We start from the raw sequence: 55647 nt of genomic DNA on the forward strand, positions 1-55647 counted from the left end.
GGCCTCGCGCTCGGGGGTGGCGAGTCTGCCTCCCCCCCCCCCTCCCACCCCCCCCCCCCCCCCCCCCCCCCCCCCCCCCCCCCCCCCCACCGCCGTGAGCTGGGCCTCGGTTAGCCTGGCACACGATGAACCGCATTGAGCAGCAGCCCGCCCCGGCCCACCGCCTGACCACCCCCTGGGGAGACGTCGACCTCAGCCGTTTCCCGGCGGACCCCCGCGATCCACTGCGCGCCTGGGACGCGGCCGACACGTATCTGCTGAAGCACCTCGCCGAGAGCGGCATCGACCTCTCCGGCGCGGTCGTGGTCGTCGGCGATCGCTGGGGCACCCTCGGCACGGCGCTGACGGGGGCCGACGGCTGCTCGCCCACGCTGATCTCGGACTCGTACCTCGGCCAGCGGGCCACCGAGGAGAACCTCGCACGCAAGGCGCTCGCCGGAACCGGGGACGAGGCCGGAACCGAGGACGAGACCGCGGCCGACACCGACCCCGGAGCCGAGCCCGCCGCCACCGCCGGGGACGTGGCCGGGACCGCGGCCCCGGCCACGCTGCTCACCACGCAGGACACCCCGCCGGACCGCGTCGACGTACTGCTGGTCCGCGTGCCGAAGAGCCTCGCCCTGCTGCAGGACCAGCTGCACCGGCTGCGGCCCGCCCTGCACGAGGGCACCGTGGTCGTCGGCACCGGCATGGTCAAGGAGATCCACACCTCGACGCTGAACCTGTTCGAGCGGATCGTCGGCCCGACCCGCACCTCGCTCGCCGAGAAGAAGGCGCGGCTCATCTTCAGCACGCCGGACCTGATGCTGTCCCCCGGCCGCAATCCGTGGCCGCTGCGCTATCAACTGCCCGACGATGTCGGCCTGTTGGCAGGCCGGACCGTCGTCAACCACGCGGGGGTGTTCTGTGCCGAGCGCCTGGACATCGGCACGCGGTTCCTGTTGCAGCACTTGCCGCGGGAGACCGGCGCCGCCCGGATCGTGGACCTCGGCTGCGGCAACGGCGTCGTCGGCACGAGCGCCGCGCTGACCAGTCCGGACGCGGAGATCCTGTTCACCGACGAGTCGCACCAGGCAGTGGCGTCGGCCGCGGCGACGTACGCGGAGAACTGCGGCGAGCGGCCCGGCAAGGCCGTCTTCCGGGTCGGTGACGGACTGGCGGGCGCCCCCGACGCCAGCGTGGACCTGGTCCTCAACAACCCGCCCTTCCACACCCACCAGGCGACCTCGGACGCGACGGCGTGGCGGATGTTCGCGCAGGCCCACGCGGCGCTGCGGCCGGGCGGCGAACTGTGGGTCGTCGGCAACCGCCACCTCGGCCACCACCTGAAGCTGCGCCGCCTCTTCGGCGCCAGTGAACTGGTCGCCGGCAACCCGAAGTTCGTGATCCTGAAGGCAGTGCGACAGGAAGGCCCGGGGGGACGAGGCGCACGGCGCCCGCGCCGGGCGAACGATCACTAGACCTTCCACCGCGCCGGGCCATGGTCACCGGCGGCCAGTACCCGGGGCGGTGAGCGCGGGGGCGGCGGATCGGTGACCCGGCCGTAACGAGGCCTCCCCGTGCTTGTCGGAACGGATTCCTCCGGGTGACGATGCCCTTATGAAGGGTGATCTTTTCGCACACGAGTACATGGTCCAGCCCGCTGTCGCGCCGGGGATGACCGTCCAGAACGCCAAGTCGATCCGGTACGTGGTCAACGGCGAGATGCTGGCGCGGCAGGGGGCGATGATCGCCTACCGGGGGAATCTGCAGTTCGAGCGGAAGGGCCAGGGCGTCGGCGGCATGCTCAAGCGCGCCGTCACCGGTGAGGGCCTGGCCCTGATGAAGGTGCACGGTCAGGGCGAGGCCTGGTTCGCGCAGGAGGCGCAGAACGTCTTCGTGGTCGACATCGAGCCCGGCGACCTGTTCACGGTCAACGGCCGCAACGTGCTGTGCTTCGACGCCACACTGTCGTACGAGATCAAGACGGTGAAGGGGGCGGGCATCTCCGGCGGCGGCCTGTTCAACAGCGTCTTCAGCGGCCACGGCAAGCTGGGGCTGGTCTGCGAGGGCAATCCGCTCGTCCTGCCGGTCTCCGCGCAGCAGCCGGTGTACGTGGACACGGACGCGGTGGTCGGCTGGAGCGCCAACCTCCGTACGTCGCTGCACCGTTCGCAGTCCATCGGTTCGATGATCCGCGGCGGCTCCGGTGAGGCGGTGCAGCTGATGCTGGAGGGCGAGGGCTTCGTGGTCGTCCGCCCCAGCGAGGTGACACCACAGAAGCCGCAGCAGCACTAGAGAGGGCCCGGAGTGCCGGTCCGCCGAGGTGTCCGTACGTGGACGCCTCGTCAGACCGGCGCGCCGCCACCTCCGGCGTGCTCCAGCGCAGGAACAGGTTCGCGGCGACGGTACGGGCACGGCGGACCGTGCCGGAGCCCGTACCGTGCTCGCGGCCCGCGTCCTACCGCCGTCAGCCTCGGTACGTCTCCAGCAACCGCAGCCACACCTCGCTGACCGTGGGGTACGACGGCACCGCGTGCCACAGCCGGTCGATCGGGACCTCGGCGGCGATCGCGATGGTCGCCGAGTGGATGAGTTCGCCGACGCCGGGGCCGACGAACGTGACGCCGAGGAGGATCTCCCGGTCGAGGTCGACGATCATGCGGGCGCGGCCGGTGTAGCCGTCGGCGTAGAGGCCCGCGCCGGCCACGTTCGCCATGTCGTAGTCGACGGCGTGTACGCGGTGGCCCGCCTCCTCGGCCTCGGCGAGGGTCAGGCCCGCGCTCGCCGCCTCCGGGTCGGTGAAGACGACCTGGGGGACGGCGGCGGTGTCGGCGGTGGCCACGTGGGCGCCCCAGCGGTCGGTCTCCAGGAGCGGGACACCGGCGGCGCGCGCGGCGATCACGTCGCCCGCGATGCGGGCCTGGTACTTGCCCTGGTGGGTGAGGAGGGCGCGGTGGTTGGCGTCGCCGACGGCGTAGAGCCAGTCGTTGCCCTCGACGCGCAGGGTGTCGTCGACGGTCAGCCAGGATCCGGGCTTCAGGCCCACCGTCTCCAGGCCGATGTCGTCGGTGCGCGGGGCCCGGCCGGTCGCGAAGAGGATCTCGTCGGCCTCCAGCGTCGAGCCGTCGCCGAGGGTGGCCGTGACGGTGGTCCCCTGTCGCTCGACGGCCGTCACGGACGTACCCGTCCGCACGTCCGCGCCCGCCTCACGCAGCGCGTCCGCGACCAGTTCCCCGGCGAACGGCTCCATCCGCTCCAGCAGTGCGCCGCCGCGTACGAGCATGGTGACCTGCGAGCCGAGCGCCTGCCAGGCCGTGGCCATCTCGGTCGCCACGACTCCCCCGCCGACCACGATCAGGCGGCCTGGCACGTGGTCGGAGCTGGTGGCCTCCCGGCTGGTCCAGGGCTTGGCGTCGGCGAGGCCCGGCAGATCCGGGAGGGCGGCGCGGGTGCCGGTGCAGACGGCGACGGCGTGCCGTGCGGTCAGCGTCGTGACCGTGCCGTCGTCGGCGGTGACGGTGACGCGGCGCGGTCCTGCGAGGCGGCCGTGGCCGCGGTAGAGGTCGGCCCCGATGGACTCGATCCAGCCGACCTGGCCGTCGTCCTTCCAGTGGGAGGTGTAGTCGTCCCGGTGGGCGAGTACGGCGGCGGTGTCGAGCGGGCCCTGCACCGCCTGGCGCAGGCCCGGCACGCGGCGGGCGTCCGCGCGGGCGATCACGGGGCGCAGCAGGGCCTTGCTGGGCATGCACGCCCAGTACGAGCACTCGCCGCCGACGAGTTCGCTCTCCACGATGGCGGCGCTCAGCCCGCCGGCCCGTGCGCGATCGGCGACGTTCTCGCCGACCGGACCGGCTCCCACCACTACAACGTCGTACTCCATGGCTTCCGTCATACGCCCCAGTGTGAACGTAGGTGTGCCGGTGGGCCACATGGGTACGTGCGCGGAATACGTCCGCTCTGCGGACTGTTGTGCCCAGCGGCTTTGCCCCCTACGGCTTCGCCCTGAACCCAGGAAGCAGGAAGAGGGAAATCACCATGAGCAGCACCACCGTGGAGCTGACCAAGGAGAACTTCGATCAGATGGTCACGGAGAACGAATTCGTGCTGATCGACTTCTGGGCGTCCTGGTGCGGGCCCTGCAAGCAGTTCGCTCCCGTCTACGAGAAGTCCGCCGAGGCCAACCCCGACCTGGTCTTCGGCAAGGTCGACACCGAGGCGCAGCCGGAGCTGGCGGCCGCGTTCGGTATCCAGTCCATCCCGACGCTGATGATCGTCCGTGACCAGGTGGCCGTCTTCGCGCAGCCGGGCGCGCTGCCGCAGGAGGCCCTGGACGACGTGATCGGCCAGGCCCGCAAGCTCGACATGGACGAGGTCCGCAAGTCCGTCGCCGAACAGCAGGCGCAGGCCGCGCAGCAGCCCGAGGAGGGCTGAGGCGCGACAGCACGCGAGAGCCGGAGGAGGCGGCCGCCGTCGGGTGGCCGCCTCTTCGGGTTCCAAGGGAGGCCGGGGACCGGGGCCTAGGGCGTGTTTCGAAAGTCCCGTCGTCCGCCCGAAGGGCGGGCCCCACGGCGTCTGGTGCGTGCGATCGCAAGGCGCCGGGGCGCCCTCATAGCGGAGCTATGCGGGCGTTCCGGCAACGCGGCGAGCGTGCGTGCCAGACGCCGCGGGGCAGGCGGGACTTTCGAAACACGCCCTAGGTCGATTCGCGGGGTACCGCGCTCGCGCCCATCACGTTGCGCACCTCGGGTTCGGCCGCGGGGTCGCGCACCAGCCGGTCGACGATTGCGGCCAGTTCCTCGCCGGAGGGCAGGTCGATGCGGACCGTGCTGAGGCGGGGGCGCAGCAGCCGGCCCAGCATCAAATCGTCGGCGCCGATGACGGCGACCTCGGCGGGGACGTCGACGCCGGCGTCCTGGAGTGCGCGCATGAGGAGCATCGCGTACTCGTCGTTGTACGCGAACACCGCGCCGAGCCCCCGCTCCCGGATCTGTCCGGCGACGCGGGCCGCGTCCTGTTCCTCGTAGGCGAGGGGCAGCCGCACCACGTCCGCGCCGGTGTCCTGGACTCCCGCGAGCCGGGGCAGCGCGAAGGTGCCGAGTCCTTCCTCGCGGGGCATGACCACGCCGAGCCGCCGGTGTCCGCGGGCGACGAGGTGTTCGCCGGCGACGCGGCCGACCTCGCGGTGGTCCATGATCAGGGCGTGGGCGCCGGCGACCGGGTCGGGGCCCAGGGTGAGGACGGCCTTGGCGCCGGACCGGCGCAGGATGCCGATGCCGTCGGGGCCGAGGCCGATGGAGGCCAGGACGGCGACCGGGCGCAGCTCTGCCCAGGCGCGGGCCGCCGCCTCGCCGCCGAGGCCGACGCTGCCGTACTGCACGACGGTGTAGTCCAGGCGGCTCAGCGCCCATTGCAGTTCGTTGAGGAAGCCGCTGTAGAGGGGGCCGACGGGGACTTCCGGGGTCGGCATCAGGACGATGCGGGTGTGGCCGGCGCGCAGGCTGCGGGCGGCGGCGTGCGGGACGTAGCCGAGTTCTTTCGCCGCTTCGTGGACGCGGCGCCGGGTGGGTTCGCTGATCCGGACGGCGCTGGTGTTGTTCAGGACGTAGCTGACCGTGGCGCGTGAGACGCCGGCCAGACGGGCGACGTCGGCGCTCGTCGGCACGGCGCCGCGGGCGGACCCGGTGGTCTCGGCGGGTGCGGCCCCGGAGGATGCGGACGGCTGGGCGGGCTGCTGCTTCGGTATCTGCACCATGACGCACGGCATCCTTCCAGACGGGCCTCGGCGGGCGGGCCCCGGGCCGCGCGCCCGCCGCCCGGGCCTCGGGGCGCCTCTCATGGAGCGGGAACGTCCTGTCCGGCGGCGAGCGTGCCCCACAGCTCGGGCTGTTCGAAACCGAGCGCCCACAGGACGGTGTACGGGACCTTGTATCTGCGCAGGGCGGGCAGGTGGACGGCGATACCGCGGGCGTCCTGGTACCAGACGGTGCGCTGTGTCCCGCCGTCCTTGTACGTGAAGTGCGGGGTGCGGGAGTCCGGGTCGAGCGCGTAGGGCGCCCCGACCTTGCGGCGCAGCGCCTCGGCCTCCGTCGCGGTCAGGTGTCTCGCCCGGGCCTTGCTGCCGACGGCCCAGTCCCAGCCGTACGCCGGCAGGCCCATCTCCAGTTTGGCGCGGGGGACTTCGGCGGTCGCGCGGTCCAGGATCTCCTCGTACCACTGCGGTGACGAGAGCGGTCCGGGCGCGCCCTCGGCCCAGTGCAGGTTGTAGGCCATGACGCGCATCCGGTCGGCGGTGGCGCCCAGCTTCTTGTAGTCCCAGATACGGCCCGTGGTACGCGTTTTGGGGGTGACGGTCACGAAGCACTGCTTGCGCAGGGCGTGAAGTCGCGCGCACAGGTCCGTGACGAAGGCGGCGTAACCGTCGCGCACGGCCGGATAGGCGGGTTCGGGGGTCGGCGCGATGCTCTCGTAGTCGAGGTCGATGCCGTCGTAGGCGCGGCTGCGGACGAGGGTGAGCAGTGCTTTGACGTGCGCGGCGCGCTGTGCGGGGCTGGTCAGGACGGCGCCCAGGGCGCCGGGCCTCATCTGCTCCATGACGGTGGGCACGACCTGGATGCCTTTGGCGTGCAGGCCGTCGATGACGCGGCGGTCACCGGCTCCGGGGTGGCCGTCGACGCGGGTCGCGGACTTCGTCTCGTACCAGAAGGGGCTGATGGTCCGCAGTTGCGCGGCGTGCGCGAGGGCGTCGCGGTAGGCGGCCTCCTGGTTCCAGTACGGCAGCCAGGCCGAGACCGTGCGCGGGGGCGGCGGCGCGGTGCGGAGGGGGGCCGCGGCGCTCAGCGTGCACAGGACGGTGAGGGCGGCGAGGACGGACAGGGCGCTTCGGTGTATTCGGCGTGCCATGTGCCGAGCTTGTGGGGCGGGCGGCGCACCCGCCGCGCGGAATGGGCCGTCCGCGTCCTCACGTGACCCGCGTGACTGCTTTCACGGAGACCACGCGTACGAGCACCCGGGCCGCGACGGTGCGACGGTGCGGGCCGATCCGCTCGGGGTGGGCCGGGTGCGCACGGAGTACGCGCCCGCGCGCGACGGCGAGCCGGACCCGGGCGAGATCGTGGACGGGGTGCCGTTCGGGACCGGGTGCTGCGGTGCACGAGCGCGGGATGCGCCGCGGGGAGTGCGTCCTGGACCGGGGCCGGTTCAGCCTGGTGGTGCTGCGCCTGTGGGAGCACTACAGCTGGGAGTGACGTCTGGGGGTGCGCCTGCCTCGTGCACCTCGTGCGCCGGGTGTGCACCCCCTGTGTGCCGGCGTGAGACCGGAAGTCCAGGGGCACTCTTGTGCGAAGCGTCGGGAGCGTCTTGGGTGGGTCGGGCGTTGCCCGTAACGGCCCGCACCGGGCCGAATCGACGACATGGTTCCCACCGGGGACCATGGATGCACGAGGACCCAGGAGGATCCCGATATGAGCGAGGGAGACTGTACGGGCCGCGGTGACCTGGTCACCGAGGCCGAGGTGGAGGCCCTGGTACGGGGCATCTGCTTCAAGACGGGCCCGCCGCGGACGGTGGGCGTGGAGCTGGAGTGGATCGTCCACGAGCCGCGACGCCCGCGGCACCTGTTGGCACCCGAACGACTCGACGCGGCGTACGCCGCACTGCGCGCCCTGCCCCTGAGCTCGGCGCTCACCGTGGAACCCGGCGGACAGCTGGAGCTCAGTTCGCTCCCTTCCGCCACGCTGATGGACTGCGTCTCGGCCATGCGGGCCGATCTGACCGCCGTCCGCGCCGCGCTCCGCGGCCACGGACTCGTCCTGTCCGGCCACGGCACCGACCCGTGGCGGCCTCCCCGACGCGTCCTGCATCAGCCCCGTTACGACGCTCTGGAGGCGGCCCTCGACCGTGCCGGTCCCGCCGGGCGGTCCATGATGTGCTCCTCGGCGTCCGTGCAGGTCTGCCTGGACGCCGGTCACGAGGAGCCGGGGCCGCTGGGGCACGGGCGGCGGTGGCGGCTCGCCCATCTGCTCGGGCCGGTGCTGGTCGCCGCGTTCGCCAACTCCCCGATGCTGTCCGGCCGTCCGACCGGCTGGCGCTCCACGCGGCAGCTGCTGTGGGAGCGCATCGACGAGGGCCGCTCGGGCGCGCCGCCGCTCGACGGCGATCCGCGCACGGCGTGGGCGCGGCACGTGCTGGACGCGCCCGTGATGTGCGTCCGTACGGACAGCGGCCCGTGGCACGTCCCGGAGGGGCTGTCGTTCCGGGAGTGGGCCCGCGGCGGCGGCGCACCGCGCCCGCCGACCCGCTCGGACCTCGACTACCACCTGACCACGCTGTTCCCGCCGGTGCGGCCGCGCGGCCATCTCGAACTGCGCATGATCGACGCGCAGCCGGGCGACGACGGGTGGATCGTGCCGCTCGCCGTGACGACCGCGCTCTTCGACGATCCGCAGGCCGCCGAGACCGCGTACCGGGCCGTCAAGCCCCTCGCGGAGCGCGCCGGTTCGCGGCCCGCCCCGCACAACTCACTGTGGCGGGACGCCGCCCGGCTCGGCCTCGCCGATCCCGAGCTGCGCGAGGCGGCGACGGCCTGCTTCACGACGGCTCTGGACGCGCTGCCCAGGATCGGTGCGGACCCGGACGTACGGCAGGCGGTCGCGGACTTCACGCACCGCCATGTCGTACGCGGCCGGTGCCCCGCCGACGACGTGCTCGACACGCTTCCCGAACCCGCCCAGGGGAGGACCGTCCACTCATGACCATCGAGGAGAACGTGACCACCGACCCGGAGGCGCTGCGCCGTCGCGCGGCGGACGCCCTTCTGGCCGCGCGCCGCCGCACCACCCTTTTGACCAGTTGCGTGGAGGAGCCCGAACTGACCGCGCAGCACTCGCCGTTGATGTCGCCGCTGGTGTGGGACCTGGCGCACATCGGCAACCAGGAGGAGCAGTGGCTGCTGCGGGCGGTGGGGGGCCGTGCGGCGCTGCGGCCGGAGATCGACCCGCTGTACGACGCGTTCGAGCATCCGCGCGCCGAGCGCCCGCGGCTTCCGCTGCTCGCGCCGCGGGAGGCCCGGGGGTACGCGGCCGACGTGCGCGGCAGGGCGCTGGACATCCTGGACAAGGCGTCCTTCGAGGCGGACGGCGCCGCGCGCCTGACCCGCTCGGGCTTCGCCTTCGGCATGGTCGCCCAGCACGAACAGCAGCACGACGAGACCATGCTGATCACCCATCAGCTCCGGTCGGGCACGACCGCGCTGACGGCGCCCGATCCCGAGCGGCCGAAGACCCCCTTCACCGGGCCTGCCGAAGTCCTGGTACCCGGCGGGCCGTTCACGATGGGCACGACGGCGGAGCCCTGGGCGCTGGACAACGAGCGTCCCGCGCACGCCCGGTTCGTGCCCGCCTTCCACCTCGACACGACGCCGGTGACGAACGCCGCGTACATGGAGTTCATCGCCGACGGCGGTTATCGGCAGGCCCGTTGGTGGGACCCCGCGGGCTGGGTCATGGTCCGCGACAGCGGGTTCGAGGCGCCGTTGTTCTGGCGGCGGGAGGCAGGTCAGTGGCTGCGCAGGCGGTTCGGGGCGACGGAGGTGGTGCCGCCCGACGAGCCGGTGCTGCATGTGAGCTGGTACGAGGCCGACGCCTACGCGCGCTGGGCGGGGCGTCGCCTGCCGACCGAGGCGGAGTGGGAGAAGGCCGCCCGCTTCGATCCGGCCTCGGGCCGCTCGACGCGCTACCCGTGGGGCGACGCCGATCCGACGCCGGAGCGCGCGAACCTGGGCCAGCGCCATCTGCGCCCGGCCGTCGCCGGCAGCTACCCACTGGGTGAATCGCCTTTGGGAGTACGGCAGTTGATGGGTGATGTGTGGGAGTGGACGGCGAGCGACTTCCTGCCCTACCCCGGTTTCGCCGCCTACCCGTACCGCGAGTACTCGGAAGTGTTCTTCGGGCCCGACCACAAGGTGCTGCGCGGCGGCTCGTTCGCGGTGGACGCGGTGGCGTGCCGGGGCACGTTCCGCAACTGGGACCTGCCGATCCGCCGGCAGATCTTCGCGGGCTTCCGCACAGCCCGCGACGCCGGCCCGCGGGAGACCACCTGATGTGCCGTCACCTGGCCTACCTGGGGCCGCCCGTGCCGCTCGGCGACGTGCTGGACGCGCCGCCGCACAGCCTGTTCCGCCAGTCGTGGGCGCCGCGCAGACAGCGGCACGGCACGGTCAACGCCGACGGATTCGGGATGGGCTGGTACGCGGAAGGGGACCGGACACCCGCCCGGTACCGGCGCACGGGGCCGATCTGGGGCGACCTGTCCTACACCGACCTGGCCCGGGTGGTCCGCTCGGGCGCGGTGCTGGCGGCCGTCCGCGACGCCACCGTCGCCGGAGCCGACGGGGAGGCAGCCGCGGCGCCGTACGCGTCCGGCCCCTGGCTGTTCAGCCACAACGGCGCGGTGCCCGGCTGGCCGCACTCGCTGGCCCCGCTGGTGCCCACGCTGCCGGCGGCCGACCTGCTGTCCATGGAGGCCCGTTGCGACTCGGCGTTCGTGTGGGCGCTGGTGCTGCACCGGCTGCGCTCGGGTGCCTATGAGAACGCCGAGGCGCAGGCGCTGGCCGACACCGTCCTGGAGGTCGCCGAGGCCGCGCCCGGTGCCCGCCTCAACCTCCTTCTCGGCAACGGCGAGACGATCGCGGCGACGGCCTGGGGCGACACCCTCTGGTATCTCTGCGAGCCGGGCCGCCGCACCGTCGTCGCCTCCGAACCGTATGACGACGATCCGCACTGGACCGAGGTGCCCGACCGCACGCTGCTCGCCGCGAGCCGCACCGATGTCCTGCTGACCCCGCTCAAGGAGCCGATCGCGTGAGCCCGTACGCACTGACCCGCACGCTGCCCGAGGACGCCACCGGGGCCGCGCTGCGGTCCGACGTCCTGAACGGCCTATCAGGTTCGCCGAGGACACTGCCGCCGAAGTGGTTCTACGACGCGCGCGGCAGCGAGCTGTTCGACGAGATCACCACGCTGCCCGAGTACTACCCGACGCGCGCCGAACGGGAGATCCTCGTGGCGCGCGCCGCGGAGATCGCGGCGGCGACGGGGGCCAGGACCCTGATCGAGCTGGGTTCGGGCTCCTCCGACAAGACCCGCCACCTGCTGGCGGCGTTCCCGGAGCTGACGCACTACGTTCCCGTGGACGTGAGCGAGAGCGCGCTGCGGGGCGCCGCGGAGACACTGCTCGCCGAGCATCCCTCGCTCGACATCCACGCCCTGGTCGCCGACTTCACCCGGACGCTCGCACTGCCCGCGACGCCGGGGCCGCGGCTGGTGGCGTTCCTCGGCGGCACGATCGGCAATCTGCTGCCCGAGGAGCGCACCGCGTTCCTGACGGCGGTACGCGCACTGCTCGCGCCCGGCGACTTCTTCCTGCTCGGCACCGACCTGGTCAAGGACGAGGCGACGCTGGTCGCCGCGTACGACGACGCGGCGGGCGTCACCGCGGCGTTCGACAAGAACGTCCTCGCCGTGGTCAACCGTGAGCTCGGCGCCGACTTCGATCTCGGGGCGTTCGAGCACGTGGCCGTCTGGGACGCCGAACGGGAGTGGATCGAGATGCGGCTGCGTTCCACCGTGGCGCAGACCGTGAAGGTGCCGGCGCTGGATCTCGCGGTCGCCTTCGCGGCGGGCGAGGAGGTGCGGACGGAGGTGTCGGCCAAGTTCCGCCGGGAGGGAGTGCGGGAGGAACTCGGCGCGGCGGGGCTCGATCTGGTGCGGTGGTGGACCGACTCGGAGGGCCGGTTCGCCCTGTCCTTGAGTTCCGTGCCGGCCGCCTGAGCGGGCCCCCGGCCGGGCGGCGGGGGGCAGGTCACACGCCGCTCTCGTCCAGGCGGCGGGTGATCTCGCGGGACGCCTTCTTCGCCTCGGTGGCCGGGTCCGCGCCGGACAGGACCCGGGACATGTACGCCTTGATGGGGTTGTCGGCGGCCTCCACGTTCGCCCAGAGCGGTGACGCGGGGGTCGCCTTGCCGTGGGCGGCGCCGACGGCCATCGCGGCGACGCCGGGCTCGCCGGCCACGGCGCCGGCCAGGGTCGTCTTGTTGGGGACGTAGTTCATGGTCCTGGCCAGCTCGGTGTTCCACTCCTTGCCGGCCAGGGCCTTCACCACGGCGACCGCGCCGGCCCGGTCGTCGGTGTCGGCCGGGACGACGAGGTCCGAGCCACCGGTGAAGACGGCGCCCGCGCGCGCGGCCGTCTTGCCGGGGATCGGGAAGTAGCCGAGTCTCCCCTTCAGTGACGGGTTCGTGCGGAGGATCTGCTGGGTCGCGCCGGGCACCGAGATGATCTGGGCGATGTCACCCTTCGCGAACCGGTCGGCCTGTGAGGGGTGTTCCTCGTCGGCGTCCTTCGGGCCGCCGCCCAGGGCCTGGAGCTGCTGGTAGAAGTCCATGGCGCGCAGCGCGGCGGGCGTGTCGAGGGCGCCGGTCCAGGTGCCGCCGGATGCGTGGGCCAGTTCGCCGCCCTCGTCCCAGATGAATCCGGACAGCGTGTACCAGTCCTGCCCGGCGAGGTAGATGCCCTGGGTGCCGCCGGTGTCGAGGCGGCGCGTCATGTCGAGCCATTCGCCGCGCGTCCTGGGCGCGTTCTCGATGCCGGCCCGGGTGAAGAGGTCCTTGTTGTAGATGACCACGCGGTTGGCGGCGTACCAGGGGATGCCGTACTGCCGGGACTTGTCGACGCCCGGCTCGGCGAGTCCGGGCAGCCAGTCCGCCATGCCCAGGTCGCGCGCGGACTCCAGGGAGAGGTCGAGCAGGCCGCCTTCGTCGACGTACTGCGGGACCTGGGTGTTGCCCACCTCGATCACGTCGGGGGCGTGGTCGCCGCGGGTGTCCTTCAGGGCGGCGGTGACCTTCTCCCCGATCCCGGTCCATTCCTGGATGCGTATGTCCAGGCGTACGTCGGTGTGTTCGGCCTCGAAATCCTTGGTGAAGCGCTCGATGAACGAGTCGGACGCGCTGTTGCGCATCAGCCACACGGTGACCGTGCGCCGCTCCGGTTCACCGCCGGGCAGCGCTCCGCACGCGCTGGTCAGCGTGCCGGTCACGACGAGGAGGGAACCGAGGGACAGCACGGCACGGCGGGATCTCACGAGGGTCACTTTCTGCCTGCGGACAGGGAGGAGGAGCCCGACGTGGGGGAAGAGCGAGTGGCTCGTACGGGTATGGGGCTGGATTTTGGTATGTACCAATGCGCAGGTCAAGAGTTACCCGGGAGTAATCAACGGTGACCGGGGCGGGCCGGGCGCGCGGACCCCGTCCGCCCCCTCGCGGTCGGCGCCCCCGTGGGGCACGGTGGAACCATGTCGAATCACACCTATCGCGTCACCGAGATCGTCGGCACCTCCCACGAGGGCGTCGACCATGCGATCCGCAACGGGATCGCGCGCGCCTCACAGACCCTGCGCAACCTCGACTGGTTCGAGGTCACGCAGGTCCGCGGCCAGATCGTCGACGGGGACGTCGAGCACTACCAGGTGGGCCTCAAGGTGGGGTTCCGCCTGGACGCCGACGACTGAGGGCCTCTCCTTGCACCCCGGCGACGCCCTCGCCGCCGCACCGTCTCAGGTCCGCCCCTCGCGCTCCTGGGCGTCCTTGAGCGCCGCGGACGTGCTCGCCCAGCGGGCGCGTACGACGGTGAACCCGGCGCGCTCCGCTTCGTCGCACACCAGCTCGTCGTCGTCGACGAGCATCCGGACGGTGCGGTCGCGGGCCAGCCGGCGCAGCACCTCCAGTTTGGTGCGCCGGGCGGGCCTGCGGTCGTCGTCGCGCCGCATCCGCAGCGCTCCGGCGGGCAGCCCCTGGGCGGTGAGCCACGCCTCGGTGTCGGCGCGGCAGCGTTCGGGCCGCCCGGTCAGGTACACCACCTCGCACTCGCGCGCGCTCTCCAGCGCCAGGGCCACCCCCTCCGGGAGCGGCGGATCCGCGGGCGCGGCGGCGAAGAACGCGTCCCACTCCCGCGGCCTGCGCTCCAGGAACCGCTGCCGGTGGGCCGTGTCGGCGAGCGTGCCGTCCAGATCGAATACGGCCAGCGGCCGTGCGTCCCGGGTCATGACGGAACCCTATGGGCCGCGTCCGGGAATCCCCGCGGAGCCACCGTGTTGAGACCAACGTGACCACCGTGATCGAGACGACCCGATTCTCCGTCCTGGACCGCTCCCGCACCCGGGAGGGCGCCACCGCCCCCGGCGCGCTGCGCGACACCGTGACGCTCGCCCAGGATCTGGAGCGCCTCGGCTACCACCGCTTCTGGGTCTCCGAGCACCACGGCGTGCCGGGTGTCGCGGGCTCCGCCCCGACCGTCCTGGCGGCGGCCGTCGCGGCGGCGACCCGGACGATCCGGGTCGGCACCGGGGGCGTCATGCTCCCCAACCACCGGCCGCTCGTCGTGGCCGAGCAGTTCGGGGTGCTCGAGTCGCTGTTCCCGGGGCGGATCGACATGGGGGTCGGCCGGTCCGTCGGGTTCACGGACGGCGTCCGCAAGGCGCTCGGCCGCGACAAGGACGCCGCCGAGACGGCGGACTTCGCCGGGCAGCTGGACGAGCTGCTCGCCTTCTTCACGGGCACGTCGCCGACGCACGTCCACGCCCGGCCGAGCGAGGGGCTGACCGTGCCGGCGTTCGTGCTGGCGATGGGCGAGGGCGCCTCGATCGCCGCCCGCGCGGGCCTGCCCATGGTGATCGGCGACTTCCGGAGCCGGGAGAAGATGCTGCGCGGCATCGACCGCTACCGCGCCGAGTTCCGGCCGTCGGCCTGGGCCGAGGAACCGTACGTCGTCGTCTCCGGGACGGTCGCCGTGGCCGGCAGCGAGCCCGAGGCCCGGCGGCTGCTCGTGCCGGAGGCCTGGTCGATGGCGTACTCGCGCACGCACGGCACCTTCCCGCCGCTGCCGCCCGCGGAGCGGATCGCGGGCCTGGAGATGACCGCGAAGGAGCGCGAGCTGTACGAGTCCGGGCTCCGCGGCCACGTCGTGGGCACGGAACAGCAGGTCGCCGACGAGCTGGAGACCCTCATCAAGGAGAGCGGCGCCCAGGAAGTACTGATCACGACGAGTACGTACGACCGGGAGGACCTGCTGGAGTCCTACCGGCGGCTGGCCCGGATCGCGCGCCTGAGCCCGCGCCAGAACAAGGCGGACGGCTGACGGCCCGGTGGCCTGATCCAGGCGGCCCACGGGCGGATACCCTGTGGTCATGCCGCCCGCCACCCGACGCACAGCCCGCCAGACCGATCTCCTGGAGCGGCTGGTGACGCTCCTCGTCGCGGAGGGGTTCGCCTCCTTCACCCTCGACGACCTGGCGGAGCGGCTGCGCTGCTCGAAGACGACGCTGTACCAACTGGCCCGGAGCAAGCAGGGCCTGGTGCGCGAAGCGGTGAAGCACTACTTCAAGAACGCGACGGCCGCGGTCGAGAAGCAGGTGGCCGACACCTCCGCCCCGGCGGAGCGGGTGGTCGTCTACCTCACGGCCGTCGCCGAGCAACTGCGGCCGCTGTCACGGCGGTTCCTCGACGACATGGCCGACTTCGACGCCACCCGCGAGGTCTACGAGGCCAACACCCGCCATGCGGCGGACCGGATCCGGCAGCTGATCACGGAGGGCGTCCACGCGGGCGCCTTCCGTGAGGTGCACGCGGCCTTCGTGGGCGAGGTCGCCGCCGCGACCATGCAGGCCATCCAGCGGGGCGAGGTCACCACGCGCACCGGGCTGAGCGACTCGGAGGCCTACGCCGAACTCGCCTCGCTCATCGTGCACGCCGTCGCCTCCTGAGGCGGGGCCCCCGCGGTGGGCGGGCCGGCCGGGGCCGTCAGCGTGCCCGAACCGGCCTTGCCGAGGGCACGGCTGATGACCAGGCGCTGGATCTGGTTGGTGCCTTCGAAGATCTGCATGACCTTGGCCTCGCGCAGGTAGCGCTCCACGGGGTGGTGGCTGGAGTAGCCCTCGTCGCCCAGCATGTCCACCGCTGCGCCGGTGACCTTCATGGCGTGGTCGGTGGCGACCAGTTTGGCGATGGACGCCTCCTGCCCGAAGGTCAGCCCCTGGTCCTTGCGGCGGGCGGCGGCGAGCATCGTGGCCCGGGACACCGCGACCGACGCGGCCATGTCGGCCAGCGCGAAGGCGGGTCCCTGCTGGGCGATGAGGGGCTCCCCGAAAGACGTGTGGTCGCGGGCGTGGCGGACGGCCTCGTCGAGGGCCGCCTGGGCGAGGCCGGTGGCGACCGCGGCGATGCCCATGCGGCCGCAGTCGAGGGCGGCGAGGGCGATCGGCAGCCCCTGCCCCTCGCTGCCCACGCGCCGCTCCGCGGGGATGCGCACCCCCTCGAACCGCATGGTCGCGGTGGCCGAGCCGGTGAGGCCCATCTTGCGCTCGGGCGGGTCGGCGACCAGGCCGGGGGTGTCACCGGGGACCAGGAAGCAGGAGATACCGCGGGTGCGGTGGTCGGAGGTGCGGGCCATCACCGTGTAGAAGTCGGCGTGGCCGCCGTGCGTCGTCCACGCCTTCACGCCGTCGATCACGTAGTGGTCGCCGTCCAGGACGGCCCGGGTGCGCATGCCCGCCGGATCGGAACCCGCCTCGGGCTCCGACAGGCAGTAGGCGCCCAGGAGTTGGCCGCCGAGCATGCCGGGCAGCCACTGGCGCCGCTGGTGCTCCGTGCCGAAGACGGCGAGCGGGAAGCAGGACATGGCGTGCACCGAGACGCCGACGCCCACGGTCGCCCAGGCCGACGCCAGCTCTTCGAGCGCCTGGAGGTAGACCTCGTAGCTCTGGCCGCCGCCCCCGTACTCCCGCCCGTACGGCAGACCCAGCAGGCCGGCCCGGCCCAGGGTCCGGAAGGCGTCGCGGGGGAAGGCGCCGGCGGCCTCCGCCTCGGCGGCGCGCGGCATGAGCACGTCCTCGGCGAGTCCCCGGACGCGGCCGATGAGCTCGACGGCACCGGGACCGGGCAGCACACGATCAGCGGGCATGGCCCCTCCCTCATCTCGATGATACGGAGAATAGCACCGCAGTATCGATCACGGTACTGGGAATCAACGGGCGAGGAGTACGCGGGCCGCCGCGCGCGGGGCCGGGCGCGGCGGCCTAGAATCGTGTGATTTGCCCCCTGGCCTCGCCTGTGGCCGGACCGCGACCGCCACACCACCTGGAGCCGCCCCCATGTCCCACCCGCCCCGCCCGTCCTCCGTGGACCCCCGCCACGACGGCTTCGTACGGGTGCGCGGTGCCCGTGAGCACAACCTCAAGGGCGTCGACGTGGACGTCCCGCGGGACGTCCTCGCGGTGTTCACGGGGGTCTCCGGGTCCGGCAAGTCCTCGCTCGCCTTCGGCACGATCTACGCCGAGGCGCAGCGCCGCTACTTCGAGTCGGTCGCGCCGTACGCCCGACGCCTGATCCACCAGGTCGGCGCGCCGAAGGTGGGCGCGATCAGCGGGCTGCCGCCCGCGGTGTCGTTGCAGCAGAGCCGCTCGGCGCCGACGTCCCGCTCCTCGGTCGGCACGGTCACCACACTGTCGAACTCGCTGCGGATGCTGTTCTCGCGGGCCGGCAGCTACCCGCCGGGGGCCGAGCGCCTCGACTCGGACGCCTTCTCGCCGAACACCGCGGCCGGGGCGTGCCCCGCCTGTCACGGCTTGGGCCGCGTGCACCGGACCACCGAGGCGCTGCTCGTCCCCGATCCGTCCCTGTCGATCCGCGAGGGCGCGATCGCGGCGTGGCCGGGCGCCTGGCAGGGCAAGAACCTGCGGGACGTCCTCGACGCGCTCGGCCACGACGTGGACCGTCCCTGGCGGGAACTGGCCGCGGCCGACCGTGAGTGGATCCTGTTCACGGACGAGCAGCCGGTGGTCACCGTGCACCCCGTACGGGACGCCGGGCGCATCCAACGCCCGTACCAGGGCACGTACATGAGCGCGAACCGGTACGTGCTGAAGACGTTCGCCGACTCCAAGAGCCAGACGCTGCGCGCGAAGGCGGAGAAGTTCCTGCGGAGCGAGCCCTGCCCGGCCTGCGGGGGCGCCCGGCTGCGGGCCGAGGCGCTGGCCGTGACGTTCGCGGGACGGACCATCGCCGAGCTGGCACGCCTCCCGCTGACGGAGCTGGCCGGGGTGCTCGCGTCCGCCGAGGACGCCTCCGGGACGGCGCGGGTCCTCACCGACGACCTGCGGGCCCGCATCGCGACGATCACCGAGCTCGGCCTCGGCTACCTGAGCCCGGACCGCCCGACGCCGACGCTCTCCTCGGGGGAGCTGCAACGCCTGCGGCTCGCCACGCAGTTGAGGTCCGGCCTCTTCGGCGTCGTGTACGTGCTCGACGAGCCGTCGGCGGGGCTGCACCCGGCCGACACCGAATCGCTGCTGACCGTCCTCGACCGGCTCAAGTCGGCGGGCAACTCGGTGTTCGTCGTCGAGCACCAGCTGGACGTGGTGCGCCGCGCGGACTGGCTGGTCGACGTCGGACCGCTCGCCGGTGAGCACGGCGGGCAGGTGCTGCACAGTGGCCCGGTGGAGGGCCTGCGGGAGGCGGCGGATTCGGCGACGGCGCGGTACCTGTTCGACGACGCGCCGCCCGCCGAGCGCCAGGTCCGTTCACCCAAGGGCTGGTTGAAGGTCGGCCCGGTGACCCGGCACAACCTGCGGGAGGTGTCCGCGGAGCTCCCGCTCGGCGTGTTCTCCGCCGTCACCGGGGTCTCCGGATCCGGGAAGTCGACGCTGGTCGGTGAGGTCACGGAGGAGCTGGAGGGCGTCGGAAGGCTGGTGGTCGTCGACCAGAAGCCGATCGGGCGGACGCCGCGCTCCAACCTGGCCACCTACACCGGGCTGTTCGACGTCGTGCGGAAGGTCTTCGCGGGCACGGACGAGGCGAAGGCCCGGGGCTACGGCGTCGGCCGCTTCTCCTTCAACGTGGCGGGAGGGCGCTGCGAGACCTGCCAGGGCGAGGGCTTCGTCAGCGTCGAACTCCTCTTCCTGCCGAGCACGTACGCGCCCTGCCCGGACTGCGCGGGCGCCCGCTACAACCCGCCGACGCTCCAAGTGACCTACCGGGGGCGGAACATCGCCGAGGTGCTCGACCTGACCGTGGAGTCCGCGGCCGAGTTCTTCGCCGACGACGCCGCCGCCGGGGCCGTGCTGCGCAGCCTGCGCACCCTGCTGGACGTGGGGCTCGGCTACCTCCGCCTCGGCCAGCCCGCCACCGAGCTCTCCGGCGGCGAGGCCCAGCGCATCAAGCTGGCGTCCGAGTTGCAGCGGGTGCGCCGCGGCCACACCCTGTACCTCCTCGACGAGCCGACCACCGGGCTGCATCCGGCGGATGTGGAGGTACTGCTGCGGCAGTTGCACGGCCTGGTCGACGCGGGCCACTCGGTGGTGGTCGTCGAGCACGACATGGCGGTGGTCGCCGGGGCCGACTGGGTCCTCGACATGGGCCCCGGCGGCGGGAACGAGGGCGGGCGCGTCGTCGCGGCGGGCCCGCCCCGGGAGGTCGCGACCGCCCCCGGCAGCCGCACGGCCCCCTACCTAGCGCGGGCCCTCGGCCGGTGACCGGAGCCTGCCCTTGGCCAGCTTGCCGGTCGGCGTGCGGGGCAGCGCGGCCACGAACTCGACCTCCCGCGGCACCTTGTAGTGGGCCATCCGGTCCCGTACGTACGCGATCAGTTCGCGCCCCAACTCCGGTCCGGGCAGGCTTCCTTCGGCGGCCTGCACCACCGCGCGGACCGACTCCCCCATCTCCTCGTCCGGCACTCCGACGACCGCGACATCGGCGACGTCGGGGTGCAGCACCAGACAGTCCTCCACCTCCTGCGGGTAGATGTTGACGCCCCCAGAGATGATCATGAATGCCTTGCGGTCGGTGAGGAAGAGATAGCCGTCCTCGTCGACATGGCCGATGTCGCCCGTGGTGGTCCAGTGGGGGTGCTCGGGGTGCTGCGCCTCGCGCGTGCGGCCCTCGTCGCGGTGGTACCGGAAGGGCAGCTCGTCCCGCTCGAAGTAGACCGTGCCCGTCTCCCCCGGCGGCAGCACCTTGCCCGCCTCGTCGCAGATCCGCAGCTCGCCGAGGAGCCCGGCGCGCCCCACGGAACCCGGTTTGCGCAGCCATTCGTCCGGCCCGATGAAGGTGATCCCGTTCCCCTCGGTCGCCGCGTAGTACTCGTGCAGAACGGGGCCCCACCAGTCCATCATCCGCCGCTTCACCTCCACGGGACAGGGCGCGGCCGCGTGGACGGCGACCTTCATCGAGGACGTGTCGTAGCGCTCGCGCACCGCGTCGGGCAGCTTCAGCATGCGCACGAACATCGTCGGGACCCACTGGCTGTGCGTGACCCGGTGACGTTCGATCGCCGCCAACGCCCCTTCCGCGTCGAAGGAGTTCATCAGGACGACCGTCCCGCCCGTCCCGGTGACCGTGCCGCAGAAGCGGAGCGGCGCGGCGTGGTACAGCGGCGCCGGGCACAGGTACACGGACTCCTCGTCGAAGCCGTACATGGGCTGGAAGAGCAGCTGGAGAATGGACGGCTCCGTGCGGACGTCACCGTCGGGCAGCTCCGGCTGGACGCCCTTGGGGCGCCCGGTGGTCCCGGAGGAGTAGAGCATGTCGGCGCCGCGCGGCTGCACATCGGGCGGCTCGGCGGACGCGGCCCGCAGCGCCCGGTCGTACGTACCGTCGTCGAAGCCAAGACGATGGGTCACCCCGGGCACCGACTGCGCCACGCGGTCCGCGAGTCCGGCCAGGTCCCCCGAGGCGATCAAGGCACGCGCTCCGCAGTCCCGGACGATGTACGCGGCCTCCTCCGCCGTCAGATGATGGTTGACGAGGGTGAGGTAGAGGCCGGAGCGCATGGCGGCCCAGTAGACCTCCATGACCCGCGGATCGTTCCCGGACAGCAGCGCGAGATGGTCGCCTCTGCGCAGCCCCGCCGCCCGCAGGTGATCGGCGAGCCGCAGCGAGTCCTCCTCCAACCGCCCGTACGTGAGAGTGGTGTTGCCGTCGGCCGTGACGACGGCCGGCCTGGCTGGGTCGTACGCTCCCGGATACATGGGGCGACGGTAACCCGGCGGCATGACGGGGCGTCAGGGGTGTGCGGCGCACACGATGACGGGACCGGGAATCGAGCACCACTCCCGGTCCCGCCCACCCCGCGCCGTTCGCGGGACGTCATCGTGGTCAGGCGTTGCGGCCGACCTTGCGGTTGGCGCGCAGCCACTCCTTGTTCATGCTGGTGATGGAGAACAGCGGGATGCCCTTGGGGCAGGCCGTCGCGCACTCGCCGGCGAGCGTGCAGCCGCCGAAGCCCTCCTCGTCCATCTGCGCCACCATGTCCAGGACGCGGGTCTCGCGCTCGGGCGCGCCTTGCGGCAGCACGTTCAGGTGGTTGATCTTGGCGGAGGTGAAGAGCATGGCCGCGCCGTTGGGGCAGGCGGCCACGCACGCGCCGCAGCCGATGCACTCGGCGTGCTCGAAGGCGAAGTCCGCGTCCGGCTTGGGGACGGGGGTGGAGTGTGCCTCGGGGGCCGCGCCGGTCGGCGCCGTGATGTAGCCGCCGGACTGGATGATCCGGTCGAAGGCGGAACGGTCGACGACGAGGTCCTTGATGACGGGGAACGCGGAGGCGCGCCACGGCTCGATGTCGATCGTGTCGCCGTCCTCGAAGGAGCGCATGTGGAGCTGGCAGGTGGTGGTGCGCTCCGGGCCGTGCGCGTCGCCGTTGATGACGAGCGAGCACGCGCCGCAGATGCCCTCGCGGCAGTCGTGGTCGAAGGCGACGGGCTCGTCGCCCTTGACGATGAGTTCCTCGTTGAGGGTGTCGAGCATCTCCAGGAACGACATGTCCCGGGAGATCCCGTCCACCTCGTACGTGGACATGGCGCCTTCGGCGTCGGCGTTCTTCTGGCGCCAGACGCGCAGGGTGAGCTTCATGCGTAGCTCCGCTGAGTGGGGTGGACGTACTCGAAGACGAGGTCTTCCTTGTGCAGGGCGGGCGCTTCGCCGGTTCCGGTGAACTCCCAGGCGGCGGCGTAGGAGAACTCCTCGTCGACGCGGGCGGCCTCACCGTCCGGGGTCTGGGACTCCTCGCGGAAGTGGCCGCCGCAGGACTCGGCGCGGTGCAGCGCGTCGAGGCACATCAGCTCGGCGAGCTCGATGTAGTCGACGACGCGGTTCGCCTTCTCCAGCGACTGGTTGAACTCCTCGCCGGTGCCGGGCACCTTGATGCGCCGCCAGAACTCCTCGCGGATCTGCGGGATGCGGTCGAGGGCCTTGCGCAACCCCTGTTCGGTGCGGGCCATGCCGCAGAACTCCCACATCAGCTCGCCGAGTTCGCGGTGGAACGAGTCGGGGGTGCGGTCCCCGTCGACGGCGAGCAGCTTCGCGAGCCGCTCCTCGGTCTCGCGCACGGCGGCGACGGTCGCGGGGTGTGCGGCGTCCACCTCGTCGGTGTGCGGATGCTTCGCCAGGTAGTCGTTGATGGTGGCCGGGAGGACGAAGTAACCGTCCGCGAGGCCCTGCATCAGGGCGGAGGCGCCGAGCCGGTTGGCGCCGTGGTCGGAGAAGTTGGCCTCGCCGATCGCGAAGAGGCCGGGGACGGTGGTCTGGAGGTCGTAGTCGACCCACAGGCCGCCCATCGTGTAGTGCACGGCCGGGTAGATCCGCATGGGCACCTGGTACGGATCCTCGTCGGTGATCCGCTGGTACATGTCGAAGAGGTTGCCGTACTTGGCCTCGACGGCCTTGCGTCCCATGCGCCGGACGGCGTCGGCGAAGTCCAGGTAGACGCCCTGGCCGCCGGGTCCGACGCCCCTGCCCTCGTCGCAGACGTTCTTGGCCGCGCGCGAGGCGATGTCACGGGGCACGAGGTTGCCGAACGAAGGGTAGATGCGCTCCAGGTAGTAGTCGCGCTCGTCCTCGGGGATCTCGTTGGCCGGGCGGGTGTCGCCCTTGGCCTTCGGCACCCAGATGCGCCCGTCGTTGCGCAGCGACTCGCTCATCAGGGTCAGCTTCGACTGGTGGTCACCGGTGCGCGGGATGCAGGTGGGGTGGATCTGGGTGAAGCAGGGGTTGGCGAACCAGGCGCCGCGCCGGTGGGCGCGCCAGACGGCGGTGGCGTTGGAGTTCATGGCGTTGGTCGACAGGTAGAAGACGTTGCCGTAGCCGCCGGACGCGAGCACGACGGCGTCCGCGAAGTACGTGTCGATCTTGCCGGTGACGAGGTCACGGGCGACGATGCCGCGCGCCTTGCCGTCGACGACGACGAGGTCGAGCATCTCGGTACGCGGGTGCAACTCGATTTTCCCCGCGGCCACTTGGCGGCTGAGTGCCTGGTAGGCGCCGAGCAGCAGTTGCTGTCCCGTCTGGCCGCGGGCGTAGAAGGTGCGCGACACCTGGACGCCGCCGAACGAGCGGGTGTCGAGGAGACCGCCGTACTCGCGGGCGAAGGGCACGCCCTGGGCGACACACTGGTCGATGATCTCCACCGAGATCTGCGCGAGCCGGTGCACGTTCGACTCGCGGGCGCGGAAGTCGCCGCCCTTGACGGTGTCGTAGAAGAGGCGGTGCACGGAGTCGCCGTCGTTGCGGTAGTTCTTCGCGGCGTTGATGCCGCCCTGGGCGGCGATCGAGTGGGCGCGGCGCGGCGAGTCCTGGTAGCAGAACTGGACGACGTGGTAGCCCTGCTCGGCGAGCGTGGCGCCCGCGCTGCCGCCGGCGAGGCCGGTGCCGACGACGATGACGGTGTGCTTGCGGCGGTTGGCGGGGTTGACGAGCTTCGCCTCGAAGCGGCGCTTGTCCCAGCGCTCGTGGACGGGCCCGGCCGGCGCCTTGGTGTCGGCGACCGGCTCCCCGGTCGTGTACTCCGCGTACGTGGTCATGGGGGTTCAGCTCACCAATCCGGTCATCACGCCCACGGGCACGGCGATGAAGCCGAGCGTGAGCAGTACGGCGAGAACGTTGCCGACGGTCTTCAGGACGCGGTCACGGGTCCTGCTGCCGACGCCGAGGGTCTGTGCGGCGCTCCAGAACCCGTGCTGGACGTGGAGGCCGAGAGCGAGCATCGCGACGATGTAGATGACGTTCCCGTACCAGGTCGAGAAGGTGTCGATGATGTTCTGGTACGGGTGCAGGTGCTCGTAGCCGCCCGGGTGCACGGTGCCCGTCGTCAGGTCGAGGATGTGCCAGACGATGAACAGGGCGAGGATGACGCCGCCCCAGCGCATGGTGCGCGTGGCGTAGCTCGCGCCCGGCTTCTTGTGCACGTACTTGCTGGGGCGCGCCTTGAGGTCGCGGCGGCTGAGCTGGTACGCGGAGGTCGCGTGCGCCACGACGGCGGCCACGAGCACGATGCGCACGAGCCACAGGGCCCACTCGTGGTGCAGGACCGGCTCGCCCATGGTGCGCAGCCAGTGGGCGTAGTGGTCGATCTCCTCGGGACCGAAGAAGATCTTGAGGTTCCCGATCATGTGCGCGACCAGGTAGAGCAGCATCACGATGCCGCTGACAGCCATCACCGTCTTCTTGCCGACGGAGCTGTCCCAGATCGTGCGTGTCATGGACGGTCGTCGGTCCGTCCGCGTTGCCAGAGCCATGTATCGAGACGGTAGGGCCGAAGGACCCGATCGGTCCAAGACATGAAACAGCTCATTTCCATAGGCATTGCCTATGGAGGGAACTATTCTGCCCGTATGCAGTTCCAACAGCTCCAGTACTTCGTCGCGGTCGCGGAGACCCGGCACTTCACCCGCGCCGCCGAGCTGGTGCACGTGGCCCAGCCGTCGCTGTCCCAGCAGATCAGGGCGTTGGAGCGGGAGCTGGGGGCGGACCTCTTCCAGCGGGCCCGCGGGAACATCACGCTCACCGACGCGGGCGAGGCGCTGCTCCCGCCGGCCCGGCGGATCCTCGCCGACGCGGACGCCGCCCGGCACGAGGTGCAGGAGCTGGCCCAGCTCCGGCGCGGCCGGGTGCGGCTCGGGGCGACACCCTCGCTCTGCACGGGTCTGCTGCCGGACGTGCTGCGCGCCTTCCACGACCGCTACCCCGGCATCCAGCTGCTCATCGAGGAGGGCGGCTCGCACGACCTCGTACGTGAACTCGCGCGCGGCGCCCTGGACCTGGCGCTCGTCGTGCTGCCCCTGCCGGCCCCGGCGCCCGCCCTGACCACGCGGGAGCTGCTGCGGGAGGAGCTGGTCGTGGTGTCCTCACCGAGCGCGCCCCGGCCCGGCGGCGGGCGGCGGTCGGTGCGGATCGCCGATCTGGAGGGCGAGCGGCTCGTGATGTTCCGGCACGGCTACGACCTGCGGGAGCTGACCGTCGCGGCGTGCCGGGCGGAGGGGTTCGACCCGGACTTCGCGGTGGAGGGCGGCGAGATGGACGCGGTCCTCGGCTTCGTCCGGGCGGGGCTCGGGGTGGCGGTGGTCCCCCGCATGGTCGCTCTGCGGGCCGGGCTCGGTCTGCACGTCACCCCGCTCGCCCGGCCGGGGCTGCACCGGACGATCGCGCTGGCCCACCGGAGCGATGTGGCTCCGCCCCGGGCCGCGCGGGAGTTGCAGCGGATGCTCGTGGAGCGGGACGGGTGAGGGCTCGGGGCCCTCGGTCCGGCACCGGGTGCGCGTCTCGATGTGGCTGGTCGCGCAGTTCCCCGCGCCCCTGAGGCATGCGGCTTCGCCGCAGCCCCAGGAGGGCGCGTTCCACGCGCCTTCCTGAGATGGCGCACGAAGTGCGCATCTCGGGGGCGCGGGGAACTGCGCGACCAGCCCCCACCGGCCCGCACCCGGCGAAGAAGGCGCGGCGGTCAGCCGGTCGCGTCCGCCAGGGCCAGCTCATGCAGCCGGTCCGGCGGGCCGGGGCGGGCGTAGTACCAGCCCTGCGCCGTGTCACAGCCCAGCTGCCGCAACTGCTCGGCCTGTGCCCCCGTCTCCACGCCCTCGACCGTGACGGCCAGATCCAGGCTGTGGGCCAGCGACACGATGCCCTCGACGATCTTCAGGTCGACCGGATCGGCGGGGAACTGCTGCATGCCCTGGGTGAAGGAGCGGTCCAGCTTCAGTACGTTCACCGGCAGGCGCCGCAGGTTCGCGAGGTTCGAGTAGCCCGTGCCGAAGTCGTCGAGCGCTATGTCGACGCCCATCTCCGAGAGGCGCCGGAGCGGTTTCAGCAGATCGTCGTCGGCGCCGATCAGCGCCGACTCCGTCACCTCCAGGCAGAGCGAGCCCGGCGCGAGACCCGAGCGCTCCAGGATGTCGACCGTGTCGGAGACGAGTCCGGGGTGGCTGAGCTGCATCGGCGACAGGTTCACGTTGATGCGCAGCGGGCCCGCCTCCTCGTGGCGGTCCTGCCAGACGCGGGCCTGGCGGACCGATTCCTCCAGGACCCAGCGGCCGAGCGGAATGATGAGGCCGGTGTGCTCGGCGAGCGGGATGAAGCGGTCCGGCCCGAGGATCCCGTGCTGCGGATGTCGCCAGCGCACCAGCGCCTCGGCGCCGCGCACGCTGCCGTCGCCGAGGTGGACGAGCGGCTGGTACTCGATGAAGAACTCGCCCCGGTCCAGGGCCGCGGGGAGCGCCGTCGTCAGCCCGTGCCGGGTGATGGCGCGGGCGTCGGCCTCCGGGTCGGCCAGCTCGTAGCGGTTGCCGCCGGCGGACTTGGCCCGGTACATGGTGATGTCGGCGCTGCGCAGCACCTCGGCGGGGCCGCGGTCGCCGACCGGGCCCTCGACGATGCCGATGGAGCCGCGCACGGTGAGCTCGCGCCCGTCGATCCGGATGGGGGTGGCCAGCGCGTGCATGATGCGGCCCGCGAGTTCGTCGACCTCGGCCTCGGTGTCCTTGCCGGTGGTCAGCGCCACGAACTCGTCGCCGCCGAGGCGGGCGACCATCTCGCCGGGCGCGGTCGCGCAGGCCTGGAGGCGGTCGGCGACCTCGACGAGGAGGCGGTCGCCCACGGCGTGCCCGAGGCTGTCGTTGATCGTCTTGAAACCGTCGAGGTCGAGGTAGCAGAGGCCGAACCGCATGCCCTCGCCCGCGCCGAGCACCTTCTCCAGGCGCTCGAAGAACAGGGTGCGGTTGGGCAGGCCGGTGAGCGCGTCGTGGGTGGCCTCGTACCGCAGCCGGAGGTTGAGCAGGCGGCGCTCGGTGGTGTCCTCCAGCAGGGCCAGCTGGTACTGCGGTGCCCCTTCGGCGTCGCGCAGCAGCGAGACCGTCAGATTGGTCCACAGGGCGGTGCCGTCGGGCCGCTGGAACGCCTTCTCCACCCGGTAGTGCTCGCGATCGCCGCGCACCAGCTCGTGGTAGAGGTGCCACACCTGCGGGGCGTCGTCGGGGTGGGTCCACTCCGCGACGTTGCGCCCGCGCAGCATCCCCTCGGCGCCGCCGAACATCCGCACCAGCGCGTCGTTGACCTCCAGGACCGTGCCGTCGAGGGAGGCGATGCTGATGCCGATGGCGGCACCGTGGAACACGGCGCGGAACCGGGCCTCGCTCGCGTGCAGCGCCTCGGCGACCGCGCTGCGGGCGTTGAGCGCGGCCCGCGAGATGGCCTCCTGCTCGGCGAGCGTACGTTCGCGCAGCGCGGCGGCGAAGCCGGCGGCGACGGTGTGCTGGATACGGGCGCAGCGGGCGCGCAGATCGTCCTCGCGCTCCGCGGTGTGCGCCTCCTCGCCGCAGTACAGGACGAGGTAGGCGTCGACGACGGCGAGGGTGCGGCTGAGGGCCTCGGGGTCGGTGCAGTGGACCTCGATCAGGGCGGCGCCCACGGCCCGGCCCTGTGCGGGGTCCAGGGCCCGCGCGGCCAGCGCTTCGCGCAACCGGCGGGCGAGCGGCACGAGTTCCGCCTCGAACTCGGGCCGGGTCAGGGACGTCGCCGTCACCGGGAAGATCGCCCGGCTCCAGATCGTGGCGAATCTGCGGAGTCTGTCCTCCGGGCCACCCGGCTCTTCGCTCACGGCTTGCGCCCCACTCCCACATAGCCCGCGAAAGTGAACGGGTCCTCGTCCTCGGGCGCGGTCTGCGGCCGCCACACCGGCATGGGCACGATGCCCGGCTCGGCGACCTCGTACCCCTGGAAGAAACGTTCGATCTGCTCGCGGTCCCGCATGATCAGCGGATTGCGGACATCGTCCCGGTAGACGTCGACCGCGGCGCCGGCCTGTTCCGCCGGTATGGGCATGCCCTCGTAGGTCGCGTGCGTCACGATCAGCATGCTGCCCGGCGCGAGCGCCTCGCTGAGCTCGGCCACCGCGCCGTAGGGGTCGTCGGCGTCCTCGACGAAGTGCAGTACGGCGACGAGGAGCAGCGCCACCGGCCGCTCCAGGTCGATGAGTTCACCGACCTCGGGGCTGCCCAGGATCTCCCGCGGCTTGCGCAGGTCGCCCGCCACGACCGCGGTGTCGGGGTTGCCGTCGAGGACGGCCCGGCTGTGTGCGACGGCGACCGGGTCGTGGTCGACGTAGACCACGCGGGCGCCGGGGCTCGCCTGCTGCGCCACCTCGTGGACGTTGCCGAACGTCGGTATGCCCGAGCCGATGTCGAGGAACTGGGTCAGCCCCTCGTCGACGGCGTGGCGCACGGCCCGCCGCATGAACGCCCGGTTCGCCTGCATGATCTTGGGCAGGCCCGGCATGAACTCCATGGCTTTGCGGGCGGCCTCCCGGTCGACCTCGAAGTTGTGCGAACCGCCCAGGTAGTAGTCGTAGATCCGGGACACACTGGGCACCGAGATATCGATGCCCAGGGGGGCCCAGGCGGGACGCTCCATCAATCTCTCCAAGGCGTAGGCGAGCCGGTGTTCGAGCAGAGGCTACTGATCAGCCGCCAAAGGAGCGAGTCAAAACGGAAATTGACCATCCGTTCTCGGTCACTGCCTGCGGCACGTGCCATTTGGCAATGATCCGGAACCACCCCGAAAACGCCCTTTTCCCAACCGAAAAGAACCGGCCCGTTCCCGGCGCACGACCCTTACGCGGCCATACGGGGAACGGACCGGTTATTCGCCCGATCGTTCAACAACTCCACGGTGCGCCGCACCCGGGCGCACCGGCGTCACCACAGTGGTCACTTCGCCGCGCGGACCGGCTTTCCGTCCGGCGCGGCCGCGTACCAAGTGCCGCCGACACCCTGCCCGTTGGTGTCGCCGGGCGCCTTGTCGCCGGAGAACGTGTAGACGGGCCAGCAGTTCAGCGTCTGCTGCTTCGTGCCGTCGGGCCTGTCGAAGGTCATGTAGCCCTTCAGCGGAATGTTCGCCGTGTCGTTCTTGGCCACCGGCGCGACCGCGGGCCACTTCTGCGCGCAGGCTCCGACGCAGTTGGACTTGATCGGCCAGGCCGAATCCTTCAGGAAGCGATAGACCGTCATGCCGTTCTTGTCGACGACGATCTCGCCGAGCCTCGGATCCTTGCGCGTGGAGAGTCCAGCCAGGTCGGCGGGGGCGGCGGGGTCACCGGCCGGCGCCGGGCTCGCCTTCTTGCCGTCGGGGGCCGCCGCGTACCAGGTGCCGCCCACACCCTGGCCCTTGGCGTCGCCGGGGCTGGCGTCCATGGCGTAGCGGTACATCGGCCAGCCGTCGATCGTCAGCTGCTTCGTGCCGTCGGCCGCGGCCACCTCGCCGATCAGGGACGCGTCGACGCCGGGCGCGGACTTGGCGCCGCCCGCCGGGACGGCCGGCCACGCCTTCAGGCAGGCCGCGTCACAGTTCGTCCTGGGCGGCTGCGCCGTGTCCTTGTCGAAGCGGTAGAGGGTGAACCCGGCGCTGTCCGTCACGACCTTGCCGAGCTTCTTGCTGTCCCACACCGCGAGCTGCCCCGCGGCCTTGGCCTTCGGAGCGGCCTCCGCCTTGTCCTGCCCGGACGAGCCGTATCCGTCGGATCCGTAGCCGCCCTGCGCCGGGGCGGCGTTGCCCACGTTCTGGCCGTTCGCGGACGTGTCGCCGTTTTCCTGACCGCACGCCGTCGTCAGCGCAAGCAGGGCCGCAGCTGTCGCTACGAGTGAGGCGCTCCGCCAGGAGGTCTTCATCGTCAACTCCCGCATAGTGCTTGGGTGTCGTGCGGACCCGGCCGGGTCCGCACATGGCCCTAGGTACGGGTGGGGACAGCGGGTCCGTTCAACGCCGCCCAAGATTTATTGACCCGGACGAGGGACACGGCCGGGTGTAAACCCCGAATGCTCCCGATCCCCACCTTCGGGGCAATCGGACCCGTGCACGGCGTGCCGCGGCCGCGCATTGCCCATGCTCTCCGTCGTGCACCGAACCAAGCGGGCCAGGTCCGCCCTGGTCACCCGAGTCCTCGCGGCGGTGGCCGCCGCCTGGCTGTGCGGCACGCCCGTGGCGGCCGCGGTGGTCTCCCTCGCCCCGGCGGACAGCTGCGCGTACGCCTCGGTCGACGGGGGCGCGAGCGGTGGCGCCGTCGCGGTCTCCGGTACCGGCGTCAGCTGCAGCGCGGGGCCCAGCACGCCGCCGCCGAAGAAGCCGACCCCCAAGCCGCCCCCGCCCAAGCCCGCCCCACCGCCTCCACCACCTCCACCTCCACCTCCGCCGCCACCGCCCTCTCCACCACCTCCACCGCCCCCGCCGCCCCCGCCGCCGCCGGTGAGTCACGCCCCGGCTCCGCAGCTGCACGCCCCGCCGCCGAAACCGGCACCCGAGCCGAAGCCCAGGCCCAAGCCCAGCCCGAAGCCGAAGCCCGAGCCGAAGCCGAAGCCGAAGCCGAGTCCCACGCCCGAACCGAAGCCCGTGCATTACCCCGTCCACCGCCCCGCGACGCACAACGCCCCTCCGCGCGGCGGACCGTCCCTGGTCACGCTCACCCTGCTCATCACCGCACCCGCGGTGCTCGCGGTCGCCGCCCTGCGCCCCCGCTGAATCTGTGTGGAGATCCCGATGTCGGAATGGCTTGTTCTCGCCCTCGCGATGGTCGCCGTCTGTGCGGTCGTGCTCATCGTCCAGGTCCTCCAGCAACGGAGAATCGGCGACGACGACGATCCGTCCGAGACCCCCGACGTCATCGAGTACATGACGATGATGATCGGGGTGGTCTACGCGATCGTCCTCGGCCTGGCCATCGCGGGCGCCTGGGAGGCGCGCAGCGCGGCCCAGGACCACGTACGCAACGAGGCGCAGGCGCTGCACGAGGTCCACGAGCGCGTCCGCGTCTACCCCGCCGGCGTCCGGGACACGATCCGGGCGGATGTCGACACCTATGTCAGCCATGTCGTGACCACGGAGTGGCACGCGATGCGGACCAAGGGTGAGCTGACGGACAAGGGCACACAACTGTTCGACAAGATCCGCCGCGACGTGACCGATTTCGAGCCGGAGAACGACTTCCAGGCCCAGGCCTACCAGCCGCTCCTGGACCAGGTGACGGCGGCCGACGACGCGCGCAACGCCCGCGCGGACTCGACCGGGGCCACGATGCCGGGCGTCGTCTGGTTCGGCCTGATCGTCGGTGCCCTGGTGACCATCGGCATGATCTTCGCGCTCCAGATCCGGCGCACGCCTCGCGAGCTGATCCTGGCCGGCCTCTTCTCCTCCCTGATCGCCTTCCTCCTCTTCCTGATCTGGGACTTCGACGCCCCCTACAGCCGCGGCGTAGCGGCGACGGCCGAACCGTTCCTGATGCTGTTCCCGGGAGCCCACTGAGGAGCGCGGCGGCCGCGTGCCCCGTTCGCCCGACAGGAATCGCGCCCATACGGGTCATTCCCTAGCGTTTCTGGCATCGAGGTGCTTGTCCCCAGCGAGCGGAACCGGTCCGCGGCTGCCCCTCGTGGACCCGGAGGAACCCTCATGCACGCGATACGCGCCGCTTCCGCCGCCGCGCTCTGCGCCACCGCGCTCGCCCTCGCCGCACCGTCCGCGGCGGCGGGGGAAGAAGAATCGTTCCAGGTCAGCGCCTCACCCACCACGGTTGCCGCAGGCGGTCAGGTGATGCTGACGCAGAGCGGCTGCACGCGTAGGACCACGGTGTCCGCCGGGATCTTCGACACCGTCCCGCTCGGCGGGAAGCACAGTTCGAAGTCCGTCACCGTGGACTGGGACGCCAAGCAGGGCGCCGTGTACACCGTGAAGTTCTCCTGCTCCGGCGGACCGACCCGGACCCTCGACCTCACGATCGCCGGCGGCAGGCCGGACGACCCGAGCTCCCCGCCGGTCCAGCACGGCGTCGAGGCCGGTATCGGCGGCAGCTCCGGCGGGCTCGACCTGCGCGAGATCGGCCTCGGCGCGGCCCTGATCACGGGCGCGCTCGGCGCCGCGTACTACTTCACCCGGCGCCGCGCGGGTGACGACCACGCCTGACGCCGGGCTCTCTCCTCGCCTACGCCTTGCCCTCCGCGCGGCGGCGCATCCAGAACACGCCGCCGCCGATGAGCGAGGAGGCGACGAGCACCCCGCCGATCGCCATGTCGGCGCGGGTGGCGCCGGTCCCGTTCGCGCCGTGGTGAGCGGACCCGTCGACCGTCACGGCGCGCTCTCCGCCGCGCGGCAGGTCGCCCGCCACCGCTGTGCGGGGGGCGGGTTCCGTCCGGGCGGACGCAGCGGACGCGGCGGGGGCGGCCAGGCCGAGGGCGGCGATCGCGACGGCGGACACCGCAAAGGCACGGGGGGTACGCATGAAAATCCTCCGCGGAAAGCGTCCCCGGGGAACGGCCCCGGGAATGTCGGCGAGAACACTTCCCAGACGAACCCTCAGATGCCGTGCGCAGAGCCGCATTTCGGGAATCGGTCGTCCTGGCGGGCCACTCGGGCGCGTGAATTCCGCACAAGTCGATATCACCGCAGGTCACGGAGGGACGGAAAGGCTCGCGAAGAACAGACCGGATAACGGGCCGGTCCCCTGGACGGCCCCGCGCGCCACCACCCGTTCGCCACGACCGTTCGCCGCCGCGCCAGAGGGGATGAGCCGATGTACGACGCAAGGCGGGAGGAGGACGGGCCGACGCGCCGGCGCGTCTCGTGGGGGGTCCTGGCGCTGGTGCTGCTGACCGGGGTCGGGCTGGTCAGGGGCGGCTCCGGGGGCTTCGACCTCGGCCCTCCCCAGCCCGCCCCGGCCGCCGCAGCGGACGTCCGCCCGCGGGCCGCGCCGAAGGCACCCGAGTCGCTGCCGTTCTCACCGGTGGAGCGCGTGCGGATCCCGGCGATCCGGGTGGACGCGCCGGTGACGGGGGTCGGTCTCGACGCGGAGGGCTGGGTGGCCGCGCCGCCGCCCGCGGACCCGAACCTGGCGGGCTGGTTCACGGGGGCGGTCTCGCCGGGCGAGCGGGGCACGGCCGTCGTCGTCGGGCACGTCGACAACCTGCGGGGTCCGGCCGTCTTCTACGGCCTGGGATCGCTGCGGGCGGGCCAGCATGTCGAGGTCCGGCGCGAGGACGGCAGGACAGCCGTCTTCCGGGTCTACGGCATCGACGTCTTCGACACGTCGCGGTTCCCCGGCACGAAGGTCTACGGCTCCACCGGCGCACCGGAGTTGAGGGTGATCACCTGCGGCGGCGACTTCTCCGAGCGGGACGGCTACCACGGGAACGTCGTGGCCTTCGCCCGCCTGGTCTCCGTGCGCTGACGCCCGGACGACGCCGCCCTCGTACGTGCTTCGCGCTGACGCCCGGATGCCGCCGCCCCCGTACGGGCCTCGCGCGACGAAATGAGCACCCTGCGGACATTCCGGAGCCCGGGATTCCGTTCGACCCCGCCCCTCGCCTCGCCGCGCCCGGGGTCTCGGCTAACCTCAGCGCGTGACCGATCAGCACCCACACCAGTTCGAGCGCGGCACGGACGGGCCCAAGGTGATCGTGGCCGGAGTCGACGGCTCCGACTCCTCCTTCCGTGCCGCGGCGTACGCCGGAGGCCTCGCCCGGCGCCAACGGGCGCTGCTCGCCGTTGTCTACGTACAGCCCGTGCTGGCGGCCGGCGCCGCGCTCGGTGTACCCGTCGCGGAGACGACCGACGAGATCGCCGAGAGCCTGATCACGGAGATCCGGCTGGCCACGGAGCGGGTGAAGGACATATACGACGTGCGCTGGGAGTTCCACACGTTCCGCGGCGATCCGTTCAACGGGCTGGTCACGGCCGCCGACGAGCTCAAGGCCGACGCCGTCGTGGTCGGCGCCTCGGAGCAGGCCGGGCACCGCATCGTCGGCTCGGTCGCCATCCGTCTGGTGAAGGCGGGGCGCTGGCCCGTCACGGTCGTGCCGTAACCTGCCGCGCCCCGCACGCGCTCTACGCGATGAGAGTCCGCTTCGGGCGGACCACGCAGAACTCGTTGCCCTCCGGATCGGCCAGCACGGTCCACGACTCGTCGCCGCTCTGCCCGACGTCCGCCCGCCGCGCGCCGAGTGCGAGGAGGCGTTCGATCTCCGCCTCGCGCTCCTCCGCGGGGGCCGTCAGGTCGAGATGGAGCCGGTTCTTGACGGCCTTGCGGTCGGTCACCGGCATGAAGCAGATGCCGACCGCCGCCGTCTCGTGCGGCCCGATCACGATCTCGCGCTCCCGTTCGGAGAGGATCCGCCAGTCCAGGGCCCGCGCCCAGAACCGGGCCAGGGCGGGCAGATCGTGGGCGTCGATCACGAGGTGATGCAGTGAGAGGGGCATGCCCGCCAGTGTGCCCCGGGGCGCGGGGCGGTCACTTACCCATGACGAGGCCGTCCCCGGCGGCGCCCCGGCTGAGGACGACCCGGCGGATCCGGTCGCGGACGGCGGTGAGGTCGGCGCCCCGGTCGATGGCGCGGTTCAGGTTCACGACGCGGTCGGTGCGCAGGTCGAACCACTCGGGGACGAACTCGGCCTTCACCACGCGCCAGCGCTCCCCCGGCCGCTCGGGCCGGTCGAAGGTGAAGCGGCCGATCGTGCCCATGTTGCCGCGGGCGTCCTGCGCCCCGTCGTGGTTGAACATCTCACCGGCGATCTGGTCGCCCATGCCGTAGACGATCCAGGTGCCGTTGACCTTCTCGTACGCCTGCGGGATGTGCGCGTGGGTGCCGAGGATCAGGTCGATGTCGGGGCGGCCGCCGGTGCGGGACGCCGTGAGCTCCCTGCCGAGACCGAGCTGCTGGACGTCGGGCTCGTCCTGCCACTCGGTGCCCCAGTGCAGCGAGACGACGACCACGTCCGCGCCCGCCTTCCGCGCGGCACGGGCGTCGGCGACGATCCGCTGACGGTCGATCAGGTTGACGGCCCAGGGCCGTCCTTGGGGCAGCGGGTAGCCGTTCGTGTCGTAGGTGTAGGCGAGTTGGGCGACCTTGGCGTCGCCCGCCCGCAGCCGGGCCGGTCCGCGCCCCTCGGCGGCCGTGCGGCCCGAGCCCGCGTGCCCGACCCCGGCCCGGTCGAGGGCGGTCAGGGTGCGGGCGATGCCGTCGGCGCCGTCGTCCAGGGTGTGGTTCGAGGCCGTGGAGCAGGAGTCGTAGCCGGTGGCGCGCAGGGCCGCCGCGATCTGGGGCGGGGACTTGAACGCGGGGTAGCCGCTGTAGTCGCCGTGCGCGCCGTACACCGTCTCCATGTGGCAGATCGCCAGGTCCGCCGGGGTGACGACCGATCTGGCGCCGGCGAGCATGGCGCGGAAGTCGTAGCCGTGGCCGCCCGCGTCCGTGCGGGCCCGCTCGATGATCGAACTGTGCGGCAGGACATCGCCGGACGCGACGAGCGTGAAGCCGCGGGGCGCCGACGGGGCGGCGGGGCGGCCGGTCACCTCCGTCGACGGCGCCGGCCTCTCGGCGGGGGCGGAGCAGCCCGCGCCCAGGGCGATCGAGGCGGCCGCGAGGACCCCTGCTGTCCGCCGCGTGCGGCGCGTGCTGCGTGTCATCGGCCAGGCTCCCTGGACAGAGCGCAGCCACCATCGGCGCGCTTCGGTGTGATTGTCGTTTTATGCATCCATGTATGCGGGTAATCCAGGGTCAAGGCGCCATGCCGGGTATGCCCCTGAATGGCCGTCACACCGCCGCCACACCGCCGCTCGGGCCTGCCCCGTTCACCGCACCGCTCGTCGCTCGCATCGACCGCCTGCCGCAGACCCGCGCGCGCCCCCTGGGCGGGCATGGCGGCCCTGCGTTGCCATACGCGCATGACGACGGCGCTCACGACACCCACGACACCGGAGGAGGACCTCGCCCAGGTCCAGCGGGAGCACGGCGGGCCGCTCCTCTCGTTCCTGCTGCGCCTGTGCGACGGGGACCGGCAGCGCGCGGAGGACCTGGTCCAGGAGACGTACGTACGGGCCTGGCAGCACCCGGAGGCGTTGGACTCTCCGTACGAGTCGGTGCGGCCGTGGCTCTTCACGGTCGGGCGGCGCCTCGCCATCGACGCCCGCCGGGCGCGTCTGGCGCGGCCCGCCGAGGTGGGGGACGCGGTGCTGGACGGCGCGGGGGTCTGCGGTGACCACGCCGAGCGGTCCGCCGCCGCGCTCGACGTGCGGGAAGCGGTCGCGACGCTCAGCCCCGAGCACCGCGCCGTGCTCCTGGAGGTCTACTTCAAGGGCGCCAGTGTGGCGGAGGCCGCAGGAGCGCTCGGCATCCCCACGGGTACGGTGAAGTCCCGCGCGTACTACGCGTTGCGGGCGTTGCGGCGGGTACTTCCGGGCTACGCGCCTGACCTGCGCTGAAACTGTGGGTCAGGTCAAGCATCGGTAAAGCGCCTTGCTCAGTGTGGTGTTTCCTCGGTTGAGTAATCCGCTGTCCTCCCCGGTGAGTTGGACGGGTGGGGTCCGGGGGCCGGCGAAGCGCACGGACCGGAGGAAGGCAGGAAAGGATGTTGCACGAGAGCCAGGGCGGTGCCTCGGGCGCCGACGGCGGTGAACTCGTCGTTCCCATGGCGTGGTTGTACGCCGAGTACATCGCGGACGAGCTGTTGCGTACCGGGGATCTGATGCCCCCCACGTCGTTCGAGTTCCGGGCCGGGCGCGACGCGCTCGCCCTGACCATCTTCCTGTCCGACTCGGACGACGAGCTGTCCGGGATCCGGGTGGTGTCGCAGCTGGACACGTGGTCCTCGCTGACCGCGTACGACCAGCCGTGGCAGGCGTGGGTGCGGGCCCGCTTCATGGAGAGACAGGAGCGACAGCGGCGGGAGGCGCCGATGCCGGGCGCCGGGTCCCGCTCCCCCGATCTGGAGCTGGCCGCCGCCGCGTGGCGATGGCTGGAGGAGACCGAGCTGCTCGCGCCGGACCTGGACGCCGTGCCGGTCCCGGACGAGGAGGACGGGCCACAGGTGTGGACCCCGGCCTGGCAACTGGGGCTGCCGCTGGGGCACTTGGCCATTCACCTGTTCTAGGGCAGAGACAGGCCCGAGGGCCGGGGGCGAGGGTCTCCCGGTCCCGGCCGGTGTTCAGGGTGCATACACGCCGGCCCGGTACTTCGGGATGCGAATGGTGATCTTGGTGCCCGCGCCGATCCCCGTCTCGATCACCAGGCCGTAGGCGTCGCCGAAGACCTGCCGCAGGCGTTCGTCGACGTTCGAGAGGCCGATACCGTGCGAGGGGCCGCCCTCGCCGCGCAGGACGGCGCGGAGCTCCGCGGGGTCCATGCCCACGCCGTCGTCCTCGATGACCACCTCGGCCTCGGCGCCCGCGTCCGTCGCCCCGATGGAGATGCGGCTGCGGGTCACCGTGCCCTCCAGGCCGTGCTTGACCGCGTTCTCCACGAGCGGCTGGAGGCACAGGAACGGGAGCGTCACCGGAAGGACCTCCGGCGCGATCTGCAGGGTGACGGAGAGGCGGTCGCCGAAGCGGGCCCGGGCCAGCGCCAAGTACTGGTCGATGGAGTGGAGTTCTTCGGCGAGGGTGGTGAACTCGCCATGCCGGCGGAACGAGTAGCGGGTGAAGTCGGCGAATTCCAGGAGGAGTTCGCGGGCCCGCTCGGGGTCCGTGCGGACGAACGAGGCGATCGCGGCGAGGGAGTTGAAGATGAAGTGGGGCGATATCTGGGCCCGCAGCGCCTTGATCTCGGCCTCGATGAGACGGGTGCGGGAGCGGTCGAGTTCGGCGAGTTCGAGCTGGACCGAGACCCAGCGGGCCACCTCGTCCGTGGCCCGCGCCAGGACCGCCGACTCCCGCGGCGCGTAGGCGACCACCGCGCCGAGGACGCGCCCGTCGGCGACCACGGGCGCCGCCACCGCCCAGCGCAGCGGGCAGTCGGCGTCGGGGCAGCCGCAGTCGAACGCGACGGAGCGGCCCCCCGCCAGGACGGGGACGACCTGGCCCATGACGTGCGCGGCGTGTTGCTGCCCGGCGGCGCCGTCCCAGGCGAGGAGGGCCGAGCGGTTGGTCACGGCCAGGGCGTCCGTGCCGAGGAGGGTGCGCAGGCGGCGGGCGGACTTGCGGGCCGTGTCCTCGGTGAGGCCCGCACGGAGCGCCGGGGCCGCCAGCGAGGCGGTGTGCAGGGTCTCGAAGGTGGCGCGCTCCACCGGGGTGCCCACGTCGCTGCGGCCCGCGGGGTGCGCCGTGCGTCTGCCGACGAGGAAACCGGCCGCGAGGAGGACGGGGAAGAGGGCGAGGAGGGTCGCCGTGACGGTGCCGCTCACTCGGGGTCGCCCGTCGCCGTGGGGTGGGGCGGCCGGGGGCGGGTACGGGGCGCGGCAGGGTGCCCGCGCCCCGTCGGGGCGCCCGACCACAGGGCCTCGGGGAGGTGCAGGCGGGTCATCGTCGCCGTCGTGTGCGCGGGGATGGCGTCCGGGGTGGCGAGGGAGACCAGGATCATGGCCAGGAAGCCGACCGGCACCGACCAGACCGCCGGCCAGGCGAGGAGCGTGTGCAGCCAGCCGTCGGTGGCCGCACCGGCCACCGTCGACGTCACCGCGACGAAGGCCGAGCCGCCGCCCAGGAAGAGCCCGGCCAGGGCGCCGGGCGGGGTGAGGCGGCGCCACCAGATGCCCAGCAGGAGCAGCGGGCAGAAGGAGGACGCGGAGACGGCGAAGGCCATGCCGACCGCGTCGGCCACCGGGACGCTGTCCACGAGGAGCGCACCGGCCAGGGGCACCGCCATCGCCGGCACGACGGCCAGCCGGAAGTGGCGTACGCCGCGCGCCGGGAGGACGTCCTGGCTGACCACCCCGGCCACCGCCATCGTCAGACCGGAGGCCGTCGACAGGAACGCGGCGAAGGCGCCGCCCGCCACCAGGGCGCCGAGCAGATCACCCGCCACGCCGTCCACCACCAGGCCGGGCAGCAGCAGGACCGTGGCGTCGGCGTCGTGGGTGGCGGTGAGTCCGGGGGCGTACAGGCGGCCCAGCCAGCCGTAGACCGGTGGCAGCAGGTAGAACGCGCCGATCAGGACAAGCACCACCACCGTCGTCCGGCGGGCCGCGCGGCCGTTCGGGCTGGTGTAGAAGCGGACGACGACGTGCGGCAGGCCCATCGTGCCGAGGAACGTCGCGACGATCAGCCCGTACGTGGCGTAGAGGGGGTGGTCGGCGCGGCTGGTGGCCAGTGGCCGGCCCGCGCCGACGCTCGTCGAGGGCAGGTCGGCCGGGAGGGCGTCGCCTGGCGGGCCGCCGCTGCCCCGCCAGGCCAGCAGCAGGAAGAACGCCGGGACGAGGAGAGCCGTCAGCTTCAGCCAGTACTGGAAGGCCTGGACGAAGGTGATCGAGCGCATGCCGCCCGCCGCGACCGCGAGCACGACCACCGCGGCGACCAGCGCGCCGCCGAACCAGCGCGGCGCCCCGGTCAGGATCTGCAACGTCAGCCCCGCGCCCTGGAGTTGCGGCACCAGGTAGAGCCAGCCCGCGCCGACGACGAACATGCTGACCACGCGGCGGACCTGGCGGGACTCCAGACGGCCCTCGGCGAAGTCGGGCAGTGTGTACGCGCCCGAGCGGCGCAGCGGCGCCGCGACGAAGACGAGCAGGACGAGGTAGCCCGCCGTGTAGCCGACCGGGTACCAGAGCATGTCGGGGCCGTGGACCAGGAGCAGTCCCGCGATGCCGAGGAAGGACGCGGCCGAGAGGTACTCGCCGCTGATCGCAGCCGCGTTGAGGCGGGGGCCGACCGTGCGCGAGGCGACGTAGAAGTCGGAGGTCGTGCGGGAGATGCGCAGGCCGAACCCGCCGATGAGGACGGTGGCGAGCACGACGACGGCCACCGCGGGGATCGCGTACGCCTCGTTCACGGCGCTTGGCCGTCGCGGCCGCGGACCAGCTCGGCGAAGTCGCGTTCGTTGCGCTCGGCGCGACGCACGTACCACCAGGCGATGAGGGTGAGGAACGGGTAGCAGCCGACGCCGAGGACGAGCCATTCGACGGCCGGGTTGCGCAGGGCCCCGAAGAAGAGCGGCAGTACGGCGACGGGGAGGGCGAGGACCGCGAACGCGGCCGCCGCGGCGCGGAGTTGGCTGCGCATGAGGGAGCGGACGTAGGCGGCGCCGAGCGTCGTCTGCTCGTCGATCTCGCCCTGGGTGCGCGGGCCGGGTGTGCGGTGCATCGTGCGCGGCTCGCCGGTCACGACCTCGCGCCTCGGCTCTCCCCTGTTCGGGCGCGTTCGGTAACCGGGGAAGTGTTCGGGCACGGGCGGAGTGTAGGCGGGCGCGGACGGTCGAAGGAAGGGGCGGGCCGGTCAGCCGGTGGCCCGGCGCATCAGCAGCTCCCGTACGCGGCCGGCGTGCCGTCGGCTCACCGCTATCTCGGCGGGGCCGACGCGGAGGGTCATGCCGGCGCCGTCCAGGCGGAGTTCGTCGATCCGGTGCAGGGAGACCAGGTGGCTGCGGTGGACGCGGACGAAGCCGAGCGGCTGCCAGCGCTCCTCCAGGGTGGTCAGCGGGATGCGGACGAGATGGCTGGCGCCGTCCGCCGTGTGCAGCCGGGCGTAGTCGCCCTGCGCCTCGGCGTAGGTGATGTCGGAGACGGCCACGAGGCGGGTGACACCGCCGAGTTCGACGGGGATGCGGTCGGCGACGGTGGCCGGGGGCGGGGCGCTGGCCGCGCGTTCGGCGACGCGGCGGACGGCTTCGGCGAGCCGTTCACGGCGGACCGGCTTGAGCAGGTAGTCGACGGCCTTCAGGTCGAACGCCTGGACCGCGAAGTCCTCGTGGGCGGTGACGAAGACGACCAGGGGCGGACGGGCGAACCCGGCGAGCAGCCGCGCCACGTCGAGCCCGGTCAGGCCCGCCATCCGCACGTCGAGGAAGAGCACGTCGATCGCGCCGTCGCCGCCGGGGCCGTCCGCCAGGGCGCGGCCGATGCGGCGGAGCGCCTCGTTGGCGTCGGTGGCCCCCTCCGCGCTGCGCACGCGCGGGTCCGAGCGCAGGAGGTAGAGGAGTTCGGCGAGGGCGGGTTCCTCGTCGTCGACGGCCAGTACGCGCAGCATGTGGCGGAGTGTAATCGGGGGGCCCTTGAGTGGATCGGGCGCCGGGTGCGTACCGGTGGGCGAGAGCGGGAGGAACGCATGAGGTCCCTGGAACGGCATGGCGACGCCGGCGCCTACGCGCTGGGGGTCCTGGACGCGGCGGATCGCTTCCGCTTCGAGGACCATCTACCGGAATGCGCGGTGTGTGCGGCGCGCTTGGGTGAACTCGGCCCGGCAGCCGGTGCGTTGAGTCTGTACGCGCGGGCCACCCCGCCGTGTGTCGAGGTGATGGTGCGGGCCGCGCCGACCCTGGTGGAGCGGTCCGTCGACCGGCTGGCGGCGTTGCACCGCACGGCGCGGCGACGGTTGTTGGGCACGCTTGCCGCGGGCGTGCTGGTGGCCGGCGCGGCCGTGCAGGGCGCCGTGCTGCTCGACGGGGGCGGCGGCGACGGGACGGCGGAGCTCACGCTGCGCGGCCGCGACCCGGCGACCGGGGTGGCCGCGACGCTCTCCGCGGACGGGCGGGAGTGGGGCACCCAAGTGGGCCTGGACGTCCGCGATCCGGGCGGGCCGCGGATGTGCGAGCTGGTCGCGGTGGGCCGCGACGGCGGCGAGCAGACGGTGGCGAGCTGGGCGGTACGGGGCGGCCGGATCGAGGTACAGGGCGGGGCGGCGGACCGGCCCGGGGAGATCCGGCGGTTCGAGGTACGGGCGGCGGACGGCGAACGGCTGCTGGCCCTGCCGGTCCACGAGTGACGGGCCGCCGCCGGCCCCGGCGCGTGAGGGCGAAGCCGCCGACCCGGGACGCGGGCGACGGCACCGTCGGCCCGGCCGAGCGACCACCGACTGGCGACCCGGGGCGCTGGCGACGGCACCACCACCCCGGTCAAGCGACCAGCGACCACCGACCCAGGGCGCGGGCGACGCCGCCACCGGCTCGGCCCACGACATCCGACTGCCGACCCGGCGCACGGGCGACGGCACCGTCGGCCGTCGCGCACGACCAGCGACCGCCGACCCTCACCGCTGCTCAGCGAGGGCGGGTTGCCGCCCCGGGTGACCGCTTCCCGGACGGCCGGTCCCGCACCACTACTTCAGCAGGCGCGACATCCGCCGGTCCGCGAGCGGCTTGCCGCCCGTCTGGCAGGTGGGGCAGTACTGCAGCGAGCTGTCGCTGAAGCTGACCTCGCGCACCGTGTCGCCGCAGACCGGGCAGGGCTCCCCGGTCCGCCCGTGGACGCGCAGGCCGCTCTTCTTCTCGGCCTTCAGCCGACCGGCGGCGACCCCGCGCGAGCGCTCCACGGCGTCGGTGAGCGTGCCGCGCAGCGCCTCGTAGAGCGTGTGGATGTCGTCGGGGGTCAGGGAAGCCGTCAGCTTGAACGGGGACATGCGGGCGACGTGCAGGATCTCGTCGCTGTAGGCGTTCCCCACGCCCGCGATGAGCGACTGGTCGCGCAGCGCGCCCTTGATCTGGCGCCGCTCCCCGTCGAGCAGCTTCGCGAACGCCGCCTCGTCGAAGTCGGCGGCGAGCGGGTCGGGCCCGAGGCGGGCGATGCCCGGTACGTCACCGGGGTCCCGGACGACGTACACGGCCAGTTTCTTCTTCGTGCCGGCCTCGGTGAGGTCGAAGCCCTCGCCGGTCTCCAGGGCGACGCGCAGCGCCAGGGGCCCCTTGCCGGGCTTCGGCGGGCCGTCGGGGAGCCGGTCCTTCCAGTGCAGCCAGCCCGCGCGGGCCAGATGGGTGACGAGGTGCGGGCCGCCGGTGTCGATGTCGAGGAACTTGCCGTGCCGCGCCACGGACGTCACGGCGCGGCCCTCCAGCGCGGTGAGCGGCGGGTCGTACGTCTTCAGGACGCTGATGGCGACCGGCAGGACGCGGGTGATCTCGTGCCCCACCAGATGTGCGGTGAGGAAGTCCTTCAGCGCTTCGACCTCGGGCAGTTCCGGCATGGTTCCAGGGTGCCACCGAAGGGCCGGCGGGGCCGCTCCGGACGGTCCGGGGCGAGTACAGGGCGAGTACCGGGCGCGTACGGCACAGGCCGGCGGGCCCGGCTGTGCAGCCGGGCCCGCCGAATTCACCGGGAGCGAGCGCTAGTGGCGCGGCCCGTGCCCCGGGCCCGACTTGCCGTCGCGGGGCATGCCCTTGCGGTCGGCCTCGGGGGTGTCGTACTCGATCTTCTCCTTGCGGACCGTGCCGGAGACCTCGTCGGTCTCGGTGACCTTCTCGGTCTCCAGGCGGACCCGCTCGACCGGGACGGTCTCCTTGCTGACGACCGCGCGCTCCGCGTGCAGCGTCACCTCGGTCTCCGCCTCGCCGATGTCGGCGCCCCTGACGTCGCCGTCGCGGATCGGCTCACGTACGACGCGAACCTCCTCGTGCGACACGGGGACGGAGGTGGAGACGTTCTCCGTCTCGACCACCTTGCGCAGGTGGGCCCGGCCGACCTCCTGCTCCTCCGTGCCGACGCGCAGGCGCTCCTCGGAGCGGATCATCTCGTCCTTGCCGTCGGTTCCGGCCCCGGAGCGCATCGCGGGTTCCCGGGCCCCGGCAGCGGCGGCGTGGCGGCCGTGCTGGGTCTCACCGCCCATGCCCGCGCCGGCGCCCGCGGCCGTGCCGGCGGCGGCCGCGTTGCCGCGGGTGCCCGTGCGCCCGGCGTCCCCGGTCGGGGTCGCCGACGGCCCGGAGAGGCCGTAGTGCGCGTAGAGCTCCTGCTTCTCCGACTGGTCCAGGTGCTGGTCGGCATCGACGCGGGGCGCCTCCTTGACCGCCTCCTTGGTGTACGCCACCTTCAGCGTGTCGTCGCCGCCGCGGCTGGCGCCCGCCAGCGGCACGAAGCTCTCCTTCATGCCGAAGAGGCCCGTCTTCACGGTCACCCAGTCGGCACGGCCCGTCGCGTCGTCGAGATAGACCCGCTCAACGCTGCCGATCTTCTCTCCCGTGCGGTCGTACGCCGTGAGTCCCACGAGGGCATCGGGGGTGTTGAAGGTTTCGCCCTGCGTCATGCGTGATCACTCCCTCCGGAACATGGGGGCGAACGGAGGTCGCCGCTTCGACCATGTGCCTCGTACCCATGGCGCGGCCTGGCTGTGATCCGTGCAACAAGGAGCTTCACTGCGTGTAGTCGGATCGCCTGCCGAGACCGCCACAGGTGGTGCGGCAGAGGCGGTGTGGCTCTCGGCGGGGCAATCTCACGACATGGGCCATACGGGTGAATGGTTGCCGTCTGCCACTCGTCCACTCGTCCGTTCCCCGCGCCGGCCCCCCTGCCCGGGCGCCGTCCCGGTCGTCGCGCGATCCTTGTGCACGTGAGCGACCAGCCCGGCAGATACCACCTCAGCCTCACCATCGACGGCGCCCGCGTCATGGACGGGTGGTGGGACGACGCCGACACCGCCGACCGCAAGTTCGACGGCATGCGCAAGGAGCACGAGGCGGACGACCGCGTGCGCCTGCTCCTCACCGAGTGGGACGACGGCCGGGAGTGGCCGCTGCGCGCGTGGCCGCTCGCGCCCGGCTGAGTCAGCGGCGGTGCGCGGGGACGACGAACTCGCACCACACGCACTTGCCGCCGCCGCGCGCCTCCACGCCCCAGACGTCGGCGAGCCGGTCGACGAGGAGCAGACCGCGCCCCGAGACGCCCGCCTCACCGGCCTCCCGGCGGCGCGGGAGGGCGCTGGAGGTGTCCTCCACGTCGACCCTGAGCCTGCGGTCGGCTCCGCCGGTCAGCATCCGCAGGGTGACGACGGCCGGGCCCTCGGTGTGCATCAGGGCGTTGGTGACGAGTTCGTCGGCGACGAGTTCGATCTCGTCGGCGCTCTCGCCCGCGCCCCAGGCCCGGACGGCGGCGCGGATCATGTGCCGGGCGGCACGCAGCGCCTCCGGGTCGCCGGGCGGCACGTGCTCGGTCAGCCGCCCACCGCCCCGGGAGGCGCCCGCGTCCCTGCGGCGCAGGAGCAGCAGCGCCACGTCGTCCTCCCCGTCGCGCTCGCCCACCGACTCGCACAGCCGGTCGGCGAGCTGGTCCACGTCGGCGGGGCCCGCCCCGATCAGCGCGGTCAGGGCGCGCAGGCCGTCGTCGAGGTCGGCGCCCGGCTGCTCGACCAGGCCGTCCGTGCAGAGCAACAGGGTCTGCCCCGGGTCGAGTTCGGCGGTCGTCACCGGGTATTCGAGCCGGCCGAACTCGGCGGACAGGCCGAGCGGCAGCCCTCCCTCGACGGGCAGCCGGCGACAGCTGCCGTCGGTCAGGCGCAGCATCGGGTCGAGGTGTCCTGCGCGGACGATCTGCATGACGCCGGTGGACAGGTCCGCCTCCGCGTACAGGCAGGTCGCGAAGCGCTGGGTGTCGAGTTCGTCGAGGAAGACGGAGGCACGGGCCATGACGGTCGCGGGGGTGTGCCCCTCGGCGGCGTACGCGCGCAGCACGATCCGCAGCTGGCCCATGACGGCGGCGGCGTGCGTGTCATGGCCCTGGACGTCGCCGATGACGGCGCCCACCCGGCCCCCGGGCAGCGGGATCACGTCGTACCAGTCGCCGCCGATGTCGCGCCCCACGGAGGCCGAGCGGTAGCGGACGGCGATGTCGGCGCCCGGCACGGCCGGGATGGTGCGCGGCAGCATGGCCTGCTGAAGGCCCTGGGCGAGGTCCTTCTCCTGCTCGTAGAACATGGCGCGTTGCAGGCTCTGCGCGATGCTGCTGCCGAGGGCCACGAGCACGTTGCGTTCGGACTGGGTGAAGCCCTTGCGGTCGTGGTAGAGCAGGCCGACGGCGCCGATGGGCCGGGCCTGCGCGATGAGCGGCAGGTAGGCGGCCGAGCGGATGCCCAGGTGGGTGATGTGCGGCCACAGGAGCGGGTAGGACGCGGCGAAGTCCTCGGGCGTCTCGATGAAGCGGGGTTTGAGGGTGCTCACGACCTCGCCCATCGGGTACGGGTCGTCGACGCGGGTGATGTGGGTGCCGGGCACGAAGCTGCCGGAGGGGCCCTCGGCGACCAGGTGGATGCGGCCGGCGCGGAGCAGGCCCATGACGAAACTGGTCGCGCCGAGGTGCTCCACCCCGTGCGTCTCGCGCAGTACGTCGATGACCTCGGCGACGGTGCGGGCGTGCGCGAGGGCGGCGGTGGTGTTCTGTACGACGCTGGTCTCGCGGCGCCGGATGGCCTCGCGGGCCGCGCGCTCGTGCTGCACGGTGGCGTCGTTGAGCTCGTCGGTGGCGTCGCGCACGATGCCGACGATGCGGCGCGGGCGGCCGGCCTCGTCGCGGCGGATGTAACCGCGCGTGTGGGTCCAGCGCAGATCGCCGTCGCGGGTGCGGATGCGGAAGTAGGCGCCGTAGTTCTCCTCGCCGCCCTTGAGCGCCTGGGAGACGAGGGCGTCGAGGCGGCTGCCCTCGCCGGGCGGGACGCGCAGGGAGAGCGTCTCGGGGCGGCCGTCGTACTCCTCGGGCCTGATGTCGAACAGCTCGTGGGCATTGGCATCCATGTGCATCAGGCCGGAGTCGAGGTCCCATTCGAAGCCGCCCATGCGCAGCCCGCGCCCGTACGCCTCCAGAAATCCGCGCGGGGAGTCGTCCGGGCTCTCCCCGCCCGGGGGATCGCCGGGTTCCTCGCCGCCCCCGCTGCCCGCGTCCATGCGGCCCACGCTAGGCGCACCTCCAGGGGGCCGCACGCGGACCGGCGCCCGGTGTGCGGCGGCGGGCCACGAGTGACCTGGCGGGCCGCGCTGTCGCACACTGGGTGCGTGACCTGGTTCGGCGCGGGCGACTACTGGCTGAGCCGCCTGGTGTTCCAGCGCGGTCTGGCCGCGCTGTACCTCGCCGCGTTCGTCGGGGCCGCGCTCCAGTTCCGGGCCCTGATCGGTGCGCGCGGCATGCTTCCGGTGCCGCGGTTCCTGGCGCGGGTGCCGTGGCGGCGGGCGCCGACGCTGTTCCGGCTGCACTACTCGGACCGGTTCTTCGCGGGGTGCGCGTGGGCCGGGGCCGTGCTCGCGGCGGCGCTGCTCGCGGGCGCGGACGGGTTGCTGCCGCTGTGGGGTGCGATGCTGCTGTGGCTGGCGCCGTGGGTGCTGTACCTGTCGATCGTGAACGTGGGCCAGCTCTGGTACGGCTTCGGCTGGGAGTCGCTGCTCCTGGAGGTCGGCTTCCTCGCGGTGTTCCTCGGCAACGACGAGGTCGCGCCGCCGGTCCTCGTCCTGTTCCTGCTGCGGTGGGTGCTCTGTCGCCTGGAGTTCGGCGCGGGCCTGATCAAGCTGCGCGGCGACGCGTGCTGGCGGAAGCTGACGTGTCTGTACTTCCACCACGAGACCCAGCCGATGCCCGGCCCGCTGAGCTGGTTCTTCCATCACCTGCCGCGGCCCGTGCACCGGGTGGAGGCGGCGGCCAACCATGTGACGCAGCTGGTCGTGCCCTTCCTCCTCTTCACGCCGCAGCCGGTCGCCACGGTCGCGGCGGCGCTGCTGATCGCCACCCAGCTGTGGCTGATCCTGTCGGGCAACTTCGCGTGGCTGAACTGGCTGGCCGTCGTCCTCGCCGCGTCCGCCCTCGACCTGAGCCCGCTGCACACGCGGCGCGACCTGCCCGGGGCCCCGCTCTGGTACGAGATCGTCGTCCTCGCCCTGACCGCGCTGGTGGCGGGGTTGAGCGTGCGGCCGGTGCGCAACCTGCTCTCCCGCCGCCAGTCCATGAACCGGTCGTACGACCCGCTGCACCTCGTCAACACGTACGGGGCCTTCGGCACGGTCGGCCGGGTCCGCCAGGAGATCGTGCTCGAAGGCACGGCGGACACGACACCCCGGCCCGAATCCGACTGGCGGGCCTACGAGTTCAGGGGGAAGCCAGGCGATCCGCGCCGCCTGCCGCGTCAGTTCGCGCCGTACCATCTGCGGCTCGACTGGATGATGTGGTTCGCCGCGCTGTCGCCCGCGTACGCCCGCCCCTGGTTCGACGGGCTCGTCGAGCGGCTCCTGGAAGGCGACCGGGACACGCTGCGCCTGCTGCGCCACTGCCCCTTCCCCGACGCGCCGCCGGCCCACATCCGGGCCCGCGTGTACCGTTACCGGTACACCACGTGGCGCGAGCTGCGTGCGACGGGGGCGTGGTGGGAGCGGACCTATGTCCGGGAGTTCCGCGCGCCGACCCGGCTGAGGTAGACGCGGCGGGCGGTCCCCGCGAAGACGTCCTCGTCGGCCCCGCCCACCAACTGCCGCGCGATGTCGATGACATGACCGTAGGTCGCCGCGAGTGTGCAGACCGGCCAGTCGGAGCCGAACATCACGCGCCCGGGGCCGAAGGCGTCCAGGACCGTGTCCGCGTAGGGCCGCAGCGTATCGACGGTCCAGGTCGCCGGGTCCGCCTCGGTGACCAGGCCGGAGAGTTTGCAGACCGTGTTGGGCAGCTCCGCGAACGCCCGCAGCCGGGAGCGCCACGGCTCCAGGGCGCCGGACGCGATCGGCGGCTTGCCCGCGTGGTCGAGGACGAAGGTGAGTCCGGGGTGGGCCGCGGCCGCTTCGATACAGGCGGGCAGCTGGTGCGGGAGCACGACGAGGTCGTGGACGAGCCCGGCGTCGGCGAGCGCGGTCAGGCCCCGGCCCACGTCGGGGCGGAGCAGCCACCCGGGGTCCGGCTCCCCCTGCACCTGGTGCCGAATGCCGACGAGGTGGTGGCCGCCCGGGAGTCGGCGCAGCTCGTCGAGGGTCTCGGCCACGCCGGGGCGGGTCAGGTCGGTCCAGCCGATGACGGCCGCGACGAGGTCGCCGCGCCCGGCGATGGCGAGGAGTTCGGGCGTCTCCTCCGCGACGGTGACGGTCTGCACGAGCACGGTGGCCCCGACGCCCGCCGCCCGCGCGTCCGGAGCGAGGTCGGCAAGGGTGAAGTCGCGGCGGATGGGCGCGAGTTCAGGCCCCCTGATCCAGTCCTGGTCGCGGACGGACAGGTCCCAGACATGGTGGTGGGCGTCGATGATCCCCTCGGTGTCCTTCACGGCAGCTCCCACACCGTGGGCAGGCCCGCCGCGGCGCCGTCGGCCGAGTAGTCGTGGGCGACGTCGAGCAGCTCGTCCATGCGGGCCTGCCAGGCGATGTTGACCGGGAGCCGTTCCAGCTCGGCGAGCATCCGGGTGTAGTCCGCGCACTCCAGGAGGTGGAACAGGTCGGTGCCGCTGCGCCAGATCGTCCACTGTGTCACCCCGGCCGCGCGGATGGCGGCGACCAGTTCGGCGGGGACCTCGCGGTGGGCCGCCTCGTACTCCTCGACGCGGTCGGCGCGGACCTTGGTGTGCAGGGCGACTCTCACGCGCTCTCCTTCTGCCCGGGGGTGGGGACGTCGGTGGCGAGCAGGTTCCGGGCGCGGGCCTCGGCCCAGAACTCCGCGGGTACGGGGGAGGCGAACTGCTCGGCGGTGTCGAGGACTTCGGCCGTGGAGCGGGTGCCGACGAGGATGCCGGTGACGGCCGGGTGCCCGAAGGGGAAGGCGAGCGCGGCGGCGCGCAGGGTGGTGCCGTGGCGCTGTGCGAGCTTCTGGAACTCCAGCGCGCGCTCCACGACCGCCGGTGCGGCCGCGGCGTAGTCGAAGGTGCCGCCCTGCCTGGGGTCGGCGAGGAGACCGGAGTTGAAGACGCCGCCGACGACGACGGAGACACCGCGTGCGGCTGCGGTGGGCAGCAGGGCGGCCAGGGCCCTCTGGTCGAGCAGGCTGTAGCGGCCTGCGCACAGGACGACGTCGACATCCGTGTCGCGGACGAACCGGGTCAGCATCGCCGCCTGGTTCATGCCCGCGCCGATGGCGTCCACGAGCCCTTCGCCGCGCAGCCGCTCCAGCTCCGGGTACGCCTCGCGGAATGCCTGCTTCCCGTGGTCGTCGGGGTCGTGGAGGTAGACGACGTCGATCTTGTCGACGCCGAGCCGGCCGAGACTCTCCTCGAGGGAGCGGCGCACCCCGTCCGCGCTGAAGTTCCGGACGCGGCGGTGCGAGGCGGGCACCGCGAAACCGTTCTCGCGGTCGTCTCCCCCGCCGTCGTACGGCTCCAGGAGCCGGCCGACCTTCGTCGAGAGGGTGTACGAGGTCGTGGGCCGGGTGCGCAGATACGCGCCGAGGCGCCGCTCGGACAGCCCGAGGCCGTAGTGCGGCGCGGTGTCGAAGTACCGGATCCCGGCGTCCCAGGCGGCGTCGAGCGCGGCGTACGCCTCGTCGTCGCGGACCGGCGTGTACAGGTTGCCGATGCCCGCGGCGCCGAAGCCGAGCTCGGTGACCGGGACGGGGCCCCGGCCCAGGGTGCGGGTGCGCATCGGCGTCACTGGCCCGCGGGCCGCAGGCGCAGGCCCTGCATGCCGCCGTCGACGGCGAGGGCGGCGCCGGTGGTCGCGCCGGAGAGCGGGCTCGCCAGGTAGGCCACGGCGCCCGCGACCTCCCCGGCGGAGACGAGCCGTCCGGTGGGCTGGCGGGCTTCGAGGGCGGCACGCTCGGTGGCCGGGTCGTCGGCCTTGTCGAGGAGCCGGCCGACCCATGGGGTGTCCGCGGTGCCGGGGTTGACGCAGTTGACGCGGATGCCTTCGCGGATGTGGTCGGCGGCCATGGCGAGGGTGAGGGAGTACACGGCGCCCTTGGACGCGGAGTACAGGACGCGCTGTGGGAGTCCGGCGGTGGCCGCGACGGAGCAGGTGTTGACGATCGCCGCGTGGCCGGAGTCGCGCAGGGCGGGCAGGGCGGCGCGGGTGACTCGGACCATGCCGATGACGTTGACGTCGAGGACGCGGTGCCATTCGGCGTCGTCGTTGTCGGCGACGGTGCCCTGGGCGCCGATGCCCGCGTTGTTGACCACGATGTCGAGTCCGCCGAGGTCGGCGACGGCGGCGGCCACGGCGGCCCGCACGGTCTCGTCGTCGGTGACGTCGGCGGCGTATCCCCGCAGCGGTTTCTCCAGGGGGGTGATGTCGCGGTCGAGGACGGCGACGTCGGCGCCGCGCGCGACGAGCAGGTCGGCGGTGGCGCGGCCGATGCCGGAGGCGCCGCCGGTGACGAGGGCCTTGAGCCCGGCGAAGTCCTGGAGGCTGTCGGTCATGCTGCGGCTCCGTTCGTGTGGGGTGCTTCGTGCGCGGCCAGGTCCTTCGCCCAGAACTCCCCGTCGGGGTAGGTGAACTCGGCGATCGACTCCGGCCGCATGGTGGCGGAGAAGCCGGGCGCGGTCGGGGCCGTGTAGTGACCCTCGCGCAGGACCACGGGGTCGAGGAAGTGGTCGTGCAGATGGTCGACGTACTCGATGACGCGGTCGTCGGTGGTGCCGGTGAGCGCGACGTAGTCGAACATCGACAGGTGCTGGACGAGTTCGCAGAGGCCGACGCCGCCCGCGTGCGGGCAGACGGGGACCCCGAACTTGGCGGCGAGCAGCAGGATCGCGAGGTTCTCGTTGACGCCGCCGACGCGGGCCGCGTCGATCTGCAGGATGTCGATGGCGCCGGCCTGGAGGAGCTGTTTGAAGACGATGCGGTTCTGCACGTGCTCGCCGGTGGCGACCTTGACGGGCCCGACCGCCCGGCGGATCGCGGCGTGGCCGAGGATGTCGTCGGGGCTGGTGGGTTCCTCGACCCAGTACGGGTCGAACTCGGCGAGTGCGCGGGTCCACCGGATCGCCTCGTCGACGTTCCAGCGCTGGTTGGCGTCGATGGCCATGCGGATGCCGGGCCCGATCACCTCGCGGGCGGTGCGGCAGCGGCGGATGTCGTCGGCCAGGTCCGCGCCGACCTTCAGCTTGATCTGGGTGAAGCCGTCGGCGACGGCCTGCCGGGCGAGGCGGGTGAGCTTCTCGTCGGAGTAGCCGAGCCAGCCGGGCGAGGTGGTGTAGCCCGGGTAGCCGCGCTCCGTGAGGCGGGCGGTGCGCTCCGCCGCGCCCTCGCGCCCGGACCGCAGGAGCTCCAGGGCCTCCTCGGGGCTGAGCGCGTCCGCGATGTACCGGAAGTCGATCTGCCGTACGAGCCACTCGGGTTCCGCGTCGGCGAGCAGTCGCCACAGCGGTTTCGCGGCCCGCTTGGCGGCGAGGTCCCAGGCCGCGTTGACGACGGCGCCGATCGCCATGTGCATCACGCCCTTCTCGGGCCCCAGCCACCGGAGTTGGCTGTCGCCGATCAGGTCGCGGTTGAGGCTGCCCGGGTCGGCGCACAGCTCGTCGAGGGGCCGGCCGACGACGTGGTGGCGCAGTGACCTGATCGCGGCGACCTGTACGTCGTTGCCGCGGCCGATGGTGAACGTGAAGCCGTGCCCCTCGTGTCCGTCGGCGGCGTCCGTGCGCAGCACGACGTACGCGGCCGAGTAGTCGGGGTCGGGGTTCATGGCGTCGGAGCCGTCCAGTTCGCGTGAGGTCGGGAACCGGATGTCATAGGTGTCGACCGCGGTGACGCGCGGGCTGGTTGCGGGCACGGGATGCCTTTCGGGCAGGGGGCCGCCTCGGCGGCCGGGGTGGTGGCGTCCGGCGGGGATCAGTCCTGGGCGCGGCCGGTGGTGACGCGGGCGATCATCAGGGCGAGGAGGATGATTCCGCCGTAGATGGCCTGGATCCAGAAGGACGGCACCTGGGCGAGGGTGAGCAGGTTCTGTACGACGCCGAGCAGCAGCACACCGGTCAGCGCGCCGAACATGGTGCCCTTGCCGCCGTCGAGGCTGATGCCGCCGATGACGGCCGCGGCGAACACCGTGAAGATCATGTTGTTGCCCTGGTTGGCGCTGATGGCGCCGACGTAACCGGTCTGCATGATGCCGCCGACGGAGGCGAGGACGCCCGCCACGACGAACACGCCGAGCATGACGCGCTCGACGCGGATGCCCGCGGCGCGGGCGGCGTCGGCGTTGCCGCCGATCGCGTACAGGGCGCGGCCCACGCGGTGGTACTTGAGGATCAGTCCGGCGACACCGAACGCGACGGCGGCGAGCCACACCGACATGGGGATGCGCAGGAACGTGGTCGTGGCCAGGGAGAAGAACGAGTCGGGCATGCCGAACAGGGTCTTGCCCTTGGTGGCGCCGACGAGCAGGCCGCGCAGCACGATGAGCATCGCCAGCGTGACGATGAAGGCGTTGAGCTTGAACTTGACGACGAGGACCCCGTTGAAGGCACCGATGAGGCCGCCGACCACGAGGATCGCGAGGATCGCGAGCACGGCCGGGAACTCGGTGCCCCAGCCCGACTGGGCGACGGGCAGCACCAGCAGGGCTCCCACGGCCGGGGCGATGCCGACGACCGATTCGAGGGACAGGTCGAACTTGCCGGTGATCAGGACGAGGGACTCGGCCAGCACGACCATCGCGAGGGCGGCGGACGCGCCGAGGATGGAGATCAGGTTGCGCTCGGTGAAGAAGGAGTCGTTGACGACCGCGCCGAGCACGAGGAGCAGCAACAGGGCGGGTACGAGGGCGAGTTCACGAGCGCGGCGCAGCAGGACACTCTTCGCGGCGCCGGCCCCCGCGGGGCGTGCGGGCGTCTTGGTGGCCGGGGCCGACGGGGCCCGGGTGTCAGCCATGGTGGGCTCCTTCTTTCGGCCCCTCCGGCGATCGAGGAGCGGGGTCCGGGGCGGGGACCCGTGGCGTGAGGTCAGTCACGGGCCACCCCCTCGATGGAGGCGATCAGGTCATGGTCCGACCAGCCCGCGGCATGCTCCGCGACGACCCGGCCGTGGAACAGCACCAGCACCCGGTCGCAGCGGCGCAGGTCGTCGAGCTCGTCGGAGACGACGAGGACCGCGGTGCCGTCGTCGCGGGCGCTGTCGACGCGGCGCAGCAACGACTCCTTGGACTTCACGTCGACGCCGGCCGTGGGGTTGATGAGGACGAGGAGGTGCGGGTCGGAGGCGAGCGCGCGGGCCATGACGACCTTCTGCGCGTTGCCGCCGGAGAGGTCGGAGACGGGCTGCTCGGGGCCCTCGGCGTGGATGTCGAGGCGTTCGATGAGGTCGCGGGCGAAGCGGCGCTTGCGGTCGGTGCCGACGAAGCCGTAGCGGCCCAGGCGCCCGAGCACCGTCATCGTGGCGTTGTCGCCGATGGACATGGCGGTGACGAGGCCCTGGTCGTGGCGGTCGCGCGGCACGCAGCCCACCCCGGCGGCGAGCGCCGCCGACACGTCACCGAACGGGAGCGCCCTGCCGTCCAGCCGGGCGGCGCCCGAGGCCGGTGTGTGCAGGCCGGCCAGGGACTCGGCGAGGGCGACCTTGCCGCTGCCGCTGGACCCGGCGAGGCCGACGACCTCGCCGCGGCGCACGGTCAGGTCGACGTCCCGGTAGGTGTCCGAGGTCAGGCCCTGGACGTCGAGGACCACCGGGGCGTCCACGCCGTCCTGTTCCACGACCGCCTCGGCCGCCGCCGCCTGCTCGGCGATCACCTCGCCGGCCATCGCCTCGACCAGTGCGGGGCGCGGCAGTTCGGCGACCGGCGCCGTGGTGATCCAGCGGGCGTCGCGCAGCACGGTGACCGTCTGGCAGACCTCGTACACCTCCTGGAGGTGGTGCGAGATGAAGAGGAACGTGACGCCGGATTCCTGCAAGGCCCGCATGCGGGCGAAGAGGCGCTCGATCTCCCGGTTGTCGAGCTGAGCGGTCGGCTCGTCGAGGACGATGAACCGGGCGCCGCCGCTCAACGCGCGGGCGATCTCGACCATTTGGCGGTCCTCGACCTTGAGGTCGGCGGTGCGCGCGCCCGGGTCGACGCGGATGTCCCAGGTGTCGAGGAGCCCGGCCGCCTGCGCGTGCAGCTTCTTCCAGCTGAAGAAGCCGTGGCGGGCCCCGGGCTGCCGGTTGATGAACAGGTTCTCGGCCACGGTCAACTCCGGTACGACCGTGGGTTTCTGGTAGACGCAGGCCACCTTGGAGCGCCAGGCGTCCCGGTCGCCGAGCGGCGGCGCGGGTTCGCCGTCGAAGAGCAGGGTGCCCGCGTCCGGCGCCTGGAGGCCGGTGAGGACGGTGACGAGGGTGGACTTGCCCGCGCCGTTGCGGCCGACCAGCGCGTGGGACTCGCCCGCGCGCACGGTGAGCCGTCCGTCGGCGAGGGCGACCGTGGGCCCGTACCGCTTGACGATGCCCTCGGCTTCCACCAGCGGGGCCGACGAGGCTGTGGTCGGCGTCATTTGACCGTGTTTCCCCAGAGCTCGGGGTCATCGACGTTGTCCTTGGTGACCAGCGGTGCGGGCAGCTGGTCCTCCAGGATGCCGCTGGGCAGCCTGACGATCTTTGAGTCGTGGTCCGTCGGGCCCGGCTCGAACGTCTTCCCCCGCATCGCCGCCTTGATGTAGTACATGCCGTACTTGGCGTACGTGTCGGCGGGCTGGGAGACGGTCGCGTCGATCTGGCCCTTGCGGATGGCGTCGAACTCCTGCGGGATGCCGTCGTTGGAGACGATCGCGATGTGCCCGGCTTCGCCCGCCGTCT

General features: G+C 72.6%; 53 protein-coding genes (1 of these 53 cut by a window edge). 22 read left to right on the plus strand and 31 right to left on the minus strand.

The annotated features are described in order from the left end of the window. The first annotated feature begins 164 nt into the window (after positions 1–164). Both ACZ45E_RS02075 and ACZ45E_RS02080 read left to right on the plus strand, forming a co-directional pair. Complete coding sequence (locus tag ACZ45E_RS02075) at positions 165–1460, plus strand: methyltransferase (RefSeq protein ID WP_468216012.1); 1296 nt, start codon at positions 165–167, stop codon at positions 1458–1460. 139 nt (positions 1461–1599) lie between these two features. Continuing rightward, entirely contained in the window at positions 1600–2277 is a 678-nt protein-coding gene (locus ACZ45E_RS02080; RefSeq protein ID WP_468215344.1) for an AIM24 family protein, read from the plus strand. A gap of 172 nt (positions 2278–2449) precedes the next feature. Here the strand turns inward: ACZ45E_RS02080 and ACZ45E_RS02085 are convergent, their stop codons facing one another. After that, the gene (locus tag ACZ45E_RS02085; RefSeq protein ID WP_468215347.1) at positions 2450–3874 is read right to left on the minus strand and encodes a dihydrolipoyl dehydrogenase family protein; all 1425 of its coding nucleotides are present in this window, start codon (positions 3872–3874) and stop codon (positions 2450–2452) included. A gap of 143 nt (positions 3875–4017) precedes the next feature. On the opposite strand from ACZ45E_RS02085, the gene trxA reads away from it, so the two are divergent. Next, a complete protein-coding gene (trxA, locus tag ACZ45E_RS02090) occupies positions 4018–4413 on the plus strand; it encodes a thioredoxin (protein ID WP_324775018.1) in 396 nt (131 codons plus the stop codon). Between the two features lie 262 nt (positions 4414–4675). On the opposite strand, the gene ACZ45E_RS02095 is transcribed toward trxA, so the two are convergent. Then, complete coding sequence (locus ACZ45E_RS02095) at positions 4676–5734, minus strand: LacI family DNA-binding transcriptional regulator (RefSeq protein ID WP_468215349.1); 1059 nt, start codon at positions 5732–5734, stop codon at positions 4676–4678. An 80-nt stretch (positions 5735–5814) separates the two neighbouring features. Beyond that, positions 5815–6882: a glycosyl hydrolase family 18 protein gene (locus ACZ45E_RS02100; RefSeq protein ID WP_468215350.1), complete on the minus strand. Its 1068-nt coding sequence runs from the start codon at positions 6880–6882 to the stop codon at positions 5815–5817. A gap of 560 nt (positions 6883–7442) precedes the next feature. On the opposite strand from ACZ45E_RS02100, the gene egtA reads away from it, so the two are divergent. The 4 genes from egtA to egtD are packed head-to-tail and all read left to right on the plus strand — an operon-like array spanning position 7443 to position 11807. Beyond that, on the plus strand, positions 7443–8732 hold the full coding sequence (gene egtA, locus ACZ45E_RS02105) for an ergothioneine biosynthesis glutamate--cysteine ligase EgtA (protein ID WP_468215351.1): 1290 nt from the start codon (positions 7443–7445) through the stop codon (positions 8730–8732). Next, complete coding sequence (gene egtB / locus ACZ45E_RS02110; RefSeq protein ID WP_468215353.1) at positions 8729–10078, plus strand: ergothioneine biosynthesis protein EgtB; 1350 nt, start codon at positions 8729–8731, stop codon at positions 10076–10078. Before egtA ends, egtB begins: the two co-directional genes overlap by 4 nt. After that, positions 10078–10842, plus strand: coding sequence for an ergothioneine biosynthesis protein EgtC (egtC, locus tag ACZ45E_RS02115; protein WP_468215356.1), 765 nt, complete (start codon positions 10078–10080; stop codon positions 10840–10842). The genes egtB and egtC overlap by 1 nt, the downstream gene beginning before the upstream one ends. Beyond that, positions 10839–11807 (plus strand): L-histidine N(alpha)-methyltransferase, encoded by a 969-nt coding sequence (gene egtD, locus ACZ45E_RS02120; RefSeq protein WP_468215357.1) that lies wholly within the window; start codon positions 10839–10841, stop codon positions 11805–11807. The genes egtC and egtD overlap by 4 nt, the downstream gene beginning before the upstream one ends. A 31-nt stretch (positions 11808–11838) precedes the next feature. Here egtD and ACZ45E_RS02125 read toward each other — a convergent pair whose 3' ends face one another. After that, positions 11839–13128, minus strand: coding sequence for an extracellular solute-binding protein (locus ACZ45E_RS02125; RefSeq protein WP_468215360.1), 1290 nt, complete (start codon positions 13126–13128; stop codon positions 11839–11841). A 201-nt stretch (positions 13129–13329) separates the two neighbouring features. Between ACZ45E_RS02125 and ACZ45E_RS02130 the strand changes: the two genes are divergently transcribed. Continuing rightward, positions 13330–13545 (plus strand): dodecin, encoded by a 216-nt coding sequence (locus tag ACZ45E_RS02130; protein WP_356490644.1) that lies wholly within the window; start codon positions 13330–13332, stop codon positions 13543–13545. Positions 13546–13590: 45 nt separating this feature from the next. Here the strand turns inward: ACZ45E_RS02130 and ACZ45E_RS02135 are convergent, their stop codons facing one another. Further along, positions 13591–14079 carry a phosphatase domain-containing protein gene (locus ACZ45E_RS02135; RefSeq protein WP_468215363.1) on the minus strand — a complete coding sequence of 163 codons (489 nt, stop codon included), beginning with the start codon at positions 14077–14079 and terminating at the stop codon, positions 13591–13593. Between the two features lie 11 nt (positions 14080–14090). On the opposite strand from ACZ45E_RS02135, the gene ACZ45E_RS02140 reads away from it, so the two are divergent. Both ACZ45E_RS02140 and ACZ45E_RS02145 read left to right on the plus strand, forming a co-directional pair. Beyond that, positions 14091–15170 (plus strand): LLM class flavin-dependent oxidoreductase, encoded by a 1080-nt coding sequence (locus ACZ45E_RS02140; RefSeq protein ID WP_468215365.1) that lies wholly within the window; start codon positions 14091–14093, stop codon positions 15168–15170. 49 nt (positions 15171–15219) lie between these two features. Then, a complete protein-coding gene (locus ACZ45E_RS02145) occupies positions 15220–15795 on the plus strand; it encodes a TetR/AcrR family transcriptional regulator (RefSeq protein WP_468215368.1) in 576 nt (191 codons plus the stop codon). On the opposite strand, the gene ACZ45E_RS02150 is transcribed toward ACZ45E_RS02145, so the two are convergent. After that, positions 15750–16991 carry an acyl-CoA dehydrogenase family protein gene (locus ACZ45E_RS02150; protein ID WP_468215370.1) on the minus strand — a complete coding sequence of 414 codons (1242 nt, stop codon included), beginning with the start codon at positions 16989–16991 and terminating at the stop codon, positions 15750–15752. The two genes, ACZ45E_RS02145 and ACZ45E_RS02150, sit on opposite strands and share 46 nt — an antisense overlap. 190 nt (positions 16992–17181) lie before the next feature. Between ACZ45E_RS02150 and ACZ45E_RS02155 the strand changes: the two genes are divergently transcribed. Further along, positions 17182–19560 carry an ATP-binding cassette domain-containing protein gene (locus tag ACZ45E_RS02155; RefSeq protein WP_468215371.1) on the plus strand — a complete coding sequence of 793 codons (2379 nt, stop codon included), beginning with the start codon at positions 17182–17184 and terminating at the stop codon, positions 19558–19560. Here ACZ45E_RS02155 and ACZ45E_RS02160 read toward each other — a convergent pair. From ACZ45E_RS02160 to ACZ45E_RS02175, 4 genes are all read right to left on the minus strand, one after another. After that, positions 19537–21054 carry an acyl-CoA synthetase gene (locus ACZ45E_RS02160; protein ID WP_468215372.1) on the minus strand — a complete coding sequence of 506 codons (1518 nt, stop codon included), beginning with the start codon at positions 21052–21054 and terminating at the stop codon, positions 19537–19539. The genes ACZ45E_RS02155 and ACZ45E_RS02160 overlap by 24 nt on opposite strands. Before the next feature lie 127 nt (positions 21055–21181). Next, complete coding sequence (locus tag ACZ45E_RS02165; RefSeq protein ID WP_468215373.1) at positions 21182–21934, minus strand: succinate dehydrogenase/fumarate reductase iron-sulfur subunit; 753 nt, start codon at positions 21932–21934, stop codon at positions 21182–21184. Further along, on the minus strand, positions 21931–23880 hold the full coding sequence (locus ACZ45E_RS02170) for a fumarate reductase/succinate dehydrogenase flavoprotein subunit (RefSeq protein ID WP_468215375.1): 1950 nt from the start codon (positions 23878–23880) through the stop codon (positions 21931–21933). The genes ACZ45E_RS02165 and ACZ45E_RS02170 overlap by 4 nt, the downstream gene beginning before the upstream one ends. 6 nt (positions 23881–23886) lie before the next feature. Further along, a complete protein-coding gene (locus tag ACZ45E_RS02175) occupies positions 23887–24594 on the minus strand; it encodes a succinate dehydrogenase (RefSeq protein WP_468215378.1) in 708 nt (235 codons plus the stop codon). A 96-nt stretch (positions 24595–24690) separates the two neighbouring features. Here ACZ45E_RS02175 and ACZ45E_RS02180 point away from each other — a divergent pair, with 96 nt between their 5' ends. Beyond that, positions 24691–25581 (plus strand): LysR family transcriptional regulator, encoded by an 891-nt coding sequence (locus tag ACZ45E_RS02180; RefSeq protein WP_468215380.1) that lies wholly within the window; start codon positions 24691–24693, stop codon positions 25579–25581. 215 nt (positions 25582–25796) lie between these two features. On the opposite strand, the gene ACZ45E_RS02185 is transcribed toward ACZ45E_RS02180, so the two are convergent. From ACZ45E_RS02185 to ACZ45E_RS02195, 3 genes are all read right to left on the minus strand, one after another. Then, positions 25797–27944: a putative bifunctional diguanylate cyclase/phosphodiesterase gene (locus ACZ45E_RS02185; protein WP_468215382.1), complete on the minus strand. Its 2148-nt coding sequence runs from the start codon at positions 27942–27944 to the stop codon at positions 25797–25799. Further along, the gene (locus ACZ45E_RS02190; RefSeq protein ID WP_468215385.1) at positions 27941–28756 is read right to left on the minus strand and encodes an SAM-dependent methyltransferase; all 816 of its coding nucleotides are present in this window, start codon (positions 28754–28756) and stop codon (positions 27941–27943) included. The genes ACZ45E_RS02185 and ACZ45E_RS02190 overlap by 4 nt, the downstream gene beginning before the upstream one ends. 296 nt (positions 28757–29052) lie before the next feature. Further along, positions 29053–30009 carry an SCO0930 family lipoprotein gene (locus tag ACZ45E_RS02195; RefSeq protein WP_468216015.1) on the minus strand — a complete coding sequence of 319 codons (957 nt, stop codon included), beginning with the start codon at positions 30007–30009 and terminating at the stop codon, positions 29053–29055. Positions 30010–30235: 226 nt separating this feature from the next. On the opposite strand from ACZ45E_RS02195, the gene ACZ45E_RS02200 reads away from it, so the two are divergent. The 3 genes from ACZ45E_RS02200 to ACZ45E_RS02210 all read left to right on the plus strand — a co-directional run bounded on the left by ACZ45E_RS02200 (position 30236) and on the right by ACZ45E_RS02210 (position 32290). Then, positions 30236–30856: a hypothetical protein gene (locus ACZ45E_RS02200; protein WP_468215387.1), complete on the plus strand. Its 621-nt coding sequence runs from the start codon at positions 30236–30238 to the stop codon at positions 30854–30856. Between the two features lie 18 nt (positions 30857–30874). Next, positions 30875–31636, plus strand: coding sequence for a bestrophin-like domain (locus ACZ45E_RS02205; RefSeq protein WP_468215388.1), 762 nt, complete (start codon positions 30875–30877; stop codon positions 31634–31636). Positions 31637–31780: 144 nt separating this feature from the next. Then, positions 31781–32290, plus strand: coding sequence for a hypothetical protein (locus tag ACZ45E_RS02210; RefSeq protein WP_468215391.1), 510 nt, complete (start codon positions 31781–31783; stop codon positions 32288–32290). Between the two features lie 19 nt (positions 32291–32309). Here ACZ45E_RS02210 and ACZ45E_RS02215 read toward each other — a convergent pair whose 3' ends face one another. Then, complete coding sequence (locus ACZ45E_RS02215) at positions 32310–32606, minus strand: hypothetical protein (RefSeq protein ID WP_468215393.1); 297 nt, start codon at positions 32604–32606, stop codon at positions 32310–32312. 291 nt (positions 32607–32897) lie between these two features. Between ACZ45E_RS02215 and ACZ45E_RS02220 the strand changes: the two genes are divergently transcribed. Both ACZ45E_RS02220 and ACZ45E_RS02225 read left to right on the plus strand, forming a co-directional pair. After that, positions 32898–33551, plus strand: a complete 654-nt coding sequence (locus ACZ45E_RS02220; RefSeq protein WP_468215394.1) for a class F sortase — start codon at positions 32898–32900, stop codon at positions 33549–33551. 172 nt (positions 33552–33723) lie between these two features. Beyond that, entirely contained in the window at positions 33724–34185 is a 462-nt protein-coding gene (locus ACZ45E_RS02225) for a universal stress protein (protein WP_468215396.1), read from the plus strand. Positions 34186–34207: 22 nt separating this feature from the next. On the opposite strand, the gene ACZ45E_RS02230 is transcribed toward ACZ45E_RS02225, so the two are convergent. Next, a complete protein-coding gene (locus ACZ45E_RS02230) occupies positions 34208–34579 on the minus strand; it encodes a VOC family protein (RefSeq protein WP_468215398.1) in 372 nt (123 codons plus the stop codon). Positions 34580–34610: 31 nt separating this feature from the next. After that, the gene (locus ACZ45E_RS02235) at positions 34611–35786 is read right to left on the minus strand and encodes a CapA family protein (protein ID WP_468215400.1); all 1176 of its coding nucleotides are present in this window, start codon (positions 35784–35786) and stop codon (positions 34611–34613) included. A 258-nt stretch (positions 35787–36044) separates the two neighbouring features. Between ACZ45E_RS02235 and ACZ45E_RS02240 the strand changes: the two genes are divergently transcribed. Together ACZ45E_RS02240 and ACZ45E_RS02245 are read left to right on the plus strand one after the other, a co-directional pair. Beyond that, positions 36045–36581 (plus strand): sigma-70 family RNA polymerase sigma factor, encoded by a 537-nt coding sequence (locus ACZ45E_RS02240; RefSeq protein ID WP_468215403.1) that lies wholly within the window; start codon positions 36045–36047, stop codon positions 36579–36581. A 146-nt stretch (positions 36582–36727) separates the two neighbouring features. Next, positions 36728–37249: a hypothetical protein gene (locus ACZ45E_RS02245; protein WP_468215404.1), complete on the plus strand. Its 522-nt coding sequence runs from the start codon at positions 36728–36730 to the stop codon at positions 37247–37249. A 54-nt stretch (positions 37250–37303) separates the two neighbouring features. Here the strand turns inward: ACZ45E_RS02245 and ACZ45E_RS02250 are convergent, their stop codons facing one another. From ACZ45E_RS02250 to ACZ45E_RS02265, 4 genes are all read right to left on the minus strand, one after another. Continuing rightward, positions 37304–38497 carry a sensor histidine kinase gene (locus ACZ45E_RS02250; RefSeq protein WP_468215406.1) on the minus strand — a complete coding sequence of 398 codons (1194 nt, stop codon included), beginning with the start codon at positions 38495–38497 and terminating at the stop codon, positions 37304–37306. Continuing rightward, positions 38494–40080, minus strand: coding sequence for a sodium/solute symporter (locus ACZ45E_RS02255; RefSeq protein ID WP_468215407.1), 1587 nt, complete (start codon positions 40078–40080; stop codon positions 38494–38496). Before ACZ45E_RS02255 ends, ACZ45E_RS02250 begins: the two co-directional genes overlap by 4 nt. Further along, positions 40077–40412 carry a hypothetical protein gene (locus tag ACZ45E_RS02260; RefSeq protein ID WP_468216018.1) on the minus strand — a complete coding sequence of 112 codons (336 nt, stop codon included), beginning with the start codon at positions 40410–40412 and terminating at the stop codon, positions 40077–40079. Before ACZ45E_RS02260 ends, ACZ45E_RS02255 begins: the two co-directional genes overlap by 4 nt. A gap of 111 nt (positions 40413–40523) precedes the next feature. Beyond that, positions 40524–41273 (minus strand): LytR/AlgR family response regulator transcription factor, encoded by a 750-nt coding sequence (locus tag ACZ45E_RS02265; protein WP_468215409.1) that lies wholly within the window; start codon positions 41271–41273, stop codon positions 40524–40526. A 78-nt stretch (positions 41274–41351) separates the two neighbouring features. Here ACZ45E_RS02265 and ACZ45E_RS02270 point away from each other — a divergent pair, with 78 nt between their 5' ends. Beyond that, the gene (locus ACZ45E_RS02270; RefSeq protein WP_468215411.1) at positions 41352–42008 is read left to right on the plus strand and encodes a hypothetical protein; all 657 of its coding nucleotides are present in this window, start codon (positions 41352–41354) and stop codon (positions 42006–42008) included. 333 nt (positions 42009–42341) lie between these two features. On the opposite strand, the gene ACZ45E_RS02275 is transcribed toward ACZ45E_RS02270, so the two are convergent. Then, positions 42342–43202, minus strand: coding sequence for an Fpg/Nei family DNA glycosylase (locus ACZ45E_RS02275; RefSeq protein ID WP_468215413.1), 861 nt, complete (start codon positions 43200–43202; stop codon positions 42342–42344). Between the two features lie 141 nt (positions 43203–43343). Then, entirely contained in the window at positions 43344–44255 is a 912-nt protein-coding gene (locus tag ACZ45E_RS02280; RefSeq protein WP_468215415.1) for a DUF2382 domain-containing protein, read from the minus strand. A 303-nt stretch (positions 44256–44558) separates the two neighbouring features. On the opposite strand from ACZ45E_RS02280, the gene ACZ45E_RS02285 reads away from it, so the two are divergent. Continuing rightward, positions 44559–44771, plus strand: a complete 213-nt coding sequence (locus ACZ45E_RS02285; protein WP_468215418.1) for a hypothetical protein — start codon at positions 44559–44561, stop codon at positions 44769–44771. Position 44772: 1 nt separating this feature from the next. On the opposite strand, the gene ACZ45E_RS02290 is transcribed toward ACZ45E_RS02285, so the two are convergent. Continuing rightward, complete coding sequence (locus tag ACZ45E_RS02290) at positions 44773–46881, minus strand: SpoIIE family protein phosphatase (RefSeq protein WP_468215420.1); 2109 nt, start codon at positions 46879–46881, stop codon at positions 44773–44775. 108 nt (positions 46882–46989) lie between these two features. Between ACZ45E_RS02290 and ACZ45E_RS02295 the strand changes: the two genes are divergently transcribed. Next, positions 46990–48396, plus strand: a complete 1407-nt coding sequence (locus tag ACZ45E_RS02295) for a lipase maturation factor family protein (protein WP_468215422.1) — start codon at positions 46990–46992, stop codon at positions 48394–48396. Here the strand turns inward: ACZ45E_RS02295 and ACZ45E_RS02300 are convergent. The 8 genes from ACZ45E_RS02300 to ACZ45E_RS02335 form a co-directional block, all read right to left on the minus strand. Beyond that, positions 48357–49226: an amidohydrolase family protein gene (locus ACZ45E_RS02300; RefSeq protein ID WP_468215424.1), complete on the minus strand. Its 870-nt coding sequence runs from the start codon at positions 49224–49226 to the stop codon at positions 48357–48359. The two genes, ACZ45E_RS02295 and ACZ45E_RS02300, sit on opposite strands and share 40 nt — an antisense overlap. Beyond that, positions 49223–49537 carry an L-rhamnose mutarotase gene (locus ACZ45E_RS02305; RefSeq protein WP_468215426.1) on the minus strand — a complete coding sequence of 105 codons (315 nt, stop codon included), beginning with the start codon at positions 49535–49537 and terminating at the stop codon, positions 49223–49225. The genes ACZ45E_RS02300 and ACZ45E_RS02305 overlap by 4 nt, the downstream gene beginning before the upstream one ends. After that, positions 49534–50529, minus strand: coding sequence for an aldo/keto reductase (locus ACZ45E_RS02310; RefSeq protein WP_468215428.1), 996 nt, complete (start codon positions 50527–50529; stop codon positions 49534–49536). Before ACZ45E_RS02310 ends, ACZ45E_RS02305 begins: the two co-directional genes overlap by 4 nt. 5 nt (positions 50530–50534) lie before the next feature. After that, complete coding sequence (locus ACZ45E_RS02315) at positions 50535–51302, minus strand: SDR family NAD(P)-dependent oxidoreductase (protein ID WP_468215430.1); 768 nt, start codon at positions 51300–51302, stop codon at positions 50535–50537. Then, the gene (locus ACZ45E_RS02320) at positions 51299–52654 is read right to left on the minus strand and encodes an L-fuconate dehydratase (protein WP_468215431.1); all 1356 of its coding nucleotides are present in this window, start codon (positions 52652–52654) and stop codon (positions 51299–51301) included. Before ACZ45E_RS02320 ends, ACZ45E_RS02315 begins: the two co-directional genes overlap by 4 nt. A 59-nt stretch (positions 52655–52713) precedes the next feature. Then, positions 52714–53751, minus strand: coding sequence for an ABC transporter permease (locus tag ACZ45E_RS02325; RefSeq protein ID WP_468215432.1), 1038 nt, complete (start codon positions 53749–53751; stop codon positions 52714–52716). Positions 53752–53822: 71 nt separating this feature from the next. Beyond that, a complete protein-coding gene (locus ACZ45E_RS02330; protein ID WP_468215433.1) occupies positions 53823–55346 on the minus strand; it encodes a sugar ABC transporter ATP-binding protein in 1524 nt (507 codons plus the stop codon). Then, a protein-coding gene (locus tag ACZ45E_RS02335) for a sugar ABC transporter substrate-binding protein (RefSeq protein ID WP_468215435.1) crosses the window boundary here: on the minus strand, positions 55343–55647 show its 3' end. The gene runs 778 nt beyond the window's last position; the window shows 305 of its 1083 coding nt (coding positions 779–1083); its start codon lies off the right edge, out of view — the gene reads right to left on this strand; the stop codon is at positions 55343–55345. Before ACZ45E_RS02335 ends, ACZ45E_RS02330 begins: the two co-directional genes overlap by 4 nt.

The sequence above is a fragment of the Streptomyces sp. NPDC030991 genome (assembly GCF_055571235.1).

Coding starts and splice junctions, on each gene's coding strand:
- ACZ45E_RS02235 (WP_468215400.1), bottom strand. CDS start 35,786: ATGACACGCAGCACGCGCCGCACGCGGCGGACAGCAGGGGTCCTCGCG.
- ACZ45E_RS02330 (WP_468215433.1), bottom strand. CDS start 55,346: ATGACGCCGACCACAGCCTCGTCGGCCCCGCTGGTGGAAGCCGAGGGC.
- egtC (WP_468215356.1), top strand. CDS start 10,078: ATGTGCCGTCACCTGGCCTACCTGGGGCCGCCCGTGCCGCTCGGCGAC.
- ACZ45E_RS02240 (WP_468215403.1), top strand. CDS start 36,045: ATGACGACGGCGCTCACGACACCCACGACACCGGAGGAGGACCTCGCC.
- ACZ45E_RS02270 (WP_468215411.1), top strand. CDS start 41,352: ATGAGGTCCCTGGAACGGCATGGCGACGCCGGCGCCTACGCGCTGGGG.
- ACZ45E_RS02215 (WP_468215393.1), bottom strand. CDS start 32,606: ATGCGTACCCCCCGTGCCTTTGCGGTGTCCGCCGTCGCGATCGCCGCC.
- egtA (WP_468215351.1), top strand. CDS start 7,443: ATGAGCGAGGGAGACTGTACGGGCCGCGGTGACCTGGTCACCGAGGCC.
- ACZ45E_RS02085 (WP_468215347.1), bottom strand. CDS start 3,874: ATGACGGAAGCCATGGAGTACGACGTTGTAGTGGTGGGAGCCGGTCCG.
- ACZ45E_RS02170 (WP_468215375.1), bottom strand. CDS start 23,880: ATGACCACGTACGCGGAGTACACGACCGGGGAGCCGGTCGCCGACACC.
- ACZ45E_RS02100 (WP_468215350.1), bottom strand. CDS start 6,882: ATGGCACGCCGAATACACCGAAGCGCCCTGTCCGTCCTCGCCGCCCTC.
- ACZ45E_RS02095 (WP_468215349.1), bottom strand. CDS start 5,734: ATGGTGCAGATACCGAAGCAGCAGCCCGCCCAGCCGTCCGCATCCTCC.
- ACZ45E_RS02140 (WP_468215365.1), top strand. CDS start 14,091: ATGGGCCGCGTCCGGGAATCCCCGCGGAGCCACCGTGTTGAGACCAAC.
- ACZ45E_RS02205 (WP_468215388.1), top strand. CDS start 30,875: ATGTCGGAATGGCTTGTTCTCGCCCTCGCGATGGTCGCCGTCTGTGCG.
- ACZ45E_RS02315 (WP_468215430.1), bottom strand. CDS start 51,302: ATGACCGACAGCCTCCAGGACTTCGCCGGGCTCAAGGCCCTCGTCACC.
- ACZ45E_RS02145 (WP_468215368.1), top strand. CDS start 15,220: ATGCCGCCCGCCACCCGACGCACAGCCCGCCAGACCGATCTCCTGGAG.
- ACZ45E_RS02325 (WP_468215432.1), bottom strand. CDS start 53,751: ATGGCTGACACCCGGGCCCCGTCGGCCCCGGCCACCAAGACGCCCGCA.
- ACZ45E_RS02150 (WP_468215370.1), bottom strand. CDS start 16,991: ATGCCCGCTGATCGTGTGCTGCCCGGTCCCGGTGCCGTCGAGCTCATC.
- ACZ45E_RS02265 (WP_468215409.1), bottom strand. CDS start 41,273: ATGCTGCGCGTACTGGCCGTCGACGACGAGGAACCCGCCCTCGCCGAA.
- ACZ45E_RS02135 (WP_468215363.1), bottom strand. CDS start 14,079: ATGACCCGGGACGCACGGCCGCTGGCCGTATTCGATCTGGACGGCACG.
- ACZ45E_RS02175 (WP_468215378.1), bottom strand. CDS start 24,594: ATGGCTCTGGCAACGCGGACGGACCGACGACCGTCCATGACACGCACG.
- ACZ45E_RS02080 (WP_468215344.1), top strand. CDS start 1,600: ATGAAGGGTGATCTTTTCGCACACGAGTACATGGTCCAGCCCGCTGTC.
- egtB (WP_468215353.1), top strand. CDS start 8,729: ATGACCATCGAGGAGAACGTGACCACCGACCCGGAGGCGCTGCGCCGT.
- ACZ45E_RS02310 (WP_468215428.1), bottom strand. CDS start 50,529: ATGCGCACCCGCACCCTGGGCCGGGGCCCCGTCCCGGTCACCGAGCTC.
- ACZ45E_RS02220 (WP_468215394.1), top strand. CDS start 32,898: ATGTACGACGCAAGGCGGGAGGAGGACGGGCCGACGCGCCGGCGCGTC.
- ACZ45E_RS02190 (WP_468215385.1), bottom strand. CDS start 28,756: ATGGAGCGTCCCGCCTGGGCCCCCCTGGGCATCGATATCTCGGTGCCC.
- ACZ45E_RS02165 (WP_468215373.1), bottom strand. CDS start 21,934: ATGAAGCTCACCCTGCGCGTCTGGCGCCAGAAGAACGCCGACGCCGAA.
- ACZ45E_RS02160 (WP_468215372.1), bottom strand. CDS start 21,054: ATGTATCCGGGAGCGTACGACCCAGCCAGGCCGGCCGTCGTCACGGCC.
- ACZ45E_RS02130 (WP_356490644.1), top strand. CDS start 13,330: ATGTCGAATCACACCTATCGCGTCACCGAGATCGTCGGCACCTCCCAC.
- ACZ45E_RS02180 (WP_468215380.1), top strand. CDS start 24,691: ATGCAGTTCCAACAGCTCCAGTACTTCGTCGCGGTCGCGGAGACCCGG.
- ACZ45E_RS02195 (WP_468216015.1), bottom strand. CDS start 30,009: ATGAAGACCTCCTGGCGGAGCGCCTCACTCGTAGCGACAGCTGCGGCC.
- ACZ45E_RS02245 (WP_468215404.1), top strand. CDS start 36,728: ATGTTGCACGAGAGCCAGGGCGGTGCCTCGGGCGCCGACGGCGGTGAA.
- trxA (WP_324775018.1), top strand. CDS start 4,018: ATGAGCAGCACCACCGTGGAGCTGACCAAGGAGAACTTCGATCAGATG.
- ACZ45E_RS02275 (WP_468215413.1), bottom strand. CDS start 43,202: ATGCCGGAACTGCCCGAGGTCGAAGCGCTGAAGGACTTCCTCACCGCA.
- ACZ45E_RS02155 (WP_468215371.1), top strand. CDS start 17,182: ATGTCCCACCCGCCCCGCCCGTCCTCCGTGGACCCCCGCCACGACGGC.
- ACZ45E_RS02280 (WP_468215415.1), bottom strand. CDS start 44,255: ATGACGCAGGGCGAAACCTTCAACACCCCCGATGCCCTCGTGGGACTC.
- ACZ45E_RS02290 (WP_468215420.1), bottom strand. CDS start 46,881: ATGGACGCGGGCAGCGGGGGCGGCGAGGAACCCGGCGATCCCCCGGGC.
- ACZ45E_RS02210 (WP_468215391.1), top strand. CDS start 31,781: ATGCACGCGATACGCGCCGCTTCCGCCGCCGCGCTCTGCGCCACCGCG.
- ACZ45E_RS02230 (WP_468215398.1), bottom strand. CDS start 34,579: ATGCCCCTCTCACTGCATCACCTCGTGATCGACGCCCACGATCTGCCC.